This is a genomic window from Mycobacterium paraffinicum, from assembly GCF_001907675.1.
Lineage (GTDB): Bacteria > Actinomycetota > Actinomycetes > Mycobacteriales > Mycobacteriaceae > Mycobacterium > Mycobacterium paraffinicum_A.
In genome coordinates, this window is sequence record NZ_MPNT01000003.1 from 226,197 (window position 1) to 283,148 (window position 56,952).

The window sequence follows — 56,952 nt, forward strand, 5'->3', positions numbered from 1 at the left end:
CCGCTGGCTTCCGTGGACGAAACGACGGTGAGGGTGACGAGGTCTCCGAAGCCGTACTGCCGCTCCGCCAGGATGAAGAAACCGGACAACAGGTCCCTGACCAGCTGCTGGGCGCCGAAACCCAGCGCGGCGCCGACCACGGTGGCCGGCGCCACCAATCCCCCGACCGAGAACTGCAGCACGTCGGCGATCTGCATCATCACCCAGATGCTGATGAGGACCACCGACACCCAGGAGATCACCGAGGCCATCGCCTGGCGGTGCTTGGTGGCTTCCGAGCGGACCAGCGCGTCGCTTTCGGCGAATCCCAGATTGAGCTGACGGGTGACCTGTTGCGCCACCCAGTTGACGAACCGGGCCGCCAGCACCGCAATGATCAGCACCATCACGATCCGCAGACCGCGGGTGATGATCCACTGGCCGATTTGGCCGCGCCAAAATTCGTGCCAGCCCAGCGCCTTCAACGAGGCGGTCGAGGCAACAAGAGTTGTGTTAGTCGTCATCTTTTCGGTTGCGCCACCGGATTCCCGCTTCCAGGAACCCGTCGATGTCCCCGTCCAGGACCGCCGCCGGATTGCCGACCTCGTACTCGGTCCGCAGATCCTTGACCATTTGGTACGGGTGCAGTACGTAGGAGCGCATCTGGTTGCCCCACGAACTGCCGCCTTCGCCCTTCAACGCGTCCAGCTCCGCGCGCTCCTCGGAACGCTTACGCTCCAACAACTTTGCTTGAAGCACGCGCATCGCCGAGATCTTGTTCTGCAGCTGCGATTTTTCGTTCTGGCAAGTTACGACGATACCCGTTGGGATGTGGGTTAAACGAACGGCCGAGTCGGTGGTGTTCACCGATTGACCGCCCGGCCCGCTGGAGCGGTAAACGTCAACGCGCACATCGCCTTCCGGAATATCGATGTGGTCCGTGGTGTCCACCACGGGAAGGACCTCGACTTCGGCGAACGAAGTCTGGCGTCGATTTTGGTTGTCGAACGGGCTGATCCGCACCAACCGATGGGTGCCCTGCTCGACGGACAACGTGCCGTAGGCGAACGGGGCGTGCACGGCGAACGTCGCGCTCTTGATGCCCGCCTCCTCGGCGTAGGAAGTGTCGAACACTTCGACGGGGTACTTGTGCTGCTCGGCCCACCGGATGTACATCCGCATCAGCATCTCGGCCCAGTCGGCCGCGTCCACGCCGCCGGCGCCCGACCGGATGGTGACCAGCGCCTCCCGCTCGTCGTACTCACCCGAGAGCAGCGTGCGCACCTCGGTGGCTTCTATATCGGCCCGCAACGCCTTCAGCTCGGCATCCGCCTCGGCGAGAGCTTCTGTCTTGCTGGCGGCGCCTTCCTCTTCGGCCGCCAGCTCGTAGAGCACCGGCAGATCGTCGAGGCGCCCGCGCAGCTCCTCGATGCGGCGCAGCTCCCCCTGCGCGTGGGACAACTCGCTGGTCACCCGCTGAGCGTTGGCCTGGTCGTCCCACAATTGAGGATCGGACGCCTCGTGTTCGAGCTTCTCGATGCGGCTGCGCAGACCATCCACATCAAGCACCCGCTCCACCGTGGTCAGGGTGGAGTCAAGGGCGGCGATGTCGGCTTGACGGTCGGGTTCCACAGCGGACAACGTTACCGGGAAGCTCCAAGCGCCCCGGCTCCCGGCGAGTGCTCGGGCCACGACCAGCGGTCATGCGTTTAGCATCGAGTCACGATCATGTGTACCCCGCGCCGCGCGCCGACAGCCCCTCGCGCGCTAACCGGGCACGAATAGAAGGTCGAGTATGCGCCCATACCACGTTGCCATCGTCGGCTCCGGACCGTCCGGGTTCTTTGCCGCGTCCTCCCTGCTCAAAGCGGCCGATGCGGCCGAAGACATCGAGGTAGCCGTCGACATGCTCGAGATGCTGCCGACCCCGTGGGGGCTGGTGCGCTCCGGCGTCGCGCCCGACCACCCGAAGATCAAGTCGATCAGCAGGCAATTCGAGAAGACCGCCGAAGATCCCCGCTTCAGATTTTTCGGCAACGTGGTGGTCGGCGAGCACGTGCAGCCCGACGAGCTGTCCGAACGCTACGACGCGGTGATCTACGCCATCGGCGCGCAATCCGACCGATCGTTGAAGATTCCGGGCGAGGACCTGCCCGGCAGCATGGCCGCGGTGGAATTCGTGGGTTGGTACAACGCGCACCCCCACTTCCAAGAGCCCGGCCCGGACCTGTCGGGCGCCCGGGCCGTCGTCGTCGGCAACGGCAATGTCGCCCTCGACGTCGCCCGCATCCTGGTGACCGACCCCGATGTGCTCGCACGCACCGACATCGCCGACCACGCCCTGGAGTCGCTGCGGCCGTGTGGCGTGGAGGAAGTGGTGATCATCGGGCGGCGCGGGCCGCTGCAGACCGCCTTCACCACCCTGGAGTTGCGCGAGCTGGCTGATCTGGGAGGGGTCGACGTGATCGTCGATCCTGCACAGCTGGAGGGCATCACCGAGGAGGACGAGGCCGCCGCGGACAAGACGACGAAGCTGAACATCAAGGCGTTGCGCGATTACGCCACGCGCGCGCCGCGGCCCGGCCATCGTCGGATTGTGTTCCGGTTCATGACGTCGCCGATCGAGATCAAAGGCGACGGCAAAGTGGAGAGCATCGTGCTCGGCCGCAACGAGTTGGTCAGCGACGACAGCGGGCGGGTGTCCGCGAAGGACACCGGCGAGCGCGAGGAGCTGCCGGTTCAGCTGGTGGTGCGGTCGGTCGGTTACCGAGGTATGCCGACGCCAGGGCTGCCGTTCGACGAGCAGACCGCGACCATCCCGAACACCGCCGGCCGGGTGGAGGGTAGCCGCAACGAATACGTCGTCGGATGGATCAAGCGGGGGCCGACCGGTGTCATCGGCACCAACAAGAAGGACTCCCAGGACACCGTCGACACCCTGATCGCCGATCTGGGTCGCGCGAAGGAAACCGGTCTGCCGGACTTCCCCGACGACCACGCCGACCAGCTGGCCGGCTGGCTGGCCTCACGCCAGCCCAAGCTGGTCACCTCCGCGCACTGGGAGGTCATCGACCGTCATGAGCGCGCCGCCGGAGAGCCGCACGGGCGCCCGCGCGTCAAGCTGCCCAACCTGACCGAGCTGCTGCGGATCAGCCACGGCTGATATCCCCCGTCACAAGTTGCTGCATCGGATCGCCAGCACCGAATACCCCGCGTTGCAGACGTCGTCGGCGGTATGAGAGTCGGTGACCAGCAACTGACCCGCTTCGGGGTTGGCGCCCAGGTACTGCTCCACACCGCCGCGCACGATCGCGGACTCCGCGCGCACGTCGGGATATAGCCGCGTCCACCGCGCGAGCCGCCGGCTCAATCGCGCTTGTGCCGAACGCATTCCATCGCCCGCGTCGTGAGCGTCCCCGCCAGGGCATACCCAGAGTGCGTGCAGCGTGGCTCCCCGCAGCCTCGCCTCCTCGAACGCGTGCCGCAGCACCATGCCGTTGTCGACCTCGGCCAGGACGCTCCTGACCTTCGGCGCCACCGAGCGCCGGACCGGCTGATGGATGACGGCCACCGGGCATCGGGCCGAGCCGGCCAGGGCGCTCGCGACGGATGTTCCGCCATGACGGGCGTGGTCGAGTCCGATGGAACCGATGCAGATCATGGCCGCCGACCTGGCCTCCTCCATCAGCCTGGTGAGCGGCTTGCCGCAAAGGATGTCGGTTTCGATCTTCACCCGCGCGCCGGTGGACTCCACGGCCCGGTGGGCGTCGGCCAGCGCCGTGCGCGCGGCGGCGAGGCGCGCCTCGCTGGCGCTCGCGGTCGACGCGTCCCGCGGGTCGATGACGTAGACCAGTCGCATCGGGATGTCCCGGCTGACCGCCTCGTCGATCGCCCACAGGGCCGCCTGCACCGCCCCGGTCGATCCGTCCACTCCTACGACGACTGCGGGAGCGGGGTAGTTGTTGCCCATCACGATCTCCTCCACTGAGCTGTGGGCGGGCCACTTCGCGTCGCTCGGCCAGGACGTTATGGCCGGGGACGCCTCTCCCCCAGGGGCATTGGTCCCCAAACAGGTGCCATTGGCCCCTAGGAGGCTTCGCCGGCCAGTAGGCCCCACCAGTTATCAAGCGGTTCACGGGCTTTCGCTATCGGTCGGGCGCCGGACGAGCCGCGGCCATAGGTTAACGAAAGATTAACGGCATGCAAACGCAATCTGAATTCCGCATGGTCGGCGCCGCGAAATAGCCAAAACCCCGCACGCATCGACCGCACCTGCGACCTTTGAAGTGCCCGAACATCGAAGGTTTTTCGCGATGCCCTGTGCGCACGGTCCACCAGCTCGATAAGCGCCACGCTGCCCGCTAGTCGGCCGTGGAGCGATTCCGCCCGGCCGCGTCTCGTCGCCAAAATGGCCGCGCCTGCCCGCGGACGGCATGGAAGCGGCCGACATTTCACCATGGCGCCGACGCCAAAAACGTTTGCGCACAACGTACCTGAGGGATGGACACTATGGATTGGGCTTTTCTTCCGCCAGAGATCAACTCTGCCCGGATGTACACCGGCCCGGGGCCGGGATCGCTATTGGCCGCCGCGGGAAGTTGGGACGCGGTGTCGGCCGAGCTGACCTCGACCGCCGCCTCTTACGAGGCGGTGCTCTCGAGCCTGGGCCTGCAATGGCGCGGCTCCGCGGCCGACGCGATGGCCTTCGCGGCCGCCCGCTACATGGCGTGGTTGCAAGCGACCGCCGAGCAGACACAACGGACGGCCATGCAGGCACGCACCGCCGCGGCGGCGTACGAGCAGGCGTACGCGATGACGGTGCCACCACCGGTGATCGCGGCCAACCGCAGCCTGCTGGCCTCGCTGGTGGCGACGAACATCGTGGGCCAGAACACCGCGGCCATCGCGGCCGTTGAGGCGCAATACGCCGATTTTTGGGCGCAGGACACCGCCGCGATGTCCGGCTACGCCGTGTCCTCGGCGGCGGCGTTGCAGCTGCCGAAGTTCACCAGCGCGAACAATTCCACCACGGAGTCCGGGGTCAGCGGCCAGCATGCCGCCGTCGCCGCCGCCGGCACGAAAGCCGCCGCGAACAACGCCGTCAATCAGTCGCTTTCACCGCAGTCCGGCCAGACATTGTTGAGCCCGGGAAATCCGGCCGCCGCCCCCATCGAGCAGGCGGCCGCGGGCAACAACGGCGCCTTCCGGCTCCTTGACGCGATTCAGGGCACTGGCCTCGGCTTCAGCGCTCCCTACAACATGGAGCAGTTCGTGTCCGGAATCATTGGCGCCGAGAACAATCTGGGCATCCTGGCCAAGCCCGGGGCGGCCATCGCCAATCTCGCACCCGCGGTCGCGGCGCCCGCACTTCGCGGCGCGACAGCTGGCTTGGGCGGGGGCTTGGGCAACATCACCGCAACGCTTTCGCACGCCGGGTCGATCGGGCCGATGTCCGTGCCCGCCAGCTGGGCCGCGCCGACGAGCACCCATATCTCGCCGCTATCACCCGCCGGGTTCACCACCCTGCCCGGCACCGAGGAGCCGATGCCGTCCGGGTACCCCGGCTATCCGGGCATGCCGGGCGCCGGCACCTCGAGAGCCGTCGGCGTGGGTGCGCCGCCGCGTTACGGGATGCGGCTCAACGTGATACCGCGCCCGCCGGCCGCCGGGTGAGATGCGGTCAATCCGCCAACTGCCGTCAGAGAACGAACCGTTCGACGCATGCAGTTTCGTTGTACGCGCTCATAGGGCTGTAGGACAATGGATTTCGGCCTTCTCCCGCCAGAGCTGAACTCCGGCCGGATGTATGCCGGGCCGGGGTCCGGCCCACTGTTGGCTGCGGCGGGAGGATGGGACTCGCTGTCCGCGGAGTTGGGCATCGCGGCCGCGGTCTACGAATCGGTGCTGTCGGCGCTGACGGGACTGCACTGGCACGGACCGGCATCCCAGGCGATGGCGACCAGCGCAGCGCCGTACGTGGCGTGGTTGCATACCACCGCCGAGCGCGCACGGCAGGCGGCGATGCAGGCTCGGGTGGCCGCGGCGGCTTACGAGCTGGCGCATGCCATGACGGTGCCCCCGCCGGCGATCGCCGCCAACCGCAGCCAGTTGGCGCTGCTGATCGCGACAAACTTCTTCGGCCAGAACACCGCCGCGATCGCGGCCGCCGAAGCGCAGTACGCCGAGTACTGGGCTCAGGACGCGTCCGCGATGTACACCTACTCGGCGAGTTCGGCTGCCGCGACACAGTTCTCGCTTTTCCACCCCCCACGGCCGGCCACCAACGGGGCCGGCATCGCGGCCCAGCAGGACGCCGTCGCACAGGCCACGGCAAGCGCCGCGAACTCGGAATCCCAGGCGGTGGCGTCCGCAGCGCCGGGCCCGACTGCGGGATCCTTTGTGGTCCTCGACGCCATCCAGGGTGTCCAGACCGCGTTCAGGGCTCTCTTCAATACGGAGGGGTTTCCCGCCGGAATCATTCAGGCTGACAAGAACTTGGGAATCTTGCCCAGCCTCGCGGCGGCCCCTGCCGCGGCGCCCACACTGCCTGCGCTCAGCGGGGCCGGATCGGCTGGGCGGAACGTCCACGTAGTCCTGGCCCGCGCCGGAAGAATCGGGGCGATGTCGGTGCCCGCGGGCTGGACGGCCGCGACCGGCAACCCCGTCGCGGGACTTGCGGGCGGCGGCCCGTCCGCCCTGCCGACGGTCGAGGCACTGACCAGAACCGGATCCGGCGTGCCCGGCGTACCCGGAATTCCTGGGGGCAGAGTCTCGCGGGCCGCGCTCGTCGTACCGCGTTACGGCGTCCGCATCTCGGTGATGGCCCGCCCGCCGGCGGCCGGATGACGGACGCTAAACCGGAGGCGGCTCGGACGGCGCGAACTTCCAGTTGTCCGGATTCTTGGGCGAATACACCACCGGAAACAACTGGCCCATGGTCGGCCAGTGCTCGACGTCGACGGCCATGCGCTGATACACCGCGTGCTCGCTGACCGTCGGCCCGTTGATCACCCCGGCGATGGTGACGAATTGCTCGCCGGTGGCATCCGGTCGCGGGCTCACCCCGGTCACCAGCAGGGTGCCGTTCACGGCGTCACCACGCGGGCCGCGCGGGAGGAACCGCTGAGCGAGAGCGACCGCCAAGACGGCCAGCAGCAGGATCAGGACTCCGAATTCCCACACCCCGCCATCGTAGGGCCGTGATAGGACTGCGTCATGAGCCGGGACGATCTGACGCTGGCGCTCACGCTGGCCGACCGCGCGGACGCGCTGACCTCCGCCCGCTTCGGCGCGCTGGACCTGCGCGTCGACACCAAGCCCGATCTGACCCCGGTCACCGACGCCGACCGCTCGGTGGAAACCGAGCTGCGCGAGGTGCTCGGGCGGGAACGGCCGCAGGACAGCATTCTCGGCGAGGAGTTCGGCGGCACCGCCGTTTTCACCGGGCGGCAGTGGATCATCGATCCGATCGACGGCACCAAGAACTTCGTGCGCGGCGTGCCGGTGTGGGCCACTTTGATCGCGTTGCTCGAAGACGGTGTGCCGGTGGTCGGCGTCGTGAGCGCGCCGGCGCTGCAGCGCCGGTGGTGGGCGGCTCGCGGCCTGGGCGCGTTCGTCACGGTCGACGGCGCACCGCCGCGGGCGCTATCGGTTTCCTCTGTGGCACAGCTCGATTCGGCCAGCCTGTCGTTCTCCAGCCTGTCCGGCTGGGCCGAGCGCGGACTGCGTGACCGCTTCATCGGGCTCACCGACGCGGTATGGCGGGTGCGTGCCTTCGGTGACTTCTGGTCCTATTGCCTCCTCGCCGAGGGGGCCGTCGACATCGCCGCCGAACCCGAGGTGTCGGTGTGGGACCTCGCCGCCCTCGACATCCTCGTGCGCGAAGCGGGCGGAACGATGACCGGCCTGGACGGCGTCGTGGGGCCCCACCGCGGCAGCGCGGTGGCGACCAACGGGCCACTGCACGAATTCGTGCTTCGCGCCCTCGACGCCGGACGTCTGTGAATTAGTTAACAAGTGTTCTCTGTGATCTTACTCCGGAGTAAGATAGCCTTGTTCGCACTGCCCCGACTAGCTACAGGCTGCCGACATGACCGACACTCGTTCCGGTTCAACAAAAACTTCCAAATCCGCCCGCTCCGGTCGCAAACGCAAAGACCAGCAGAGCGCGGTCGGGCTGCAACACCACAAGCGCACGGGCGTCGACATCGCCATCGCGCTGCTCACCCCGCTGATGGGCCAGGAGTTCCTGGACAAATACCGGCTGCGTGATCCGGTCAACCGGGGCCTGCAGTACGGCACGAAGACCGTCTTCTCCACCGCGGCCGCCGCCTCCCGTCAGTTCAAGCAGCTGCAGAATCTGCGCGGCGGGCCGACCCGGTTGAAGTCGAGCGGCAAGGACTACTTCGACCTGACGCCAGACGACGACCAGCAGATGATCGTCGAGACCCTCAACGAATTCGCCGAAGAGGTGTTGCGGCCCGCGGCACCCGACGCCGACGAGGCGGCGACCTACCCGGCCGACCTGATCGCCAAGGCTGCCGAGCTGGGCATCACCGCGATCAACATCCCCGAGGACTTCGACGGCATCGCCGCCCACCGGTCCAGCGTGACCAACGTGCTGGTGGCCGAGGCGCTCGCGTACGGGGACATGGGCCTCGCGTTGCCGATCCTGGCCCCCGGGGGCGTGGCCGCCGCGCTGACGCACTGGGGCAGCGCGGACCAGCAGTCCACCTATCTGCACGAGTTCGCCGGCGAGAACGTTCCTCAGGCCTGCGTCGCCATCGCCGAGCCCCAACCGCTGTTCGACCCCACCCGGCTCAAGACGACCGCGGTGCGCACGCCGAGCGGCTACCGACTCGACGGCGTGAAATCGTTGGTCCCGGCGGCGGCCGACGCCGAGCTGTTCATCGTCGGTGCGCAGCTGGACGGCAAGCCGGCCCTGTTCATCGTCGAATCATCGACGAAAGGCCTTGCCGTCAAGGCGGATCCGAGCATGGGCATCCGCGCGGCGGCCCTGGGCCAGCTGGAACTCTCCGGCGTCTCGGTGCCGCTGAGCGCGCGGCTCGGTGAGGACGAAGCGACCGACGACGACTATTCGGAAGCTCTCGCGCTGTCCCGGCTGGGCTGGGCGGCGCTGGCGGTCGGCACCTCGCACGCGGTGCTCGACTACGTGGTGCCCTACGTCAAGGAGCGCGAAGCCTTCGGCGAGCCGATCGCCCACCGTCAGGCCGTCGCGTTCATGTGCGCCAACATCGCGATCGAGCTGGACGGGCTCCGGCTGATCACCTGGCGCGGCGCGGCCCGCGCCGAGCAGGGCCTGCCCTTCATCCGCGAGGCGGCGCTGGCCAAGCGGTTGGGCGCCGACAAGGGCATGCAGATCGGCCTGGACGGCGTGCAGCTGCTCGGCGGCCACGGCTTCACCAAAGAGCACCCGGTCGAACGCTGGTACCGCGACCTGCGGGCCATCGGCGTGGCCGAGGGCGTTGTCGTTATCTAAGTCGTCATTCAACTCAAGCCGAAAGTCCAATCATGGCAATCAATCTGGAACTGCCCCGCAAGCTGCAGGCGGTGGCCGTCAAGACCCACCAGGGCGCCGCGGAGCTGATGCGGCCCATCGCCCGCAAATATGACCTCAAGGAGCACGCCTACCCCGTCGAACTCGACACGCTGTACAACCTGTTCGCGGGCGCCTCGGAGTCCCTCGAATTCGCCGGGGCCGACAACCTGGGCGACAAGAACAAGGACAGGGACCAAAACCACAACGGCGCCAACATGGCGGCGCTGCTGCAGACCCTGGAGGCCTGCTGGGGCGACGTCGCGATGATGTTGTCGGTCCCCTATCAGGGCCTGGGCAACGCGGCCATCTCCGCGGTCGCGACCGAGGAACAGCTGGAACGCCTCGGCAAGGTGTGGGCGGCGATGGCCATCACCGAACCGGGCTTCGGTTCCGACTCGGCGGCGGTGTCGACCACGGCCAAGCTGGACGGCGACGAGTACGTGATCAACGGGGAGAAGATCTTCGTCACCGCCGGCTCCCGCGCCACTCACATCGTGGTGTGGGCCACCCTGGACAAGTCGCAGGGGCGGGCGGCGATCAAGTCGTTCATCGTGCCGCGCGAGCACCCCGGAGTGACGGTCGAGCGGCTGGAAAAGAAGCTCGGCATCAAGGGTTCCGACACCGCGGTGATCCGGTTCGACAACGCGCGCATCCCCAAGGAAAACCTGCTCGGTAATCCCGAAATCGAGGTCGGCAAGGGCTTTTCCGGCGTGATGGAGACCTTCGACAACACCCGGCCCATCGTGGCCGCCATGGCCATCGGGGTCGGCCGGGCGGCACTGGAGGAAATCCGCAAGATCCTCACCGAGGCCGGCGTGGAGATCTCCTACGACAAGCCGTCACACGCCCAGAGCGCCGCGGCGGCCGAGTTCCTGCGGATGGAGGCCGATTGGGAGGCCGCCTACCTGCTCGCGCTGCGCGCCGCGTGGCAGGCCGACAACAAGATCCCCAACTCCAAAGAGGCGTCGATGAGCAAGGCCAAGGCCGGCCGGATGGCCAGCGACGTCACCCTCAAGACGGTCGAATTGGCCGGCACCGCCGGCTATTCCGAGCAATCGATGCTGGAGAAGTGGGCGCGCGACTCCAAAATCCTGGACATCTTCGAGGGCACTCAGCAGATCCAGCAGTTGGTGGTCGCCCGCCGCTTGCTGGGCCTGTCGTCGGCCGAACTCAAATAGGGCCCCGGTCCGCGCCGAACGTGCAACCACGGCGGAAATTCGGCGGCGATTTCTTCGCCCTGAGTGCGCGTTCGGCGTGACTACCTAGCGACCGCGTTCAGTTGCTCGCGGGTCTCGTCGACCGGCAACCAGGCGCCGCGGTCGTCACGCCGTCCGCCCACCTTGCTCACCAGTGCCAAGTTGTCCGGATAGGGATACAGCGCAGCACGGATGAGCTCGTTGGCGACGTCGGGACCGCAGAACTGGGCGGTGTCGATGTGGTCGACGCCGAGTTCGACCGCCCGGCGCAGCACGGCGAGCGCCTCATCGCGGTCCCGCGGCGGGCCGAAGACGTTTGGACCCGGCAACTGCATCGCGCCGAAGCCCACCCGGGAAACCGAAAAGCGACCGAGTGGAAAGGAATCCATACGGTGAGGTTAGCGTCGGAGCATGGACACGTTTCAAGCGCTCGTCGCCCGCGAAAACGGTGACCGGATAACCGCATCGGTCGAGTCTTTGAGCTCCTCCGACCTCCCACCCGGTGAGGTGACGATCCGGGTGCTCTATTCGAGCGTCAACTACAAGGACGCGCTGGCGCTGACCCCGGGCGGCGGCGTCGTGCGCAGCTACCCCGTGGTGCCCGGCATCGACCTGACCGGCGAGGTCGTCGAGTCGGAGTCACCCGACTTCGCCGTCGGGGAGCAGGTGCTGGCCCACGGGTACCAGATCGGCACCGGCCACCACGGCGGCTACGCCGAATACGCGCGGCTGCCGGCCGACCAGGTGGTCGCCCTCGGCGCGCTCAGCCCGCACGAGGGCGCGGCGATCGGGACCGCCGGCTTCACCGCCGCGATGAGCGTGCAGGCGCTGATCGACTGGGGCATCGAACCGGGCGCCGGCTCGGTGGTCGTCACGGGGGCCTCCGGCGGCGTGGGTTCGGTCAGCGTGGACCTGTTGGCCGCCGCGGGCTACCGGGTGGTGGCCTCGACGGGGAAACAGGGAGCGGCCGGGCTGCTGAAAGAGCTTGGCGCCGCTGAGGTTATCGGCCGGTTGCCCGAGGATCCCGACGCCAAACCGCGACCGTTGGCCAAGGCGCGCTGGGCGGCCGCGGTGGATTGCGTGGGCGGCGCGACGCTGGCCGACGTGCTCAGCGCCGTGGACTACGGCGGGGCGGTGGCCTGTAGCGGCCTGACCGGCGGTCCGGCGTTGCGCACCACGGTGATGCCGTTCATCCTGCGCGGCGTCGCCCTGCTGGGAATGGACTCGGTGCAGATGCCGATCGGCCGGCGCCGCAAACTGTGGGCGCTGCTGGGCGATTCGTTGCGGCCGCGTCACCTCGACGTGCTCACCAGCGACGTCGACATCAAGGACGCCGTCGACGTGCTGGACCAGGTGCGCGCCGGCAAGTTCACCGGGCGGGCGGTGGTGCGGGTCGCCGGTGGATTTTGAGTCGGCAGTAGGCTGACCGACCATGCGTGCTGCGCGGGTGACTCGGCTGGATGGTCCGGACGCGATCGAGGTGGCGGAGATCGACGAACCGTCGGGTGACGGTGTGGTCGTCGAGGTGCACGCCGCCGGCGCGGCCTTCCCCGACGCGCTGCTCACCCGGGGCCTCTATCAGTACCGCCCCGAGCCGCCGTTCGTGCTGGGCGCCGAAATCGCCGGTGTGGTCCGCTCGGCGCCGGACGGCGCGCACGTGCGGGCCGGGGACCGGGTCGTCGGGCTGACGATGCTGTCCGGCGGCATGGCCGAGGTCGCGATCCTGCAACCCGACCGGGTGTTCAAGCTCCCCGACAACGTGAGCTTCGAGGCGGGCGCCGGGCTGCTGTTCAACGACCTGACGGTGTATTTCGCGTTGACGGTGCGGGGCCGGCTGGCCCAGGGCGAGACGGTGCTGGTGCACGGCGCGGCCGGCGGCATCGGAACGTCGACGCTGCGACTGGCGTCGCTGCTCGGGGCGTCGCGCAGCATCGCGGTGGTCAGCACGGAAGAGAAGGCGAACGTCGCGACGGCCGCCGGGGCCACCGACGTGGTGTTGGCCGACGGGTTCAAGGACGCCGTCAAGGAACTCACCGGCGGCCGCGGCGTCGACGTGGTGCTCGACCCGGTCGGCGGCGACCGGTTCACCGATTCGCTACGCTCGCTCGCCCCGGGTGGGCGGCTGCTGGTCGTGGGCTTCACCGGTGGGGATATCCCGACCGTGAAGGTGAACCGGTTGCTGCTCAACAACATCGACGTAGTCGGCGTGGGCTGGGGCGCCTGGACGGCGACGCATCCGAACGCGCTGGCCGAACAGTGGGCCGGGCTCGAGAAGCTGCTCCGCTCGGGCGAGCTGGCCGCCCCCACCCCGGAGGTCTACCCCCTGGACGAGGCGGGTGCCGCGGTCGCGTCCCTGGAGAACCGCACCGCCAAGGGCAAGGTCGTGGTGCGCGTCCGCGGTTGACGGACGGCCGCGCGGCCCCGCTTGATCGCGACACATAACCAGTTGCGACGACGCGCCGGCGTATGTCTCGTCGCCACGCGGATGCGGCCTTGTGCGGGCGGGAAACAAAAAGTAATGTCACTTTCAGTTTTAGCCCAGCGAGCCCCTGGGGGTCAGCCATGGAATCCTTCGTCCACTTGCGCAAAGGCACGACGCCGCGCCGCTTGCACGCCGACCTCGACGGCCTGAAGGACGACGAGCTGGGCCGCGGCGGATTCACCGGCCGCACCGCGAACCTCTACCGCCGCCACGACCCCACCGCCTACCGGTCGATCGGTCCGCTGCGCCCCGTCGACGTGCTGGCCGGCGAGCTCAAGCCCGCCGACGCCACCGACGCCAATGGCGGTCCCCTGCTGATGTTCAGCAACGCCGACTGCCGAATCCTGTTGAGCCGCCGGCACGAACCGATGCCCTTCTTCGCCCGCCATGTCGACGGCGACCTGCTGTGCTTCGTACACCGGGGCGCCGGTCTGGTCGAAACCGAGTTCGGGCCGCTGCGCTACCGCGGGGGCGACTGGCTCTACCTGCCGAAGGCGTGCACCTGGCGCCAGGTGCCCGATGCGGAGACGACGCTGCTCATGGTCGAGGCGACCGACGAGTTCCGGGTCCCGGCGCCCGGGCCGCTGGGCCGGCACTTCCCCTTCGACCCGTCGCAGGCCACCATCCCCGACCCGGCCCCCATCGAGGACGACGGACGCGACGAATACCAGGTCCGGCTCATCCATGAGGGCGGCCCGACAACGCTGTTCTACCAACACAATCCGCTCGACGTCGAAGGGTGGCGCGGTGACAACTTCGCATTCGCCTTCAACATCGACGACTACAACGTGGTCACCTCCGACAGCGTGCACCTGCCGCCGACGGTGCACCTCTTCATGCAGGCCACCGGCGTCTACGTGATGAACTTCCTGCCCAAGCCCGCCGAAGGCGTGGCCGGCACCGAGCGCACGCCGTGGTACCACCGCAACGTCGACTATGACGAGATCGCCTTCTTCCACGGCGGCTCGCTCTACGGCATCCCGATGCCACCGGGCTTGATTTCCCATGCGCCGCAAGGGGTTCACCACGGCGCACCGGAGAAGGCGCGGGAGCGGGCGCGCCGCAAGTTCGACGAGTACTCCAGCGTCGATTGGCAAGTGATCGCCGTCGACACCCGCCGGCGCCTGACCCCGTCGGCCGAGGTGCTGGCGCACGACCTAGGACAGCACTGATGAAACACCAATACGAACGAATCCCCTATCTCGTTGCCTTCCAGAACGATTCCGGCGTCCGCGACGTCTACGGCGGCCTGGCCGAGATCACCGTGCTGGAGAGCTACCTGCTCAAGCCGACAGACAAGCCGTCGGACACCGTGCTGGTGTTCATGCACCCGATCGGTGGCGGCGCCTACTTGCCGATGATCAATGCGCTGGCCCGGGCCGGCCACCACGTCATCTACTGCAACAGTAGGTTCCGCGGCACCGACTCGGCGCTGCTGATGGAGAAGGTGGTCGAGGACCTCGGCGAGTGCATCAAGGACGCCAAGAAGCGGCTGGGCTATTCCAAGGTGGTGCTTGCCGGGTGGAGCGGGGGCGGCTCGCTGTCGATGTTCTACCAACAGCAGGCCCAGCGCCCGACGATCACGGCGAGCCCGTCGGGCGACGGCCCCGACCTGACGGCTCTCGACCTGCCGGCCGCCGACGGCATCATGCTGCTGGCCGCGCACATCAGCCGGCACGGCACGCTGACCGAATGGCTCGACGCGTCGATCCTCGACGAATCCGACCCCACCAAACGCGATCCCGAGCTGGACCTGTACAACCCCGACAACCCGAATCAGCCGCCCTACAGCCAAGAATTCCTGGCCCGGTACCGCGACGCACAGGTGATGCGCAACCGGCGCATCACCGCGTGGGTCAAGGACAAGCTCGCCGAGCTGAAGGCGGCCGGCCGCGCGCAAGACGAGTTCTGCTTCGTCGTGCACGGCACCATGGCCGATCCGCGCTGGCTGGACCCGACCGTCGATCCCAACGAACGCACCCCGGGAACCTGCTACCTGGGGGATCCTCAAGTGGTGAACATGAGCCCGGTCGGGTTGGCCCGCTACTCCACATTGCGCGGCTGGCTTTCGCAGTGGAGCTACGACGACGCCCGCGGCGACGGGGTGGCCTGTGGACCCGACATCGCGGTCCCGGCGCTGGTCATCGGTAATCTGGCGGACGACGCCTGCACACCCAGCCACACCCGACGGCTCTTCAACGCGATCGGGCACGATGACAAGGAGATGCACGAAATCCCCGGCGCCACACACTATTACGCGGGACCCGACCAGCGCGACAAGCTGCGCGCGGCCGTCGAGGTCGTCACCGACTGGCTGGTCCGGCACGACTTCGCGGGGGCGCAGTGACACCCACCGGGCCGCTGGACGGCGTGCGGGTGCTCGAGCTGGGCACGCTGATCGCGGGCCCGTTCGCCGGCCGGCTGCTGGGCGACATGGGCGCCGACGTGATCAAGGTGGAACCCCCCGGCGCCCCGGATCCGCTGCGCACCTGGGGGCAGGCCGAGGTCGACGGGGAGCACGTGTTCTGGACGGTGCACGCGCGCAACAAGAGAGCCATCACCCTCGACCTGCGCAAGCCCCGCGGCCGCGAGCTGTTCTGTGACCTGGTCGCGAAGTCCGACATCGTCGTGGAGAACTTCCGCCCGGGGACGCTGGAGAAATGGGACCTGGGTTACGACGTGCTCAGCGCCCGCAACCCGGGCATCATCCTGGTCCGGGTGTCGGGATACGGGCAGACGGGGCCCGACGCGCACAAGGCCGGCTACGCCTCGGTGGCCGAGGCCGCCAGCGGGCTGCGCCACCTGAACGGCTTCCCGGGCGGGCCGCCGCCCCGGCTCGCGCTCTCGCTGGGCGACACCCTGGCCGGCATGTTCGGCGCGCAGGGCGCGCTGGCCGCGCTGTACCGCCGCGGCGTCACCGGGCGCGGCCAGGTGGTGGACGTCGCGCTGACCGAATCCTGTTTGGCGGTACAGGAATCCACCATCCCCGACTACGACGTCGGCGGCGTCGTGCGCGGACCGTCGGGCACCCGGCTCGACGGCATCGCGCCGTCCAACATCTACCGCAGCGCCGACGGCTCGTGGGTGGTGATCGCCGCCAACCAGGACACTGTCTTCGCCCGGCTGTGCAAGGCGATGGGCCGCCCGGAGCTGGCCACCGACGACCGGTTCGCCACGCACGGGGCGCGCGGCCGCAACCAGGACGATCTCGACGAGATCATCGGCGCGTGGGCCGAGCAACGCCAGCCCGGGGACATCATCGAAACCCTGTCCGCCGCAGGGGTGATCGCCGGTCCGATCAACACGGTCGCGGAGGTGGTCAACGACCCGCAGCTGCGCGCTCGCGGCATGCTGGTCGAACACTTCGATGAGAGGGTCGGGCGCAACGTTCTCGGGCCGGGCGTCGTGCCGGTGCTCTCCGAATCCCCGGGTCGGGTGCGCACCGCCGGGCCCGCGCGGCCGGGCCAGCACAACGACGACGTCTACGCCGGGCTGCTGGGCAGGACCGCAGACGAACTCGCGGAGCTGCGCGCCGAGGAGGTGCTATGACACAGGTGGCCATCCGGGAGGTGGCGCTGCGCGACGGCCTGCAGATCGAAGCGCCGATCCCGTTGTCGGCCAAGCTGGAACTGCTGGCCGCGATCGCCGCGACCGGCGTCCGCGAGGTCGAGGTCACGGCGTTCGTCTCGCCGACGAAGGTGCCGTCGATGGCCGATGCCGCCGAGCTCGCCGCCCACCTGCACGACTACCCCGACATCGAGTTCTCCGCGCTGGTGGCCAGTCCCAACGGGGCGAAGCGGGCCGTGGCCGCGGGCCTGCGCTCGATCGAGTACGTGGTGGCCGCCGACGACACGTTCAGCAAGGCCAACGTCGGCCGCACCAGCGCGCAGGCCACCGAGGCGATCGACGAGATCGTCGCCATCGCGCACGGCGCCGGCGTCACCGTCGAGGTCGTCATCGCCACCGCGTGGGACTCGCCGTTCGAGGGCCCCACCCCGCCCGAACGCGTGCTCGAGATCGCCACGGCCGCGCGGGAGCGGGGCGCCGACCGCCTGTCGATCGCCGACACGATCGGCACCACCACCCCCGGGCGCGTGACTTCGCTGGTCGAGCGGCTGCGTCCGGTGATCGGCGACCTGCCGCTGGGCGGCCATTTCCACAACACCCGCGGTTCCGGGCTGGCCAGCGCGTACGCCGCCGTCAGCGCCGGGGTGCGGAGGCTGGACGCCTCGGTGGGCGGGCTGGGCGGCTGCCCGTTCGCGCCGGGCGCCACCGGAAACATCGCCACCGAGGACCTGGTGTACCTGCTGGCCGACAGCGGCATCGGCGTGGACGTCGACCTGCAGGCCGCCATCGCCGCGGCCGACGTCGCCAAATCGGTTGTGGGCCACGACCTGCCGAGCGCGCTGCTGCGCGCCGGCGACCGGATCCGGACCTGATGCCCGCCCCCGACGCGCTGACCGCCAAGGGCCGCCAAACCAGGCAGGCCATCGAGCAGGCCGCCCGGAAGCTGTTCGCCGAACGCGGCTTTCACGGCACCACGCTGGCCGATATCACCTCGGCGGCGGGCAAGTCGCCCGCGGTGTTCTACCGGTATTTCGCCGACAAGGAGGACCTGCTCGCCGCCCTGGCCGAGTCGTTCCTGCACGACGTCGTGACGCCGTCCGGGTTGAGCGTCGAGCTACCCGAATCGCCCGACGACGACGCGTTCTTCACCTCGGTGGTCACCGGGTACTGGAACATGTTCAAGCAGAACATCGGCATCATGATCGCCGTCGCGCAGCTGGCCGCCACGCAGCGACGCTTCGCCAACGTCCAGAACGAGTTTCGCCGCTTCGGCATGGACATCGTCGCCGCCTCGGTCCGCCGCGCCCAGGAACAGGGCTACGGGTCCGAGCTCGACCCGCAACACACCGCGGCCGCCATCGCCCTGCTCTTCGAGAACTTCACCACCGTCTTCGTCGGCCCCTCCAACCTGGGCATCAAGATCAGCGATGAGGACGCCATCGGCACCCTGTCGACGATCTGGAAGAAGACTCTGTACGGCGCCGGCAAGGAGACGTAGGAGAACACTGTGGATTTCACACTGCCCGACCACCTTCCGGGTCTGCTCGCCGAGATGGACGAGTTCATCGAGGTCGAGATCAAACCGCTGGAGCGCGAACACATCCAGTATTTCGACAAGCGCCGCGAACACGCCCGCACCGACTGGGACAACGACGGCATCCCGACGCGCGAATGGGAGGACCTGCTCGCCGAGATGCGCAGGCGAGCCGACAAGGCGGGCTGGCTGCGCTACGGGCTACCGTCCGCCCTGGGCGGCCGCGACGGCAGCAACGTCGACATGGCGGTGATCCGGGAGCATCTGGCGCACAAGGGCCTTGGCCTGCACAACGATCTGCAGAACGAATCGTCGATCGTCGGGAACTTCCCGCAGGTGATCATGATGGAGCGCTTCGGCACCGACGAACAACGGCGGCTCTGGTCCGAGGCCCTGATCACCGGCGAACGTTCCATGGCGTTCGGGCTGACCGAGCCGCAGCACGGGTCGGACGCCACCTGGTTGGAGACGCGCGCGCAGGCCGACGGTGACGGCTGGATCATCAACGGCTCCAAGCGGTTCAACACCGGCGTCCATCGCGCGACGCACGACCTGATCTTCGCCCGCACCTCCGGTGAGCCCGGCCAGGCGCGGGGGATCACCGCGTTCCTGGTGCCGACGGACGCGCCCGGGTTCGACGTGCCCTACTACTGGTGGACGTTCAACATGCCGACCGATCACGGCGAGGTGGCGCTGACCGACGTCCGGGTGCCCGCCGACGCGGTGCTCGGCGAGGTGGACCGCGGCCTGGAAGTCGCGCAAACGTTCCTACACGAGAACAGGATTCGGCAGGCGGCGAGCAGCCTGGGCGCGGCGCAATACTGCATCGACCGCGCCGCCGAATACGCCGGCACGCGGACCGTGTTCGGCAAACCGCTGTCGGTCAACCAGGCCGTGCAATGGCCGCTGGCCGAATTGCAGACCGAAGCCCAGATGGTGCGGCTGCTGGTTCAGTACGCCGCGTGGCATCTGGACCGGGACCACCACATGGAGGTCTCGGACAAGGTGTCGATGGCCAACTACCGCGCCAACCGACTGGTCTGCGACGCCGCCGACCGGGCGATGCAGATCTTCGGGGGCCTGGGCTACAGCCGGCACGAGCCGTTCGAGCACATCTATCGCCACCACCGTCGCTACCGGATCACCGAGGGAGCCGAGGAGATCCAGATTCGCCGGGTGGCTCAGCGGCTGTTTAAGTTTGGCAAGTGACGTCGACCGAGGAACTGGCCACCCAGATCGCAGCGGCGCTGGCGCCGGTCCTCGGCGCCGAAGTCACCGTCGAGCACCTGCGCGGGCTGACCGGGGGCGCCAGCCGCGCGACGTGGGCGTTCAGCGCCGTCGCCGGCGAGCGACGCCACGCCTTGATCCTGCGCACGGGCGCGCCCGACGACGTGCACGCCGGCATGGAGCTGGAGGCGCGCGCCCAGGCCGCCGCCGCTGCCGCCGGCGCGCCGGTGCCCCACGTCCTCATCGCCGACGATTCGCCCGCCACCCTGGGCAATCCGTTCCTGATCTGCGACGAGATCGCGGGCGAGACGATCGTCCGGCGCATCCAGCGCCAACTCGACCAGGCGGGCGGGCAGCCGGCCCGCGCGGGGCTGCTGCGGCAATGCGCGCAGGCCCTGGCGGCCATCCACCGCGCCGACCCGGCCATCGCCGGTCTGTCCCGCGAGGATCCGCTCGCGCGCTGGCGCGAGCGGCTCGACGCGATGGGTGACACCACGGCAACCTTCGAATGGGCGTTTCGCTGGCTCGAGGCGCGCCGGCCGGAGGCATCGGCCGACGTGCTGGTGCACGGGGATTACCGGATGGGCAACCTCATCGTCGACGGTGCCCACCTGGCCGCGGTCCTCGACTGGGAGCTGGTGCACCGCGGCGACCCCTACGACGACCTGGCCTGGTTCTGCATCCGGGCCTGGCGCTTCGGCGCCCCGGCCAGCCGCGGCGCCGGCGGCCTCGGCAGCATCGAGAGCTTCCTGCGGGACTACGAGCAGGCGAGCGCGACTAGCGTCGACCGGGTGGCGTTTCACTGGTGGCTGGTGCTGGCCACGCTGCGCTGGGGTGTCATCTGCCGCTACCAGGCGGAGCGGCACCTGAGCGGCCAGTTCCGCTCGGTGGAGCTGGCCACGATCGGCCGCCGGGTGTGCGAGACCGAGTGGGACCTGCTCGACCTGCTCGAAGGGGCGCCGGGCGACGATGCGCGCCGCGGAGCGGCGCGAGGAGAAGCCAGGCAATCGGGGGACCTCTGATGATCGGCGCGTATGGCCGCCCACTCGCCGCCGAGCTGGTGGCCGCGGTGGCCGAATTCCTCGAGACCGACGTCAGGGCGGCCACCAGCGGGCAGGTGAACTTCCACGCCCGGGTGGCCGCGAACGCGTTGCGCATCGTGGAGCGCGAACTGCTCGACGAGAGCGAGGCCGAATCCCGCGCAGCGCTGGCCGACCTGGGTTTCGCCGACGAGGAGGAGCTGGCCACCGCGATCCGGGCAGGCGAGATGGACGGCCGGGCCCGCGAGGTCACCGCCTGCCTGCGCACCTTGGTGCGCCGCCGGGTGGCGGTGGCCCATCCCGGATACGACGCCGAAGACAGCGAATAGGAGCAGAGCCATGCCCGCTGCGAGTGCGGAGATCGTCGCCGACGTGGCCGACCGCCTGTTCACGGCGATCGAGAAGGGCGACCGCGCGGCGGTGGAGCGGATGTGGAGCGACGACATCGCGGTCTGGCGGGCCGGCGCGCGCCGCGACCCCGCCAAGCCCGATGGCAAGGCCCGCGCGCTGCGCGTCATCGACTGGTTCATCACCGCGACGACCGAACGCCGCTATGAAATCCTGGACCGGCAATTCTTCGAGGGAGGCTTCGTCCAGCAGCACGTCTTGCACGCCACCGGCCATGCCGGACAATCGATCTCGATGCGCGTGTGCATCGTGATCAGGGTGGGCGGCGACGGCCGGTTGGATCGGATCGACGAGTACTTCGACCCCGCAGAGATCGCGCCGCTGCTGGACTGACGTTAGATTCGCCACGACAGATGGGGGTGACGATGACGACTCTGGAAACACTTCTCAACGATCCCGACCTGGCCGGCGTGTGGAACCTCGTCCCGAACCGCTCGACCATCGGGTTCAAGGTCAGGAACATGTGGGGGCTGGTGCGGGTCAAGGGCCGCTTCACCGAGTTCAGCGGCGACGGCCAACTGACGGGCGGCGGGGCGGTTTTCGGCCGCCTCGACATCCGCGCCGCCTCCCTGGACACCGGCATCGGCCGTCGCGACAAGCACCTGCGCTCGGCCGACTTCTTCGACGTCGAGCGCTTCGGTGAGATCAGCGTCGTGGTCACCGCGGTGCACCCGACCAAGGGCAAGGCCGCGGACCTCCGGGCCGCCTTGACGATGAAAGGCGTCACCGCGCCGCTGCCCCTGTCCGCCACGATCACCGAGCTCGACGACGGCTCGATCCGCATCGCCGGGGAAGCCAAGGTGGATCGCACCCAGTTCGACCTGGGCTGGAACCGCCTCGGCATGATCGGCCCGACGGCGACGGCGACGACGGATGCCGTGTTCGTGCGGGCTGCCCAGTGAAGCCGGTGCGGCACCAGTAGCATCTGCACCGTGTCCGACTCCAGCCCCGAATCCAGCGTCGCCCTGCGGATCCTGGTCTACAGCGACAACGCCAAAACCCGCGAGCAAGTGATCCGGGCGCTGGGCAAGCATCTGCATCCTGACCTACCCGAGCTGACCTACCTCGAGGTGGCGACCGCCCCGATGGTGGTGCGGCAGATGGACGAGGGCGGCATCGACTTGGCGATCCTGGACGGCGAGGCCACGCCCACCGGCGGCATGGGAATCGCCAAACAACTCAAAGACGAACTGGCGACCTGCCCGCCGATCCTGGTGCTCACCGGCCGCCGGGACGACGCCTGGCTGGCGAACTGGTCGCGGGCCGAAGCCGCCGTGCCGCACCCCATCGATCCCATCGTGCTCGGCCGCACGGTCCTGGGGCTGCTCCGCACCCCCACCCGTTAGCCTTCGAACGCGCCTCACCTGCACCGATAGGGCATCGTCGCGCCCTGATGCGCTCGGCGCCCGCGCGCGGCGCGCGACCGTCAGGTTGCGGTCACGCAAAACTTTCCCGGATACCCCCACCCCGACAAAGCACACCCGTCTTCGCGACGCTATGTTGTGGAGGTCACTGTGACCACCGCAGCCCAAGCGCGTCACAGCAGCCCGGCCCCCCGCCCGGCCGCCGCACCGGCGGCCCGTACGAGGAGATCTTGGAGCGAGTTGAACGTCTACATACCCATCCTGGTGCTCGGAGCGATAGCGGCGGCCTTTGCCGTCGGATCGGTGGCGATCGCGAGCCTGGCCGGCCCGTCGCGCTACAACAAGTCGAAGATGGCCCCGTACGAATGCGGCATCGAGCCGACCGACAGCCCGGTCAGCGGCCCGCACGCCGCGAGCGGCCAGCGGTTCCCGGTGAAGTATTACCTGACCGCAATGCTGTTTATCGTCTTCGACATCGAGATCGTGTTCTTGTATCCCTGGGCGGTCAGTTACGACGCGCTGGGAACGTTCGCGTTGGTCGAGATGGTGGTGTTCATGCTCACGGTTTTCGTGGCGTACGCCTATGTGTGGCGCCGCGGCGGCCTGACGTGGGATTGAGGTAGACGTGGGTCTCGAGGAACAGCTGCCCGGTGGGATTCTGCTCTCGACCGTCGAGAAGGTGGCGGGTTACGTCCGCAAGAACTCGCTGTGGCCGGCGACATTCGGATTGGCCTGCTGCGCCATCGAGATGATGGCAACCGCCGGGCCGAGATTCGACATCGCGCGGTTCGGCATGGAGCGGTTCTCGGCGACGCCGCGGCAGGCTGACCTGATGATCGTGGCGGGGCGGGTGAGCCAGAAGATGGCGCCGGTGCTGCGGCAGATCTACGACCAGATGGGCGAGCCGAAGTGGGTGCTGGCCATGGGTGTGTGTGCGTCGTCCGGCGGGATGTTCAACAACTACGCGATCGTGCAGGGCGTGGACCACGTGGTGCCGGTGGACATCTACCTGCCCGGCTGTCCGCCGCGGCCCGAGATGCTGCTGCACGCAATCCTGAAGCTGCACGAGAAGATTCAGGAGATGCCGCTGGGCGTCAACCGCGAAGAAGCCATCGCCGAGGCCGAGCAGGCGGCGCTGTCGGCCAGGCCCACGATCGAGATGCGCGGGCTGCTGCGATGAGCTCGCCCGACCACGACCCCAACGTAGCGGCCAGCGAGGTGGGTGGCGCCGTGCCATCCGCCGGCGACGAAGTGATCAACGTGCGCCGCGGCATGTTCGGCATCTCCGGGTCGGGTGACACGTCCGGATATGGACGCCTGGTGCGCAAGGTCACGCTCCCGGGCGGCAGCCCCCGGCCCTATGGCGGCTATTTCGACGACGTGGTCGACAAACTGACCGACGCGCTGCAGGCCTGCGACATCGAATTCGAAAACGCCATCGAGAAAGTCGTCGTCGACCGCAACGAACTGACGCTGCACGTGAGCCGCGAGGCGCTTCCCCAGGTGGCCCAGCGCCTTCGCGACGAGCCGGAGCTGCGTTTCGAGATGTGCCTGGGCGTCAGCGGGGTGCACTACCCGCACGAGACGGGCCGCGAATTGCACGCGGTCTACCCGCTCCAGTCGATCACGCACAACCGCCGCGTCAGGCTGGAAGTGGCTGCCCCGGACGGGGATCCGCACATCCCGTCGCTGTTCGGCGTCTATCCCACGACGGACTGGCACGAGCGCGAAACCTACGACTTCTTCGGCATCATCTTCGACGGCCACCCGTCGCTGACCCGCATCGAGATGCCCGACGACTGGCACGGCCATCCGCAGCGCAAGGACTATCCCCTCGGCGGCGTCCCGGTGGAATACAAGGGCGCACAGATCCCCCCGCCCGACGAGCGGAGAGCGTACAACTGATGAGCACAATCACTGAATCCGCTGGAGGCGGCGCCGAAAGCCCGGAGACCGTCTTGGTCGCCGGCGGCCAGGACTGGGACCAGATCGTCGAGGCCGCGCGCCGCGCGGACCCCGGGGAACGGATCGTCGTCAACATGGGCCCCCAGCACCCGTCCACCCACGGGGTGCTGCGGCTGATCCTGGAAATCGAGGGCGAGACGGTCACCGAGGTCCGCTGCGGAATCGGCTACCTGCACACCGGGATCGAGAAGAACCTGGAGTACCGCTACTGGACCCAGGGCGTCACCTTCGTGACCCGAATGGATTACCTGTCACCGTTTTTCAACGAGACCGCGTACTGCCTGGGTGTGGAGAAGCTGCTCGGCATCACCGACCAGATTCCGGAGCGGGTCAACGTCATCCGGGTGATGATGATGGAACTCAACCGGATCTCCTCGCATCTGGTCGCATTGGCCACCGGCGGTATGGAACTCGGCGCGATGACGCCGATGTTCGTCGGCTTCCGCGGCCGCGAGATCGTGTTGACGCTGTTCGAGAAGATCTCCGGGTTGCGGATGAACAGCGCCTACATCCGGCCGGGCGGCGTGGCGCAGGACCTGCCGCCGGGCGCCGAAGCCGACGTCGCCGAGGGCCTCAAGGGACTCAAGCAGGTGCTGCGCGAAATGGGCGACCTGCTCAACGAAAACGCCATCTGGAAGGCGCGCACCTGCGACATCGGCTACCTGGACCTGACCGGCTGCATGGCGCTTGGCATCACCGGGCCGATCCTGCGGGCCACCGGGTTGCCGCACGACCTGCGCAAGAGCGAACCGTACTGCGGATATGAAAACTACGAATTCGACGTGATGACCGCCGACACGTGTGATGCTTACGGGCGCTACATGATTCGCGTCAACGAGATGTGGGAGTCGATCAAGATCGTCGAGCAGTGTCTGGACAAGTTGAAGCCGGGCCCGACCATGGTCGAGGACCGCAAGATCGCCTGGCCGGCCGACTTGAAGGTGGGCCCCGACGGCATGGGGAACTCACCGGAGCACATCGCCAAGATCATGGGCGGCTCGATGGAGGCGTTGATCCACCACTTCAAGTTGGTCACCGAGGGCATCAGGGTGCCGGCGGGCCAGGTGTACACCGCGGTGGAATCGCCGCGCGGAGAACTGGGCGTGCACATGGTGAGCGACGGCGGCACGCGCCCCTACCGGGTGCACTACCGCGACCCCTCGTTCACCAACCTGCAGTCGGTCGCCGCGATGTGCGAGGGGGGCATGGTGGCCGATTTGATCACCGCGGTCGCCAGCATCGACCCGGTCATGGGCGGGGTGGACCGGTGACGGGCCCGCAGGGGCAGCCGGTCTTCATCCGGCTCGGCCCGCCGCCCGAGGAACCCAACGCGTTCGTCACCGAGGGTGCGCCGCAGTCGTATTCGCCGGAAGTGCAGGCACGGCTGGAGGTCGACGCCAAGGAGATCATCGGCCGCTACCCCAACAAGCGTTCGGCGTTGCTGCCGTTGCTGCACCTGGTGCAGGCCGAGGACTCCTATCTGACCCCGGCCGGCCTGGAGTTCTGCGGGCAGCAGCTGGGACTGACCGGCGCGGAGGTGTCGGCGGTGGCGAGCTTCTACACCATGTACCGCCGCGGACCCACGGGTGACTACCTGGTCGGTGTCTGCACCAACACGCTGTGCGCCGTCATGGGCGGCGACGCGATATTCGACGCGCTGAAGGAACATTTGGGCGTCGGCAACGACGAGACCACCCCCGACGGCTCGGTCACCCTGCAGCACATCGAGTGCAACGCCGCGTGCGACTACGCGCCCGTCGTGATGGTCAACTGGGAGTTCTTCGACAACCAGACATGCGAGTCGGCGCGCGAACTCGTCGACTCGTTGCGCTCCGGTGAACCCAAGCCACCGACACGGGGCGCCCCGCTGTGCGCCTTCCGCGAGACGTCCCGCATCCTGGCGGGCCTGCCCGACGAGCGCCCGGACCAAGGCCAGGGCGGCGCGGGCGAGGCCACCCTGGCCGGGCTGAAGGTGGCGAAGGAACACGGGATGCAGGCGCCGACCCCGCCCGGGAGCCAGTCATGACGACCTCCCAGGCCACGCCGCTCACCCCGGTCATCAGCCGATTCTGGGACGACCCCGAGTCCTGGACCTTGGAGACCTACCGCCGGCACGACGGCTACGAGGCGATGAAGAAGGCGCTGGCCATGGCGCCCGACGACGTGATCACCACCGTCAAGGACTCCGGGCTGCGCGGCCGCGGCGGCGCCGGCTTCTCGACCGGGACCAAGTGGTCGTTCATCCCGCAGGGCGACTCCGGCGCGGCCGCCAAGCCGCACTACCTGGTGGTCAACGCCGACGAGTCGGAACCCGGTACGTGCAAAGACATTCCGCTGATGCTGGCGACGCCGCACGTGCTCGTCGAGGGCGTCATCATCGCCGCCTACGCGATCCGCGCCAGCCACGCGTTCATCTACGTGCGCGGCGAGGTGCTGCCGGTGCTGCGCCGCCTGCAGAACGCGGTGGCCGAGGCCTACGCCGCCGGATACCTGGGCCGCGACATCAATGGCTCGGGCTTCGACCTGGAGCTGGTGGTGCACGCCGGCGCCGGCGCCTACATCTGCGGCGAGGAGACGGCGCTGCTCGATTCGCTGGAAGGCCGCCGCGGCCAGCCGAGGTTGCGGCCGCCGTTCCCGGCGGTGGCGGGCCTCTACGGCTGCCCCACCGTGATCAACAACGTCGAGACGATCGCCAGTGTGCCGTCGATCATCCTCAACGGCGTCGACTGGTTTCGGTCCATGGGCAGCGAGAAATCGCCTGGTTTCACGCTGTATTCGCTGAGCGGGCACGTCGCTCGGCCCGGCCAGTACGAGGCGCCGCTGGGCATCACGCTGCGCGAATTGCTGGCCTACGCCGGCGGAGTGCGGGCCAGGCACCGACTCAAGTTCTGGACTCCCGGCGGATCGTCCACCCCGCTGCTCACCGACGAGCACCTCGACGTGCCACTGGACTACGAGGGCGTGGGCGGGGTCGGCTCGATGCTGGGCACCAAGGCGCTGGAGATCTTCGACGAGACCACCTGTGTGGTGCGCGCCGTGCGCCGCTGGACGTACTTCTACAAGCACGAATCGTGTGGGAAGTGCACCCCATGCCGGGAGGGCACCTTCTGGCTGGACCAGATCTACGAGCGGCTGGAAACCGGCAAGGGCACCAGCGAGGACATCGACAAGCTGTTGGACATCTCCGACACCATCCTGGGGAAGTCGTTCTGCGCGTTGGGCGATGGCGCCGCCAGCCCGGTGATGTCGTCGATCAAGTACTTCCGTGACGAATACGTGGCCCACGTCGAAGACGGTGGCTGCCCGTTCGACCCGAAAGATTCCATGCTGAACGGAAAGGCTTGACACTTTCGTGACTAGTGCCGCCAAGACCGAGACCGGCGACGAGGTACGTCCGCCGGAGATGGTCACGCTGACCATCGACGGCAACGAAATCAGCGTGCCCAAGGGCACTTTGGTGATCCGCGCGGCCGAGCTGATGGGTGTCCAGATCCCGCGGTTCTGCGACCACCCGTTGCTCGACCCGGTCGGGGCCTGCCGGCAGTGCCTGGTCGAGGTCGAGGGTCAACGCAAGCCGATGGCGTCGTGCACCACCGTCGCCACCGACGACATGGTCGTGCGCACGCAGCTCACCTCCGAGGCCGCCGACAAAGCCCAGCACGGGGTGATGGAGCTGCTGCTCATCAACCATCCGCTGGACTGCCCGATGTGCGACAAGGGCGGCGAGTGCCCGCTGCAGAACCAGGCGATGTCCAACGGCCGCACCGATTCTCGCTTCACCGACGTCAAGCGCACCTTCGCCAAGCCGATCAACATCTCCGCCCAGGTGCTGCTGGATCGTGAGCGCTGCATCCTGTGCGCCCGATGCACCCGGTTCTCCGAGCAGATCGCCGGCGACCCCTTCATCGACATGCAGGAGCGGGGCGCCCTGCAACAGGTCGGCATCTACGCCAACGAGCCGTTCGACTCGTACTTCTCGGGCAACACCGTGCAGATCTGCCCGGTCGGCGCGCTGACCGGAACGGCCTACCGCTTCCGCGCCCGCCCGTTCGACCTGGTGTCGAGCCCCAGCGTCTGCGAGCACTGCGCGTCCGGCTGCGCCCAGCGCACCGACCACCGGCGCGGCAAGGTACTGCGCCGCCTGGCCGGAGACGACCCCGAGGTCAACGAGGAGTGGAACTGCGACAAGGGCCGGTGGGCGTTCAGCTACGCGACCCAGCCGGATGTGATCACGACTCCCCTTATCCGCGATGCGGACGGCGCCCTGGTGCCCGCGTCGTGGTCGCACGCGATGGCGACGGCGATCCGGGGCCTCGAGGCCGCGCGCGGGCGCACGGGTGTGCTGGTCGGCGGCCGGGCGACGCTGGAGGACGCCTACGCCTACTCGAAATTCGCCCGAATCGTGTTGGACAGCAACAACATCGACTTCCGCGCCCGCCCGACCTCGGCCGAGGAGGCCGACTTCCTGGCGTCACACATCGCCGGCCGGCGCAACGTCAGCTATTCGGATCTGGAATCGGCGCCGGTGGTGGTGCTTGTCGGGTTCGAGCCCGAGGACGAGTCCCCCATCGTGTTCCTGCGACTGCGTAAGGCCGCCCGCAAGCGCGGGCTGCCGGTGTACGCCGTCGCGCCGTTCGCCACCCGGGCGCTGGTGAAGATGTCCGGACGTCTGATCAAGACCGCTCCCGGGAGCGAGCCCACGGCGCTGGACGGGCTGGCCACCGGCGAGCTGGGCGAGCTGCTCTCCTCCCCCGGCGCGGTCATCATGGTCGGGGAACGGCTGGCCACGGTGCCCGGCGGATTGTCCGCCGCGGCCCGGCTCGCCGAAGCCACCGGGGCCGCGCTGGCCTGGGTGCCGCGGCGAGCCGGCGAGCGCGGCGCGCTCGAGGCCGGCGCGCTGCCCAGCCTGCTGCCCGGTGGCCGCCCACTTGACGACGAGACCGCCCGTGCCCAGATCGCGGCCGCGTGGCACGTCTCCGAATTGCCTTCCGCCGGTGGACTTGACGTCGAGGGCATCCTCGCCGGAGCCACCGACGGGACACTGGGCGCCTTGCTGGTCGGCGGTGTCGAACCCAACGACTTCGCCGATCCCGAAGTCGTGCTGGCCGCGCTGGACTCCGCGGGCTTCGTGGTCAGCCTCGAGCTGCGGCAGAGCGCGGTGACCGAGCGCGCCGACGTGGTGTTCCCCGTCGCGCCGACGACGCAGAAGGCCGGCGCCTTCGTCAACTGGGAGGGCCGCTACCGGCCCTTCGAACCGGCGCTGCGCGGCACCATCGCGCAAGCCAGCCAATCCGATCACCAGGTGCTCGACGCGCTGGCCGAGGAGATGGGCGTGTACCTGGGGCTGTCGACCGCCGAAGCGGCCCGCACGGAACTGGCCGGGCTGGGCACCTGGGACGGCGGCTGGGCGACCGGCCCGTCCGTCGCGACCCCAGAGCCGGCCAAGCCCGGTCCCGGCGAAGCTGTGCTCACCGGCTGGCGGATGCTGCTCGACAACGGCCGATTGCAAGACGGCGAACCGCATTTGGCCGGCACCGCACGCAACCCCGCGGTTCGGCTGTCGGCCGACACCGCCGCCGAAATCGGCGCGGCCGACGGCGACGCGGTGACCGTCAGCACGCCGCGCGGATCGGTCAGCCTGCCGCTCATCATCACCGACATGCCCGACCGGGTGGTGTGGCTTCCGCTGAACTCGCCGGGTTGCGCCGTGCACCGGCAACTGGGCGTAAACCTGGGCAGCACAGTGCAAATCGGAGTGGGATCATGATGACGGGCTCCTTATCCGCATTCGGACACGACACCTGGTGGCTGGTGCTGGGCAAGGCGCTGGCGATCTTCGTGTTCCTCATGCTCAACGTGCTGGTCGCGATCCTGCTGGAACGCAAGATCCTCGGCTGGATGCAGCTGCGGCCCGGGCCCAACCGGGCGGGACCATGGGGCACGCTGCAGAGCCTGGCCGACGGAATCAAGTTGGCGCTCAAGGAGACCATCACTCCGGGCGGCGTCGACAAGTTCGTCTACTTCGCGGCTCCGGTGATCTCGACGATCCCGGCGTTCACCGCGTTCGCGTTCATCCCGTTCGGCCCGGTGGTGTCGGTGTTCGGCCACCGCACCCCGCTGCAGCTGACCGACCTGCCGGTCGCGGTGCTGTTCATTCTCGGGTTGTCGGCGATCGGGGTGTACGGCATCGTGCTGGGCGGCTGGGCATCCGGATCCACCTACCCGCTGCTGGGCGGCGTGCGCTCCACCGCCCAGGTCATCTCCTACGAGGTGGCGATGGGGTTGTCGTTCGCGGCGGTGTTCCTCTACGCCGGCTCGATGTCCACGTCGGAGATCGTCGCCGCACAGGATCGGGTCTGGTACGTGTTCCTGCTGCTGCCGTCCTTCGTGATCTACCTGATCTCGATGGTCGGTGAAACCAATCGCGCCCCATTCGATTTGCCCGAGGCCGAGGGCGAGCTGGTCGCCGGCTTCCACACCGAGTACTCGTCACTGAAGTTCGCGATGTTCATGCTGGCCGAGTACGTCAACATGATGACGGTCTCGTCGCTGGCTACCGCGCTGTTCTTCGGTGGCTGGCACGCGCCCTGGCCGATCAACATGTGGGCGGGCGCCAACACCGGGTGGTGGCCGTTGCTCTGGTTCACCGCCAAGATGTGGACCTTCCTGTTCATCTACTTCTGGCTGCGGGCCTCGCTGCCCCGGCTGCGCTACGACCAGTTCATGGCGTTGGGCTGGAAGCTGCTGATCCCCGCCTCGCTGGTCTGGGTGTTGATCGCGGCCGTGATTCGCACCCTGCAGAACCAGGGGTATGCGCACTGGACCCCGGTACTGGTGGTCAGCAGCATCGTGTTCGCCACGGCGCTGGTGCTGGTGTTGCGAAAACCGTTCGCCACGCCGGGTATTCGCGCGCTGGAGCGACAGCTCCGCCGCCAGTCCAAGCAGCTGCCCGCCGGACAGACCCCCACACCCGTATTCCCGACACCGCCGCTGCCGATGAAGTCCCTGGCGGCTGCGAGCAAGGAGAAAGCACGTGGCTAGATTCTTGGACGCCGTGGCCGGCTTCGGCGTGACGTTCGGATCGATGTTCAAAAAGAACGTCACCGAGGAGTATCCGGAGAAGCCGGGCCCCGTCGCGCCGCGCTATCACGGCCGTCACCAACTGAACCGCTACCCGGACGGCCTGGAGAAGTGCATCGGGTGCGAGCTGTGCGCGTGGGCGTGCCCGGCCGACGCGATCTACGTCGAGGGCGCGGACAACACCGAGGAGCTCAGGTATTCGCCCGGGGAACGCTACGGCCGGGTCTACCAGATCAACTACCTGCGCTGCATCGGCTGCGGCCTGTGCATCGAGGCCTGCCCGACCCGCGCGCTGACGATGACCAACGACTACGAGATGGCCGACGACAACCGCGCCGACCTGATCTATGAGAAGGACCGCCTGCTCGCCCCGCTGCTGCAGGACATGCTCGCGCCGCCGCACCCGCGGGCCCCCGGCGCCACCGACAAGGACTACTACCAGGGCAACGTCACCGCGGACGGCCTGCGGGAGGCGCAGAAGGCCGGGGAATCCCGGTGACTGGGTTCACGGGCCAGCTCCTGGCCGCCAATCTGGCTTCCGACACCATCGTCCGCACGTCCACCGGTGAAGCGGTGGCGTTCTGGGTGCTGGGCGCGCTGGCGCTGATCGGCGCGATCGGGGTGGTGCTCGCGGTCAACGCCGTCTACTCGGCGATGTTCCTGGCGATGACGATGATCATCCTGGCGGTGTTCTACATGATCCAGGACGCGCTGTTCCTGGGTGTCGTCCAGGTCGTGGTCTACACCGGCGCGGTGATGATGCTGTTCCTGTTCGTGCTGATGCTGATCGGCGTGGACTCCGCGGAATCCCTGAAGGAGACGCTGCACGGCCAGCGCATCGCCGCGGTGCTGGCCGGGATCGGCTTCGGCGTCCTGCTGATCGCCGCGATCGGCACCGCCGCGAAGGGCGGCTTCGCGGGCCTGACCACCGCCAACGCCAACGGCAACGTGGAAGGGCTTGCGGCGCTGATCTTCTCCCGCTACCTCTGGGCCTTCGAACTCACCAGCGCCCTGCTGATCACCGCGGCCATCGGGGCGATGGTCCTGGCCCACCGCGAGCGCTTCGAGCGCCGCAAAACGCAGCGGGAGCTGTCGCAGGAGCGATTCCAGCCCGGTGGGCACCCGACCCCGATGCCCAGCCCCGGCGTCTACGCGCGCCACAACGCCGTCGACGTGGCCGCGCTGCTGCCGGACGGGTCGTACTCGGAGCTGTCGGTGTCGCCGATCCTGCGCAGCCGCGGCGCCGACGGCAAGGCAACTCCCTCGCGTCAGGCGACCCCCTCCCTCCCACAAGGCGGCACCTCGTGAATCCGGCTAATTACCTCTACCTTTCGGCCCTGCTGTTCACCATCGGCGCCTCGGGCGTGCTGTTGCGACGCAACGCCATCGTCATGTTCATGTGCGTCGAGCTGATGCTGAACGCGGTCAACCTGGCGTTCGTCACGTTCGCGCGGATGCACGGCCACCTGGACGGGCAGATGATCGCGTTCTTCACGATGGTGGTGGCCGCGTGCGAGGTCGTCGTCGGACTGGCCATCATCATGACGATTTTCCGTGCCCGCAAATCGGCGTCGGTGGACGACGCCAACCTACTCAAAGGCTGACAACGCCAACATGACTCACTACACCTGGCTGCTGGTGGCGCTGCCGCTCGCGGGTGCCGCGATCCTGTTGTTCGGCGGGCGACGCACCGACCCGTGGGGCCACTGGCTGGGCTGCGCCACCGCGCTGGCGGCGTTCGGCGTGGGCCTGAGCCTGCTGAACGAACTGCTCGGCCGCGGCGCCGACGACCGGGTCATCCACCAGACGGTGTACACCTGGATCCCCGTCGGCCAGCTGCAGGTGGACCTCGGCATGCAGATCGACCAGCTATCGGTGTGTTTCGTGCTGCTGATCTCCGGCGTCGGGTCGCTGATCCACATCTACTCGGTCGCCTACATGGCCGAAGACCCCGACCGCCGACGGTTTTTCGGCTACCTCAACCTGTTCCTGGCCTCGATGCTGTTGCTGGTGGTCGCCGACAACTACGTCGTGCTCTACGTCGGCTGGGAAGGCGTGGGTCTGGCCTCCTACCTGCTGATCGGGTTCTGGTACCACAAGCCCACGGCGGCCACCGCCGCCAAGAAGGCGTTCGTGATGAACCGCGTCGGCGACGCGGGGCTGGCGCTGGGAATGTTCCTGATGTTCAGCACCTTCGGCACGCTGTCCTACGCCGGGGTGTTCGCCGGGGCGCCCGCCGCGAGCCGCGGCGCGCTGACGGCGATGGGCTTGCTGCTGCTGTTGGGCGCCTGCGCCAAGTCCGCGCAGGTCCCGCTGCAGGCGTGGCTCGGTGACGCCATGGAGGGCCCCACCCCGGTATCCGCGCTGATCCACGCCGCCACCATGGTGACCGCCGGCGTCTACCTGATCGTGCGGTCCAACCCGCTCTACAACCTGGCGCCCGATGCGCAAACCGCCGTCGTGATCGTCGGCGCCGTCACGTTGCTGCTCGGTGCGTTCATCGGCTGCGCGAAGGACGACATCAAGCGCGCGTTGGCGGCATCCACGATGAGCCAGATCGGCTACATGGTGCTGGCCGCCGGCCTGGGGCCGGCCGGCTACGCGTTCGCGATCATGCATCTGCTCACCCACGGCTTCTTCAAGGCCGGGTTGTTCCTCGGCTCCGGCGCGGTGATCCACGCGATGCACGAGGAACAGGACATGCGCCGCTACGGCGGTCTGCGCAAGGCCCTGCCGGTCACGTTCGCCACGTTCGGTCTCGGCTATCTGGCGATCATCGGCGTGCCGCCGTTCGCCGGCTTCTTCTCCAAGGACGCCATCATCGAGGCCGCGCTGGGCGCCGGCGACGCCCGTGGTTACGTGCTTGGTGGCGCCGCGCTGCTGGGCGCGGGCGTCACCGCGTTCTACATGACGCGCGTGATGCTGATGACCTTCTTCGGCCAGAAGCGTTGGGGCCCCGGCGCCCATCCCCACGAGGCGCCCGGCCTGATGACCTGGCCGATGATCCTGCTCGCCGTCGGCTCGGTGGGCTCGGGTGGGCTGCTGGCCTGGCGGGGCACCTTGGCGCGCTGGCTCGAGCCGGTCGTCGGGAAACACGAAGAGGTGACCCACGCCTTGCCGGTGTGGGTCAGCACCGCCCTAGCGCTGGGCGTCGTCGCCATCGGCATCGCGGTGGCCTACCGGTTGTACGCCACCGCGGAAATCCCTCGGGTGGCCCCGCTCGCCGTGTCACCGGTCACGACGGCCGCGCGCAGGGACTTCTACGCCGACGCCTTCAACGAGGAGGTGTTCATGCGCCCCGGGGCCGAACTCACCCAAGCGCTTGTCGACGTCGACAACGCGGGTGTGGACGGCTCGGTGAACGCGCTGGCCGCCCTGGTGGGCCGGACTTCGAATCGCCTGCGGGGGCTGCAAACCGGCTTCGCCCGCAACTACGCATTGTCGATGCTGACGGGCGCGGTCCTGGTGATCGCGCTGATCCTGGCGGTGAAACTGTGGTGAACAACCTTCCGTGGCTGAGTGTCCTGTGGCTGTTGCCGCTGGCCGGCTCGGTGCTCGTCATCCTGCTGCCGCCGGGGCTGCGCCGGCTCGCGAAGTGGACGGGCCTGGTCTTCGGTGTCCTCACGCTGGCGGTCGCGGTCGTCGTCACCCTCGGCTTCAAGTCCGGTGGCAGCACTTATCAATTCGTCGAAAGCCATTCCTGGATCCCGGCATTCGGTGCCACCTACTCCCTGGGCGTGGACGGCATCGCCGTGGTGCTGGTGCTGCTCACCGCGGTGCTGATCCCCGTGCTGCAGGTGGCCGGCTGGAACGATGGTGGCGAGCGCAGCCCGCGCGGCGTGCACGCCTACGTGGCGCTGACGCTGGCGATCGAGTCGATGGTGCTGATCTCCGTGGTCGCGCTCGACGTGCTGCTGTTCTATGTGTTCTTCGAGGCGATGCTCATCCCGATGTACTTCCTGATCGGGGGCTTCGGCGGTGGCGCGGGCAGGTCACGCGCGGCGGTGAAGTTCTTGCTGTACAACCTGTTCGGTGGGCTGATCATGCTGGCCGCGGTGATCGGGCTGTACGTGGTGACCGCGCAGCACGGTTCGGGCACCTTCGACTTCCGCGAGATCGTGGCCGGCGTCGCCTCCGGCCGCTACGGCGCCGACTCCGCGGTGTTCAAGGCGCTGTTCCTGGGCTTCATGTTCGCGTTCGCCATCAAGGCGCCGCTGTGGCCGTTCCACCGCTGGCTGCCCGACGCCGCGGTGGAGGCCACCCCAGCGACCGCGGTGCTGATGATGGCCGTCATGGACAAGGTCGGTACCTTCGGCATGCTGCGCTACTGCCTGCAGTTGTTCCCGGGCGCCTCAACGTATTTCCGTCCCCTGATCATCGTTCTGGCCGTCATCGGGGTGATCTACGGGGCGATCGTGGCCATCGGGCAGACCGACGTCATGCGCCTGATCGCCTACACCTCCATCTCCCACTTCGGGTTCATCATCCTGGGCATCTTCGTGATGACGAGCCAGGGGCAGAGTGGGTCGACGCTGTACATGCTCAACCACGGCCTGTCCACGGCGGCGGTGTTCCTGATCGCGGGATTCCTGATATCCCGGCACGGCAGCCGGAAGATCGCCGACTACGGCGGGGTGCAGAAGGTGGCGCCGGTCCTGGCGGGCACGTTCCTGGTCTCGGCCATGGCCACCCTGTCGTTGCCCGGCCTGGCGCCGTTCATCAGCGAATTCCTGGTGTTGCTGGGCACATTCAACCGGTACTGGCTGGCCGCCGCGTTCGGTGTCACCGCGCTGGTGCTGTCCGCCATCTACATGCTCTGGCTCTACCAGCGCATGATGACCGGACCGGTGGCCACCGGCAACGAGAAGATCGGTGACCTGCGGGCGCGCGAATTGATCGTGGTCGCACCGTTGATCGCGCTGTTGTTCGTGCTCGGCGTCTACCCGAAGCCGGTGCTGGACATCATCAACCCCGCCGTCGAGAACACCATGACCACGATCGGCCAGCATGATCCCGCCCCGACCGTGCCGGCGGTCAACCGCGTACCCCGGACAGCCGAAGGACCGCGACGATGACGCTCCCCACCCCCAGCATCGAGTACTTCCTGCTCTGCCCGACACTGATCGTGTTCGGCGTGGCGGTGGTGGGAGTTCTCGCGGAAGCGTTCCTGCCCAGGCGGGTTCGTTACGGCGCGCAAGTGACGTTGGCCCTGGCCGGTCTGGTCGCGGCGTTCCTGGCGACCGTGGAGGTGGCCGAGTCGACTCCGGTCTCCGGCCGCGCGACGGTGCTGGGCGCCATGGCCGTCGACCGGACCACCCTGTACCTGCAGGGCACGGTGCTGCTGGTGGCGGTGCTGGCGGTGATCTTCATCGCCGAACGCACGCAGGCCAAGGCGGAGAGCAAGGTTGCCGCGGGTGTGGGAGCCGCCCGGCCGGCCGGGCTGGATTCGTTCACCCCGCAGGCCTCCGCGGTTCCGGGCAGCGACGCCGAGCGTGACGCCGAACGGGCCGGGGCCGCGCAGACGGAGCTGTTCCCGCTGTTGATGCTGTCCGTCGGCGGCATGATGGTGTTCCCGGCGTCCAACGACCTGTTGACGATGTTCGTTGCGCTCGAGGTGCTTTCGCTGCCCCTGTATCTGATGTGCGGCCTGGCCCGGCATCGGCGCCTGCTGTCGCAAGAGGCGGCGATGAAGTACTTCCTGCTGGGCGCGTTCTCCTCGGCGTTCTTCCTCTACGGCGTGGCGCTGCTGTACGGCGCGACCGGGACGCTGCTGCTGACGGGCATCCGGGACGCGCTGGCGGCGCACGGAGACACCTCGATGGCGCTGGTGGGCGTCGCGCTGCTCGCCGTCGGCCTGCTGTTCAAAGTGGGTGCGGTGCCGTTCCATTCGTGGATTCCGGACGTCTACCAGGGCGCGCCCACCCCCATTACCGGGTTCATGGCGGCGGCCACCAAGGTCGCTGCCTTCGGCGCCCTGCTCCGCGTGGTCTACGTCGCGCTGCCGCCGCTGCACGATCAGTGGCGACCGGTGCTGTGGACGATCTCGATTCTCACCATGGCGGTGGGGACCATCACCGCGGTGAACCAGACCGACGTCAAGCGCATGCTGGCCTACTCGTCGGTCGCCCACGTCGGGTTCATCCTCACCGGCGTCATCGCCGACAACCAGGCCGGCCTGTCGTCCACCCTGTTCTACCTGTTGGCCTACAGCTTCAGCACCGTCGGCGCCTTCGCCATCGTGAGCCTGATTCGCGACGCCGACGGCGTCGAGGACGCCACGCTGTCGCACTGGGCGGGGCTCGGGCAGCGCTCACCCATTGTGGGCGTGATGTTTTCGATGTTCCTACTGGCCTTCGCCGGCATCCCGCTGACGAGCGGTTTCGTCAGCAAGCTCGCCGTGTTCAAGGCCGCGGCCCAGGGTGGCGCGGCGCCGCTGGTGATCATCGGTGTGGTCGCCAGCGGGATCGCCGCGTACTTCTACGTGCGGGTGATCGTGTCGATGTTCTTCACCGAGGCGACCGACGACACCCCGCACGTGGTGGCGCCCGGGATTCTGAGCAAGGCGGCGATCGCGGTGTGCGCCGTGGTCACCGTGGCGTTGGGCATCTTCCCACAGCCGCTGCTCGACCTGGCCGATCAGGCCGCCCAACTGCTGCACTGAGCTCAGCTCAGGAACGGGCGCACGGCCAGCACGTAGACCGCCAGCGCCGCCAGCGGCGCGATCAACGGCAACCACGGCAATTGCAGCGGGAACGACGTCGCGACCAATCCGGCGAACGTAAAGCTCACGGCCCCAACGACCGTCGGCCAGCTGCCCAGCACCGCCCCGGCCGACGCGCCGGCCGCGTGGCGGCAGACCAGGTACGCGGCCGCGGATAGCCCGGACAGCGCGACGAACACCAACGGCGGGTCGGACAGCGCGATGGTGGCCACCGACAACAACACGGCAAGCGTTGCGGCAGGGCGAAATACCGCTCCCCCGAGCACCGCGATCAGCGCCGCCACCCACGCGGCCACCGCCGGTCCCTGCGCGCCGTCGGCGGCCAGGGCCACCGTCAACAGCCCGAACGCGACCGAGAACACCGGGGCCCACAGCCGCGGCAGCGCGCCCGCGTCGCCGCTAGACACGGAGCCGGCCCCGCACCCGCCGGCGGCGGTCCGGCAGCACACCCATGGATTGCTCCAATCCGCCGTCCTGATGCCACAACACGATGTCGACGCCGACGGTGGCCATGTCGCGGTACATGGCGGAGCGCTGCAGCGCCCACATCCGGTTCACCAGGGGATCCTGTTCGACCTCGAACGGGGTGCTGTCGAGGATGTCGACGGCGATGACGACATGGCCGCGCCTGCGCAGATCGATCAGCGCGAGCGCGAATTCGGTATCCAGCAACGTGGAGAACGCGATGACGATCGCGCCGGCGGGAACGGCCGCGCGGGGCGCCAACGTGCCCGTGGTGCTTTCGAATCGATCGCCGGCGCCGAGCACCGTGTCGAGCACCCGATAAAACTGGCGCTGCCCGATGTCGGCGCCCAGCCAGCGCGGGTGGTTGCCGCCCAGGGCGACGATCCCCGCGCGATCACCGTGCCGCAAGGCGGTCTGCACGACCTGCGCGGCGCCGCGCACGACGCGCTCCGTGGCGGCGGTCGCCGGGCCCGCCGGTTGCCGGTACGTGTCGATCAGCACCACCACGTCGGCGGCACGGTCGGTCAGGCGCTGCGTGACATGCAGCTGGCCGCGGCGCGCGCTCACCGGCCAGTTCACCGCGCGCAGTTGGTCTCCCGGCACGTAGGCGCGGATGTCGGCGTACTCGACGCCCGGGCCGATATGCCGGGTGAGGTGGGCACCCAGGCGGTCGAGCAACTCGGTCTGCGGGATGGGCGTCGACTGCGGCGGCGTCAACGGAAACACGATGACTTCCGCGGCGTCCACTTTCGCCGACCCGGACAGCAACCCGCCCCGTGCGACCGCGTCCACCCGGGCCCGGACGAAGTACCGGCCCCAGCGTTGGGCCGTCGCCACAACCGTTTTGGCGTCCCGGGAATCGGCGTCGAGAACGTCGAGCCGCATCCCCTCGACGGGGGGTATCGCCACCTCGACCGCGGAGGTTCCCGCTGCCTCGCCGTCCTCCGTCGCCCAGATGCGCAGCCGCGCCCGGTCGTCTTCGAAGCAGCGCTGCGAGTCGGGGTCGCCGTGCACGCGGACCGTCGGCACGGGTCGTTGCCAGCTGATGGAGCACAGCACGCCGAGCAGCGGTGCCGCGAACGCGATCAGCTGCCAGCGCGCGCCAATCACCGCGGCCGCCAGCGCCAACCCCGCGCAAGTCGCCATGGCCCGCGTCAATGGTGATGCGCGCCAGCGGAATTCGACTTCGCGGGCGGTCACGCCGCACTCATCCGGAGCCGCCCTGGCCCGTCCGTGGCACCGGCAGCCGGCGCAGCAACTCACCGACGACGTCGGCGCCCTGAATTTTTCGCACCCACATTTCCGGGCGCAGGGTGATCCGGTGTGCGACCGCCGGGACGGCGAGCGCCTTGACGTCTTCGGGGATCACATAGTCGCGGCCGAGCAAAAGCGCGCGGGCGCGGGCGAGTTGGACCAAGTCGAGTTCGGCGCGCGGGCTGGCGCCCACCGCCACCTGCGGATGATGCCGGGTGGCGTTGGCCAGCGCCACCACGTAGTGCAGCACGTCTTCGTGCACGGTCACCTGCTCGACCGATTCCCGCATGGCCAGCAGGTCGTCCGCATCCACGACCTGGTTGACGGTCGGCTCGTTCGACCCGCGGTCGAGGCGGCGGCGCAGCATCGCGGCCTCGTCGCGCTCGGAGAGGTAACGCAGTTCCAGGCGGATCGCGAACCGGTCGAGCTGCGCTTCCGGCAGCGGATAGGTGCCCTCGTACTCGATCGGGTTGTCGGTCGCGAGCACGATGAACGGCTTTGGCAGCCGGTGTGTTTCGCCGTCGATGCTCACCTGGCCTTCGGCCATCGCCTCCAGCAGCGCCGCCTGCGTCTTGGGCGGCGTGCGGTTGATCTCGTCGGCGAGCAACAGGTTGGTGAAGATGGGTCCGGGCCGGAAGGCGAAACGGCCCGATTGCATGTCGTAGATCGTCGAGCCGAGCAGGTCCGCCGGCAACAGGTCCGGGGTGAACTGCACGCGGGTGAACTGCAGACCCAGCGCGGCGGCGAACGACCTGGCGATCAGCGTCTTGCCCAGGCCGGGCAGGTCCTCGATCAGAACGTGGCCCCGCGCGAGCACCGCGGTGAGGATGAGGGTGAGCGCGGAACGCTTGCCCACCACCACCCGCTCGATCTCGTCGAGCACCGCCTCGCAGTGCGCTGTGGTCGTTGCCGCCGGCAGCGTCATACCTGTTCCAACTTTCGCAGGATCTCTTCCAGCGCCGCACGGCCGGGACCGGGCCGCCGGTCACCGGTCAGCGCGACGTTGTTCGGGTTGACCCACTCCCACAGTTCGGTCCCGAAGAGCATCTGACCACTGGCCTGATACGCCACCGGGTCTTTGGATCGCCGTTCGCCCGTGGCCATTTCGTATCTGCGCGCGAGCATGGGGCGCAGATGCCGGTCCCAGTCCACCCGGGTGGACTCCGACCAGCGGATCGTCGTCTCGGTGTTGGACAGCCACCGGCGCAACGAATCGCCGAGGTCGTCGGGCTCCGCTTCGCCCTCGAACTGCATTCCGCGCCCGAGCACGCGACGGACGGTGAGCAACACCAGGGCCAGCGCGCCACCGGAGGCGGCCAACACCAACCGCCGATCGCCTTGTATCAGCGCCAGCAGCTCGATCCCGACGATCAAGCAAACGCCAAGGGCCAGAGTCTTTTTCATGCGGGAATCCGGGATCGCAGTTCGTCGAGGACCAACTGAAGAACGCGCACCGCCACGTCGCGGTGACCCTCGTGCATGACGTGCGGGCTGAAGCGCGCCTCGGCGAACAGGCTCACCAATTGCACGGCGTTGTCGGAGCGCAGCGCATGGTGCTCGACCGCCCGGGCCAGCACCTCGGTCGGGGTGTCGAACTCCTGCGGGGCGGCGCCGGGCACATGGGCGAGTTCGCGCTCCATCGCCGCGTAACAGGCGATGATCGCCTCGCGCGGTTCGCGGCTCAGGTCGGTCATCTCGGCAAGCCCGCGTTCGGCCGCCCGCGCCAGCGATTCCGAACGGGTCGGCGGCGCCGGCGATTCCACAATGCCCTCGGCGAGTGTGACCGTTGTCGCCGCGCGCCCCCGGCGCCTCGACATGACGACCGTCCCGGTGGCGATGATCAACATCGTCGGGACGGTCGCGGCGAGCAGGATGCCGAACATGTCCCCGTTCGGCGGGTGTGGCCGCCGCGGCTGCGGGGCGTTGGCATGCTCGCCGGACGGGGCGCCGGTCGCCGGTTGGGGCGGCGCCTGGCCGACGCCGTGGGACGGCAGCAGGCGGGACCCGACCAGCACGATCAACAGCCACGCGATGATGACCGCCAGCCCGATGAGCACGACGCGCCAGCTCGGCCTGCCCGTGCCGGTGCCAAGCATCTCGGACAGCTGGCCGGCCTGCGGGGCCGCCGCGCGCGGGTCCCGCAACCGCGCGATGACGGCAATCGCCACCAGGGTGAGCGCCGCCCCGAGGATCGCCACCACGAATATCAGCGCCGCACCGCTGCCGGCGGGTTCGCCGCGCGGCCCGCGCTGGGAGGCCGGCAGATAACCGCGGAGGGCGGCCGAGACGACGAGCAGCAGCACGATCAGGGCGACGGCCCGCCCCGTGGCCTTGTCCACACCAGGCATTGGCACACCACTCGACCGGTTGGCTTTGCCTCATCCTGGCACGTCAGGCCCGACGTTATCCACAGTCCGCGATTCATCCACAAAACCCGATTCCGAGGGTGGTATTCGAATATGTGTTCGATAACGTGGAGGGATGGGTTTCCGGATGAGCGCCGAACAGGCACGAGAACGGATCGCCGCCGCCCTCGACGCGATCGACGCGGCCGAGGGCGTGCTGCGGCAGACCCCCTCGGACGTGGTCGGCACCGATTTCCGGCTCGCGGTCGCCGAACGGCTGGAGACCCAGGAGCGCACCAATCGAGGGCTGATGTACCGGTTCTTCGCGGAAATCGCCGATCCGCCCGACGGGGGCGGGTTAGTGCCTGCGGTCCGCGACGGGCTGTGGGCGCGGCTGCGCATCACGCCCAATGAGATCACTCGCCGGTTCCGGGTCGCGGCTCGGATCCGGCCGCGGCGCTCGCTGACCGGGCCGCCCGTGCCGCCGGAACTACCGGAGCTGGCGGCCGCGGTGGCGGCGGGTGCGGTCGGCGAGGACCACATCAGGGCGGTATGCGCGGCCGTGGATGTGCTGCCCGCCCGCGTGTCGCCCCTGGATGTGGCGGACGCCGAGCACGCGCTGGTGCAGCATGCGACCAAACTCGACGCCGGGGTCGTCGCCAAGCTCGGACGGCGGATCGCCGACCACCTCAATCCCGATGGTCTCTTCAACGACGAGGACCGGGCTCGCCGACGCCGATTACATCTGGGCCCACAGGGGCCCGATGGCATGTCGCGGCTGGTCGGCCTGCTCGACCCCGAGGCCCGCGCCTGGTTCGAAGCCGTCGAAGCGGCCGTGCGGCCCGGGCGCCATCAACCGGACGGCGCGGGCAACGACCCGGAGGCCCGCGACCGGCGGACACCGGCCCAACGCTGCCACGACGCGTTCAAATGGGGCCTCGAGACCGCCGTCGCCTCCGGCCGGCTCGGCACGCACCGCGGTCACCCCGTGACGGTGGTCGTCACGACCACGTTAGCCGAACTCGACCGCGCCGCACACGCGGTAATCGACTCGTCGGTTCCGATGCCGGCGCCGGCCGGAACGGGCGGCGATTCGAGGCTGCCGATGCCCGACCTAATTCGGATGGCAGCCAAGGCAATTCATTACTTGGCGGTTTTCGACGATCACACCGGCCGCCCGCTGTACCTGGGTCGGCAGAAACGCCTCGCCACCGCCGACCAGAGGCTCATCTGCTATGCCCGCGACCGCGGTTGCACGCGGCCCAACTGCCTCGAACCCGGCTACCACTGCGAGGTGCACCATTGCCCGGACTGGGCGGACGATGGCCAAACCGACGCGGACAAACTGTTCTTCGCATGCGGGTGCGACCACGCCGCGGCGAGCCGGGGCGACTGTCGCACCGAGGTCGCCGACGACGGGCGGCTCGCCTGGACGGATGGCAGCGGGCCAGCCGAGGTGAACCACGCTCACCACCCGGACGAGCTCCTCCGCGGCGATCCCGACCCACCCGAGGAAACCCAGCCGGGGTGCTGAGCTGCTCGCCAAGCGGGACGCCCGGTGAGACACTCAGCGGGTGCCGCCGCATCGGGACGTCGCCGCATTCGACGAACGCGCCGCCGGCTACGACCGCGGCTGGCGCGGGCGGCTGCACCACGAAATCGCCGACCGCACCGCGCACCTGGCCGTGGCGACCGTCACCGCTCCCGAGTACGTGCTCGACGTCGGATGCGGCACGGGCTACCTGTTGGGGCTGCTGGCCCGCCGCTACCCGAATGCCAAACACCTCAGCGGGATCGACCCCGCCCCGCAAATGGTCGCCGTCGCAAGGACTCTCGCCCGCGACCCGCGGTTGAGCTTCAATCGCGGAGCGGCCGAAGAGATCAACTACGCCGACCGCGTCTTCGATCTGGTCGTCAGCACCACCTCATTCGATCGCTGGTCCAACCAACTGGCCGGGCTCACGGAGTGCGCGCGGGTGTTGCGGCCGGGCGGACGCCTGGTGCTCGTCGACCAGTTTTCGTTGTGGCTGCCAACCCTCGCCGTCGGCCGCCGGGGCAAGGCCCGCACCCGTCGCCGCGCCGAACGCTTGCTGCTGCAGGCGGGATTGCGGTCGCCGAAGTGGCAGCGCCTGCATGCCGTGATCGTCAACGCCGTCACGGCCACCAAGCCCGGCTAATCCAGGCCCGGCTAATCGAGTTGGAAGGGCCGGAAGCTGCCGTCGAGCACCTGAAGATGGCCGATCGTGCGTCCCGTCACCTTACCGGGATCGACCAACGCCAATTCGACTGCCGCCTCGGCGAATTCGTCGGCGCCGGCGGTGTCGTCGAACTCGGGGGCATAGTAGGCCAGCCCCGGAGTGAGGATCGGTTTCGACGGTGACAGGGCATTCACCGCGATCTGGTGATCGGCCAGATCGTAGGCCGCGCACTGGGTCAGGTGCTCGAGCGCCGCCTTGGACCCGCCGTAACCCGGCAGCACCCCGCCGGCGCGGTCCGGGTACGGCCCGTCGCCGGGAATCCTCGACGCGACCGAGGTGATGTTGATGATCGCCCCGCCACCCGCTTCGATCATGTCGGGGCAGACCAGCTGCATCAGCTCGTAGGCGGCGAACACGGCGATCTCGAAATGCCTGCGGTAGGCGGCCAGCGGGATGCTGACAAACCCCGGCCACCCGGGCTTGGCGGCGCCGCCGGCCGGTTTGGCGGACTTGGTGCGCTGCTCGGCGCCCGGCGTCGGCGGGCGGCCGGGCGCGGTGAAGGCCGCATTGTTGACCAGAATCGTGATGGGCCCCAAAGCATCTCGCGCGCTAGCCACCAGTCGGCCGATGTCGTCCCGTTCGGTCAGGTCCGCGCGGACCGCCACCGCGCGCCCTCCCGCCGCCTCGATGTCGGCGGCCGTCTCGCCTATGGTCCCCGGCAACCGCTCGTCCCACACCTGCTCGGTGCGCCCGGCCACCGCCACGGCCGCGCCCTCGGCCGCCAGGGCCAACGCGATCGCCCGCCCCAGCCCGCGGCTGGCGCCCGTGACGATCGCCGCCCGCCCCGACAGGCGCCCAGTCATCGCGTCACCCCGTGCACCACGATGGTGGTCGTCTGCTCCACCCACGCATCATCGAGCTCGTCCTCCGGGCGCAGCAGCATGCGCAGCATCGTCGCGCCCCCAATCAGCTCGATCAGCCGGTCCGGGTCCACGTCGGGATGGGCTTCGCCCCGGTCGACGGCGTCACTCAGGCGCACCCGCACCGTCGCGAACAGGTCCGCGAAGCGGGACATCACCCTGGCGTTCAACGCGGGATCGGCCGTCATGTCGGCCACCAACCCGGGCAGGGCGGCGCGGACCACCGGGGTGGTGAAGACGTCGCGGGTCGCCTCGATCATCATGCGGATGTCGGCGGCGATGTCCCCGGCCGGCGCCTCGAGCGCGGTCGGCGCCACCGGAAAGGCCGCCTCGTGCACCAGTTCGGCCTTGCTCGACCACCGCCGGTACAGCGCGGACTTCGTGGTTCCCGCCCGCTCGGCGACCGCCGCCAGGCTCAGGTTTGAATAGCCCATTTGGACAAGCAGTTCCGCGGTGGCCGATAGGATCGCCGAGTCGATACGCGGGTCCCGCGGGCGGCCGGCACCGGGGGCCTTGTCAATGGCGGACGGGTCTGCTTTCATAACGCTACCTACCGTATCGTAATTGCCGCGCCGAAGTCTCAAAGACAACTAAGTCTCAAGAGAACGAAGTCTCAAAGAATGGAGGCACCCGTGGCCAACGAACCCGTGCTCGACAAGGTCGACCGGCTTCAGCGCTCCAGCCGAGATGTCACGACGTTGCCCGCGGTGATGTCGAAGTGGCTGTCGACCGTGCTGCCCGCCGGTGCGAACCCGGAGGTCACCGTCGAGAGCGGTGTCGACTCGACGGGCATGTCGTCGGAAACGATCATCCTCTCCGCTCGCTGGCGGCAGGACGGCGGGCCCGTCGAGCAGAAGCTGGTGACCCGGGTCGCCCCCGCCCCCGAAGACGTGCAGGTCTTCCCCACGTATCGGCTTGACCACCAGTTCGAGGTGATCCGTAGGGTCGGCGAACTCACCGACGTCCCGGTCCCGCCGGTGCGCTGGCTCGAGCCGACCGGCGAGGTGCTGGGCACGCCCTTCTTCGTGATGGACTACGTCGAGGGCGTGGTGCCACCCGACGTCATGCCCTACACGTTCGGCAACAACTGGTTCGCCGACGCCCCCGCGCAGCGCCAGCGCGAACTGCAGGACGCCACGGTGGAGGTGCTGGCCAGACTGCACGCGATCCCCAACGCCGAGAAGACATTTGGGTTCCTCGCCGACGGCCAACACGGCGACACCGCGCTGCGCCGGCACTTCAACTGGGTGCGGTCGTGGTACGACTTCGCGGTGCCCGACATCGGCCGCTCGCCGCTGCTGGAGCGAACCTTCGCGTGGCTGGAAGACAACTGGCCGGACGCGGCCGCCGCGGCCGAGCCCGTCCTGCTCTGGGGAGACGCCCGGGTGGGCAACGTGTTGTACCGAGACTTCTCCCCGGTGGCGGTGCTGGACTGGGAGATGGTCACGCTCGGGCCGCGTGAGCTCGACGTGGCGTGGATGATCTACGCCCACATGGTGTTTCAAGAACTGACCGGTCTGGCCGGGCTGCCCGGCCTGCCGGATGTGATGCGCGAGGACGACGTCCGCGCCACCTATCGGCGACTGACCGGTGTGGAAGTGGGCGACCTGCGCTGGTTTTACGTCTACTCGGGCGTCATGTGGGCCTGCGTGTTCATGCGCACCGGCGCGCGCCGGGTGCACTTCGGCGAGACCGAGCAGCCCGAGGACGTCGAGTCGCTGTTCTACCACGCCGGATTGATGCGCCGTTTGATCGGAGAGGACCACTAATGCTCGGACCGCTCGACGAGTTCCCGGTACATCAGATCCCCCAGCCGATCGCGTGGCCGGGCTCCTCGGACCGCAACTTCTACGACCGCTCCTACTTCAACGCCCACGACCGCACCGGAAATATCTTCGTCATCAGCGGCATAGGCTACTACCCCAACCTCGGCGTCAAGGACGCATTCTTCCTCGTCCGGCGCGGGGACATCCAGACCGCGGTACACCTGTGTGACGCCATCGACCAGGACCGCCTCAACCAGAGGGTCAACGGCTACCTGATCGAGGTCATCGAGCCGCTGCACAAACTGCGGCTGGTCCTCGACGAAACCGAAGGCATCGCAGCCGATCTCACCTGGGAAGGGCTGTTCGACGTCGTGCAGGAGCAGCCGCACGTCCTGCGGTCCGGCAACCGGGTGACGCTGGACGCGCAGCGGTTCGCCCAGCTGGGCAGCTGGAGCGGCCGCATCGCCATCGACGGCGAGGAGCTCGCCGTCGACCCCGCGACCTGGCTCGGCAGCCGCGACCGGTCCTGGGGCATCCGGCCGATCGGCGAACCGGAGCCCGCGGGGCGGCCCGCCGACCCGCCGTTCGAGGGCATGTGGTGGCTCTACGTGCCGATGGCGTTCGACGACTTTGCGATCGTGCTGATCATCCAGGAGGAGCCCAACGGCTTCCGCTCGCTCAATGACTGCACCCGGATCTGGCGCGACGGCCGCGTCGAGCAGCTGGGCTGGCCGCGGGTCAAGATTCACTACCGCTCCGGGACGCGCATCCCCACCGGCGCGACGATCGACGCCACCGCCCCCGACGGCACGCCGGTCCATTTCGACGTGGAGTCCAAGCTGCCGGTGCCCATCCACGTGGGCGGCGGCTACGGCGGCGACTCGGACTGGCTGCACGGCACCTGGAAGGGCGAGAAGTTCGTCGAACGCCTGACCTACGACATGACCGACCCGGGAATCGTCGCGCGGTCGGGTTTCGGCGTCATCGACCACGTCGGCCGGGCACTGTGCCGCGACGGCGACCGCGAGCCCGTGGAGGGCTGGGGACTCTACGAGCACGGCGCGCTGGGCCGCCACGACCCGTCGGGTTTCAAAGACTGGCTGACCGTCGCCCCCTAACAGCCCGGGCATTCGCCGTACGAGATCCCAAGAAGTGCGGTTGACTGTTCACCGTGCCAAACCCGCCGTGGATCGTCGACGTTGTCGTGGTCGGCGCGGGGTTTGCGGGGCTTGCCGCGGCGCGAGAGCTGGCCCGCCAGGGCCATGACGTGGTGGTCTTCGAGGGCCGCGACCGCGTCGGCGGTCGATCCTTCACCGGCAGCGTCGCCGGGTTGCCCGCCGATCTGGGGGGCACGTTCGTCGGACCCACCCAGGACGCGGTCCTGGCGTTGGCGGCCGAACTCGACGTCCCGACCATTGCGACCCATCACGACGGCAAAAACGTGATCCACTGGCGCGGCTGGACGCATTCCTACCGCGGGACCATCCCCAAGCTGTCGCTGACCGGGCTGCTCGACATCGGCCGGTTGCGTTGGCAATTCGATCGGATCGCCCGCAGCGTCCCGGTGGACGCCCCGTGGGACGCGCGCCGGGCGCGCGAGCTCGACGACGTCTCCCTCGGTGACTGGCTGCGCTCGGTGCATGCCACCGCATCGTCACGTGACCTGCTCGCGATCGTGTCCCGGGTGACTTGGGGGTGCGAGCCCGACGACGTGTCGATGCTGCACGCGGCCCGCTACACCCACGCCGCCGGCGGCCTGGACCGGCTGCTCGACGTCGAAAACGGTGCCCAGCAGGACCGTTTTCCGGGCGGCACCCAGCAGATCGCCGAGGCCGCGGCCGCCGAGCTGGGCACCCGCGTCGTCCTGGGCGCGCCGGTCCGCCGCATCGACCGGCACGGTGCGGGGGTCACGGTCACCACCGACGTCGGCCAGGCCGAGGCCGGGTTCGTGGTGGTCGCGGTCCCGCCCGCCCACCGCGCATCGATCGAATTCGCTCCCCCGCTGCCCGCCGAGTATCACCAACTCGCGCGGCATTGGCCGCAGGGCCAGCTCAGCAAGGCCTATGCGGCGTACTCCACACCGTTTTGGCGGGCCAACGGCTTCTCCGGCCAGGCGCTGTCCGACACGGGACCGGTGTTCATCACCTTCGATGTCAGTCCGCACGCCGACGGACCGGGCATCCTGATGGGGTTCGTGGACGCGCGCGAGTTCGACGACCTCGCCCCCGAGCAACGTCGGCGCGCGGCGTTGAACGGCTTTGCCAGGCTGTTCGGCGACGACGCGCTCAAGCCGCTCGACTACGTCGATCACCGTTGGGGCGCAGAGCAATTCGCGCCCGGCGGCCCCACCGCAGCGGTTCCTCCGGGGTCATGGACACGGTTCGGGCCGTTCCTGCGCGAGCCCGTCGGTCCGATTCACTGGGCCGGCACCGAGACGGCCGACGAATGGACGGGATTCCTCGACGGCGCCGTGCGGTCCGGCCAGCGGGCGGCCGCCGAGATCACCGCCTTGCTATGAACTGATCCGCACGTCCTGGGTCACCGATTCGGCGAGCGCCCGCAGGTGCCGATTCACCTCGCGCGGGTGCTCCAGCATCGAGCAATGGCCGCCGGGCAACTCGACCAGGCCGACGACGTTGGGCGCGGTGCCCGCGATCCTGCGGGCCTGGCCGATCGGGGTCAGCCGGTCGCGTTCACTACCGATGACCAGCGTCGGAACCGTCAAACCGTCCAGCTCCAGGTAGCGCGACCCCAATGCGGCGACCAGCATCCTGGCGCAGCCGGCGCGCCCCGCGGGGGACGTCTGTTCGAAGAACTGGTGGACGATCCTGGCGATGCCCGGGTCGGCTTCCTTGCCCACCGCCAGCATTCCGACTACATAGCGGCTCGGAATCCGGGCGGCGGTCGGGATCGGGAACCCGCCGAACGCGTTGATCAGCGCGCGGGCGGCGGCCACTCGGGCGGGCGAGAGCCCGTGCGGCACCGAGAGCAACTGCACCTTGCGGACCAGGTCGCCGGTCGTGGTGTTGATCAGCGCAACGGCGTCGGCGCGCCGACGGACCATGTGCCGGTACCGCGCCGACCACGCGGCGATGGTGATGCCCCCCATCGAATGCCCGGCCAGCACGGCGCGCTCGTGCGGCGCCAACGTCGCATCCAGCACCGAATTCAGGTCGGACGCAAGATGTTTCAGGCTGTACCCGTCGCGGCGGGGCATACCGCTACGTCCATGGCCCCGATGGTCGAAGGCGATCACCCGGTAGTCGTTGGCCAGGTCCGCGATCTGGTATGCCCAGGCCCGGATGGCGCAGGTGATGCCGTGTGTCAGGACGATGGGGTAGCCGTCGGCGGGCCCGAAGACCTCGGCGTGCAGGTGGGTGCCGTCGGTGGCCCGGACGCTCATGGTCTGGCTGGGGGGCAACACGTCGGGGTAGGGGTCGACCGCGCGAGCCGATCGCCGAGCACTCATCGCCGCTCCCCCATTCAACCCGGCCTCGTCGCCGCAGTTAAGGACTGTCGCAAGCTTATCCCTCACGTCCGTTCGGATTCGGTAAATCCGGCAAACCGTTTCTCGTATGAGACGCTAACACCCGTGTACCCGATGTCCCGTCGGGAATTCGTCGCGGCGACCACCGGCGTGGTGAGCGGCGGACTGATGGCCGCCTGCGCCCCACGGCGTCCTCCGCCGGCGCGGCCGCCCCCACCGGACACCCGCTCGATCCTGGTCGTCGGGGCCGGGATGGCCGGCCTGTCCGCCGCCCGCTTCCTCACCGACGCGGGATGGCCGGTACGGGTGATCGAGGCCCGCGACCGCATCGGCGGGCGGGTCCACACGGACCGCGACTGGGGCGCACCGCTGGAGATGGGAGCGTCGTGGATCCACGGCACGGCGGACAACCCGTTGCTGGAGCTCGCGCGGCAGGCGCGGGCTCAACTGGTCACGACCGACTATTACGGCTGGGCCAAGCTGGTCGTCGATCCCAAACTCCCACCGCTGGACTACGATCCGACGCCGTGGCGCGCATTCGTGGAGCAGGCGCGTTACCAGGTCGGCGGCGGCAGCCTGGCGGCCGCCGTCAACGCCGCGGCCGGCGCCGAGGGTCTTTCCGACGCTGACCTCGCCCAGTTGGCCTTCTACCTCACCACCGAGATCGAGGACGAATTCGCCGCCGACGCGGATCAATTGTCCGCCATCACCTTTGACGAGGGCGACTACAGCGGCGGCGAGCAGGACGTCATCACGAACGGCTATGACGCCCTGCCGAGGCTCCTCGCCGGCGGGCTTCAGGTCGAATTGAACACGGCGGTGACCACCATCGCGCAGCGCGACGACTCCGTCGTCGTCCGCGCAAAAGACCGGTCGTTCCAGGGACCCGCGGTGATCGTCACCGTCCCGCTCGGCGTGCTGAAAGCCGGCGCCATTACGTTCGATCCGCCCCTGCCGAGTCGCCATGGCCAAGCGGTGGGCGCCCTGGGCTTCGGGGTGCTGTCCAAGAGTTTCTTCCGCTTCGACCGGCGCGGCTGGACGGTGGACAACGCCTTCTATCAGTACCTGGCCGCCGACAGCGGCACGTGGGCCCAATGGTTCACGCTGCCCGCGGCGGCGGGCCCAATCGTGTTGGCATTCAACGCCGGCGGGCGCGGCCGCAGGGTGGAATCCGCGTCCCCGCAGGAGCTGATCGCCACCGCCGCGCCCATCGCTCGCCGCCTGTTCGGCGGCGCCGTGCCCGTGGAGGTCAAGACATCGAATTGGAGCGCCGACCCATATGCGCGCGGGGCCTACTCGTTTCATGCGCCCGGCTCCGGCCTCGACGACCGGCGCCGGTTGCAGGAGCCGATCGGCGACCGGCTTTACCTGGCCGGCGAGGCCGTCGGCGTCAACAACCCGGCCACGGTGCACGGCGCCATGGCCAGCGGTCGCCACGCCGCGGACCAGTTGATGCGCCGGTTGGGCCGTTAGGACGCGAGCCCCCGAAGTCGCGTCGCCGCGTCATGCTGCGGCTCGTGCTGCCGGGCCGGGCCCGAAACCAGCCGCCGACGCGCAGTGGTCGCGCCTTCGATGTGCGCCAGGGCCGCATCGACCGAGTCGGCGATCGGCAGACCGTGGTCGGGCAACACCCGCGTGATCCGGCGCAGCGCCGCGCCGCTGACGATGCTGCACCGCAGCTGGGCCACCCGATGCTCCTCGTTCAGGTCGAGCAGCGCTCGAAGGCCCGAACCGGCAAGGAAATCCAGGGCGGTGAGGTCGAGGATCAGCGGGGCCCTAAGCCGCGCGAAGCGGCGAATGATGTCGGCGAGCAGGTCGGTGTTGGCCGCGTCGACCTCACCGTCGATGCGCAGGACCGTGGCGGTGCTGCGGGCGTGAACATGGATTTGCGCTTTGGCGCAATCGATTCGGTAGCGGCTACGGGGTTCTCCGAGCAACTCGGGCGTATGTCGATCGAATGTACGCGGATAGGGCAAAGGAGTCATGAAAGATGCGCCCTTCAGGCTTGATAAGGCAGGGCAAGCGACGACGGTGTCCGTTTGGCGCCCGTTGGTAACGGCAGCTGGGGACTCAACCTGACCCCGATGCTACCGGCAATGGCGGCCGTCGGTGCGGATAAGCGATGCCGCGCAGTGCGCCCGGCGGGCAGGATTCGCACTCGACCAGGCAGTTTCGTTACGACTCGCCGTGGTCATAGCGTCCTCGGCGTGTTGGCTTTGAGACGTGGCACACAGCTGAGGCACGATTAATGTGACCAATCCGACCTGCGGCTCAGCGGCGTGTCGCGGTCACGACCCCGCGGTCATCTGCCGAAGGGTGGTGTGCGGGCTCTGGCCGTACGTCTGCCGGTACAGCACCGCGAATCGACCGGTGTGCGCGAACCCCCAACGCTGCGCGATCTCGGTGACGGTGGTGTGGGCCGGTGTGCCGGCCAACAAATCTTGATGCGCCCGGCTGAGGCGGACGCGGCGCATGTATTCCGTTGGCGTGCTGCCGAGTTGGCGGCGGAAAAGGTACTGCACCGCCCTCGGCGTGAGGTGCACCGCGGCGGCGACATCGTTGATGCTGACGTCACCGGCGGCGTGCCGATGGATGAAAGAGACTGCGTCCTTGAGCGTTTCGGGCAGCGCGGGCTCGTTGGCCAGGTCAAGCTCCGTGACGTTGGACGGGTAGCATTCCAGCAGCGCACCGGCCAGCAGCGGGGCCAGCCCCGCCACCACGAGTGGCTGGTGGGCGGTGTCCGGGCCGGCCAGGGTCAAGGCAACGTAGTCCAAGGCCCGGTGCCACGCTCGCACTGCCGCGCGCGAGCGCGGACGCCAGTCCAGGAAGTGGACCTGCTGGGGCAGCGGCGCATGCCAATCCGCGGCCACCTTGTGCAGCACATCCGCGGCGATGCTCACCACGTCGAACCGTGCGCCGTTGCACTGCAACACGCACGGCATTCCTTGGGCGACCAGCACCGGGAATTCCACCGTGACGGAAGGACCCCCGGCGACGCTCATCGAACCGCCGCGGGGCTGGATCACGACAACGCTGTCGCCTGCCGCAATCTCCAACGCGACACGCCCCTGGATCATCACGTCGTCGACCGTCACGGCGCCCGCCTCGCACCGCCGATGGGAAACGGCCGAACGCGTCGTGAGTCCGGCGATGCGCCAGGCGGGTTGGTAGGCCCCGGCAAAGAACTGTCGCGCGGCCTGCGCATCTGCGGTACGGAATTGGTCGCGCCGAAGCGCCGAACCCGAACCGCGGATGTGCCGGCCCGCATCGCTGACGGCGCCGCTGAGGTCGGCTTGGCCCGCAACGGGCAGCCCGCCGACCGCACCGGGGCCGGTGTCGTCGGTAACGCTCGTCAAGGCAGTCATAGTCGGCGCTCCCCCAGGGTTTTGCGCACTGCCCTCATTGCATCACCGCATGCCCGATGACTGCAAGCGTTGCGGCAACCAGGAGGGGGAACCCGCCCGTTGGTAGATATTCAGGCAGTCGAGCGCGATCCGGTCCCAGGCATAACGAGACAGTGCGCGACTGCGGCCCGCCGAACCCATGCTTTGACACTGAAATTGTTGCGCGAGAAGGCTTCTCAATGTTGCCGACAACCGACCAGGGGGTTCCGGCCGCAGCACCAGCCCGGTGACGTTGTCCACCACGACGTCCTTGAGCACGCCGACACCGTAGGCCACCACCACCACGCCACTGGCCATCGCCTGTAGCGCCGCGGTGGCGCGCGGAGGCTGTCTCGGGGTGCACGCGAGCACGTCCGCGGCTCGCAGCAGCATCGGCAGTTCATCACCGGAAACGGCGCCCGCGAACTGGACGCGGTCGGACACCCCCAACCCGGCGGCGAGATCTTGCAGCCGGGCGCGCGCCTCGTCGTGCTCGCGATTCGAGGTTTCTGTCTCCGCCAGCACCAAGTCCGTGGCCGGGACCCTGGGTAGCGCCTTGATGACGGCGTCGAAGCCGTTGCACGGCATCGGGTTGGGCGCAAGACAAAGGATGCGATGCAGCTCGGTGCGGGCCAGCGCCGGGCCGCAGGAGTTGAATCGCTCGACGTCCACCCCACTTGTCAAAGCGGACACCCGGGCCCGGCTGCGGCGCAACCGGCTGAGCGCATCGACGTCATCGGAGCTCTCTCCCGTCACCCACGTCGCGCTGCGCGCCAGCAGCGGTTCGACGCGGAGCCTTTCGCCCTCCGATGGCGCGTCCCCCGCTGAGGGCGCCGCACCCGTGGTGGCCAGGCCCAGGAAGCTCTGGACGGTCGGTATTTCGCGTCGCCGGGCGGCCAGCTGGGCGGCCAAACCGCCGAGCCACCCATACGCGTGCACCACGTCGGGCGGCTGGGCGGTCCACTCTCGCGAGAGCGCGCCCGCCCAGTCGCCGACGTACGGCAGCACGTCTGAGGCCGACTTCGGCGCGGCCGGGCCGACGGGCACCGATAGGGTGCGGTGGCCCTCGACGCCGGTCGCGGCACGCCGATGAGCCTTGCCGCGGACGAAGTCGGTGACCTCATGCCCACGCGCCGCCAGCGCGGCGCACAGTTGCTGGGGGTCGTCGCCGACGACGTCGTCACCGCTGACGATCGCTACCCTCACTTCCTACCCCCTCGCGTCTCCATGGCGTGGGGACGTACCCGGCCCGGTATCCGCGAAACTTTGGCGGCCCTGCGGCTTCGCCTGGCGCCACGCCGTTTCGCATAGCGGATAGCGGGGGCCCGCGCCGGATCGCTCGCCGGACTGTGGCGTGGCCGTCGTTTTGGGAGACTGAAGAGGTGGCGAGCGACCCGCACCGGCCCGCCGTCGAGTTGGTAGTCCTGCTGGCGTCGGCGGGGGGTTTGGCCGCGTTGTCAATCGTATTGGGCGATCTGCCGAGCGACCTGCCGGCCGCCATCGTCGTGCAGCAACACCTCGGCGACCACGACAGCGTGTTGCCGGCGATTCTTCGCCGGGAGACCGCACAGCCGGTCTGTTGGGCGCGCGACGGCCAGGCACTCGGCCCCGGCCAGACGGTCGTCTGTCCGCCGGGAATGTCGCTGGAGCTGACGGCGGCGGGCCGCTGTCGCCTGCGCGCACTGCGCGACGTCGGGGCGCGCCGCTTCGACCTGCTGCTGCGGTCGGTCGCGGAATCGTATGGGCCGCGCAGCGTGGCGGCGGTGTTGTCCGGCTCGGGGCAGGACGGGGCGGCGGGCACCGCGGCGATGAAGCGGGCGGGCGCGATCGTCATCGCGGAGAGCCCGGACACCGCCCAGTACTCGTCGATGCCGGTGGCCGCCGCGCGGGCCGGGGCGGACATGGTCTTGCCGATCCACCGGGTCGGCGCTGCACTCACCCGGATCGTCGAGGGCGCGCCGCTGCCGGACGAAGGTCGCGGTATCTGCTGGGCACCGCCCGCCGAGGACGCCGCAGGCACGACCTCCCCCGCGCCGTGGGGCCACGATCTGGAGAACACCGCGGCGGGCCGGGCCGAACTCGCCCGATTGCGCGCCGCCGAACTGGGCCGGCGGCGCAAAGACCTTTCCGCGGGAATCGCGGCCTCCACCCAGTCGGTGGCGATGGCGCGACGCAGGGCCGCGGAGTCGCGGCGGCGCGCGCAGTTGGCGCATCAGGCGGCCGAGGAAGCGGCCGCGCGGTGGGGCACTGACGCGGCTAGCTCACCACCTCCATGAGCAACAGCGCACCCCCGACCGTGCGCTCACCCGACCGAAACGACGTGCACGTGACGCGCACCCGGGTCGGTCGCCCGCGGCGGTTGATCGCGTCCACTTCCGTCTGACCACAGCTGTCGGCGTCCACGAACGCATTGCCGATCAACGGCCGCACGTCGTCCAGGGGCAGGCCGATGTCCAAGGCGGTCAGCCTGGTTCCCACCGTCTCCTCGGACCGCAGGCCCCAAAGCTCTTCGCAACCGCGGTTCCACAGGATCACCGTCATCTCGCGGTCCACCACCACCATGCCCATCCGGACCGAGTCGACCATCGAATCGAGGAAGCTTTTCGCCTCGTCCAGTTCGAGGCTGCGCTCCCGCAACATGTCGTTGATGGTGTGCAGTTCGTCGTTGGTGGACTGCAGCTCCTCGTTCATCGTCTCGAGCTCTTCGTTGGTGGACTGCAGCTCCTCGTTGGTGGTCTCCAATTCCTCGACCGTGGACTGCAATTCCTCGTTGGTGGTCTCGAGTTCCTCGTTGGTGGACTGCAATTCCTCGTACGCCGCTTCGAGCTGGTGGTTCGTCCGAACCACCTTGTCCAGCAGGGCGCGCGTCGAGCTGACGTCGAAGAACACGATCGACACGCCGAGCAGCCCGTTCTCCGCATCGACCAGCGGATTGACGTGGATCTCGAACCACACCGTCTCCGTGCCCGGCCGCTGCCATTTGACGTCCTGGATCCGCGCCGAGCGCCGCTC

General features: G+C 68.9%; 56 protein-coding genes and 1 pseudogene (2 of these 57 running past the window's edge). 40 read left to right on the forward strand and 17 right to left on the reverse strand.

The window, feature by feature from the left end; all coding sequences use genetic code 11:
- Both BRW65_RS05675 and prfB read right to left on the reverse strand, forming a co-directional pair.
- A protein-coding gene (locus tag BRW65_RS05675; RefSeq protein ID WP_073872184.1) for a mechanosensitive ion channel family protein crosses the window boundary here: on the reverse strand, nucleotides 1–503 show its 5' portion. 493 nt of this gene lie to the left of the window's left edge; only the first 503 of its 996 coding nucleotides appear in the window; the start codon lies at nucleotides 501–503; its stop codon lies off the left edge, out of view.
- Nucleotides 493–1,611 carry a peptide chain release factor 2 gene (prfB, locus tag BRW65_RS05680; protein ID WP_073872186.1) on the reverse strand — a complete coding sequence of 373 codons (1,119 nt, stop codon included), beginning with the start codon at nucleotides 1,609–1,611 and terminating at the stop codon, nucleotides 493–495. The genes BRW65_RS05675 and prfB overlap by 11 nt, the downstream gene beginning before the upstream one ends.
- A 163-nt stretch (nucleotides 1,612–1,774) precedes the next feature.
- Between prfB and BRW65_RS05685 the strand changes: the two genes are divergently transcribed.
- A complete protein-coding gene (locus BRW65_RS05685; protein WP_073872188.1) occupies nucleotides 1,775–3,142 on the forward strand; it encodes an FAD-dependent oxidoreductase in 1,368 nt (455 codons plus the stop codon).
- Nucleotides 3,143–3,151: 9 nt separating this feature from the next.
- On the opposite strand, the gene BRW65_RS05690 is transcribed toward BRW65_RS05685, so the two are convergent.
- On the reverse strand, nucleotides 3,152–3,949 hold the full coding sequence (locus BRW65_RS05690; protein WP_073872357.1) for a universal stress protein: 798 nt from the start codon (nucleotides 3,947–3,949) through the stop codon (nucleotides 3,152–3,154).
- Between the two features lie 539 nt (nucleotides 3,950–4,488).
- Here BRW65_RS05690 and BRW65_RS05695 point away from each other — a divergent pair.
- Both BRW65_RS05695 and BRW65_RS05700 read left to right on the forward strand, forming a co-directional pair.
- Complete coding sequence (locus tag BRW65_RS05695) at nucleotides 4,489–5,652, forward strand: PPE family protein (RefSeq protein WP_073872358.1); 1,164 nt, start codon at nucleotides 4,489–4,491, stop codon at nucleotides 5,650–5,652.
- A gap of 87 nt (nucleotides 5,653–5,739) precedes the next feature.
- Nucleotides 5,740–6,825, forward strand: coding sequence for a PPE family protein (locus BRW65_RS05700; protein ID WP_073872190.1), 1,086 nt, complete (start codon nucleotides 5,740–5,742; stop codon nucleotides 6,823–6,825).
- A gap of 6 nt (nucleotides 6,826–6,831) precedes the next feature.
- Here BRW65_RS05700 and BRW65_RS05705 read toward each other — a convergent pair whose 3' ends face one another.
- Nucleotides 6,832–7,161 carry a hypothetical protein gene (locus BRW65_RS05705; RefSeq protein ID WP_073872192.1) on the reverse strand — a complete coding sequence of 110 codons (330 nt, stop codon included), beginning with the start codon at nucleotides 7,159–7,161 and terminating at the stop codon, nucleotides 6,832–6,834.
- 33 nt (nucleotides 7,162–7,194) lie between these two features.
- Between BRW65_RS05705 and hisN the strand changes: the two genes are divergently transcribed.
- From hisN to BRW65_RS05720, 3 genes are all read left to right on the forward strand, one after another.
- Nucleotides 7,195–7,983, forward strand: a complete 789-nt coding sequence (gene hisN, locus BRW65_RS05710; protein WP_073872194.1) for a histidinol-phosphatase — start codon at nucleotides 7,195–7,197, stop codon at nucleotides 7,981–7,983.
- 85 nt (nucleotides 7,984–8,068) lie between these two features.
- On the forward strand, nucleotides 8,069–9,478 hold the full coding sequence (locus tag BRW65_RS05715) for an acyl-CoA dehydrogenase family protein (RefSeq protein ID WP_073872196.1): 1,410 nt from the start codon (nucleotides 8,069–8,071) through the stop codon (nucleotides 9,476–9,478).
- A 32-nt stretch (nucleotides 9,479–9,510) separates the two neighbouring features.
- Entirely contained in the window at nucleotides 9,511–10,716 is a 1,206-nt protein-coding gene (locus BRW65_RS05720) for an acyl-CoA dehydrogenase family protein (RefSeq protein WP_073872198.1), read from the forward strand.
- A gap of 104 nt (nucleotides 10,717–10,820) precedes the next feature.
- On the opposite strand, the pseudogene BRW65_RS05725 reads toward BRW65_RS05720, so the two are convergent.
- Nucleotides 10,821–11,123 (reverse strand): annotated as a pseudogene (locus BRW65_RS05725) (aldo/keto reductase); the annotation flags it as partial.
- Between the two features lie 22 nt (nucleotides 11,124–11,145).
- On the opposite strand from BRW65_RS05725, the gene BRW65_RS05730 reads away from it, so the two are divergent.
- The 27 genes from BRW65_RS05730 (at nucleotide 11,146) to nuoN (ending at nucleotide 38,062) form a co-directional block, all read left to right on the forward strand.
- On the forward strand, nucleotides 11,146–12,144 hold the full coding sequence (locus BRW65_RS05730; protein ID WP_073872200.1) for an acryloyl-CoA reductase: 999 nt from the start codon (nucleotides 11,146–11,148) through the stop codon (nucleotides 12,142–12,144).
- A 22-nt stretch (nucleotides 12,145–12,166) separates the two neighbouring features.
- Nucleotides 12,167–13,138 (forward strand): NADPH:quinone oxidoreductase family protein, encoded by a 972-nt coding sequence (locus BRW65_RS05735; protein ID WP_073872202.1) that lies wholly within the window; start codon nucleotides 12,167–12,169, stop codon nucleotides 13,136–13,138.
- Between the two features lie 158 nt (nucleotides 13,139–13,296).
- Nucleotides 13,297–14,388 carry a homogentisate 1,2-dioxygenase gene (locus BRW65_RS05740; RefSeq protein ID WP_073872204.1) on the forward strand — a complete coding sequence of 364 codons (1,092 nt, stop codon included), beginning with the start codon at nucleotides 13,297–13,299 and terminating at the stop codon, nucleotides 14,386–14,388.
- Nucleotides 14,388–15,563: an alpha/beta hydrolase gene (locus BRW65_RS05745; RefSeq protein WP_073872206.1), complete on the forward strand. Its 1,176-nt coding sequence runs from the start codon at nucleotides 14,388–14,390 to the stop codon at nucleotides 15,561–15,563. The genes BRW65_RS05740 and BRW65_RS05745 overlap by 1 nt, the downstream gene beginning before the upstream one ends.
- The gene (locus BRW65_RS05750; protein WP_073872208.1) at nucleotides 15,560–16,765 is read left to right on the forward strand and encodes a CaiB/BaiF CoA transferase family protein; all 1,206 of its coding nucleotides are present in this window, start codon (nucleotides 15,560–15,562) and stop codon (nucleotides 16,763–16,765) included. The genes BRW65_RS05745 and BRW65_RS05750 overlap by 4 nt, the downstream gene beginning before the upstream one ends.
- Entirely contained in the window at nucleotides 16,762–17,655 is an 894-nt protein-coding gene (locus tag BRW65_RS05755) for a hydroxymethylglutaryl-CoA lyase (RefSeq protein ID WP_073872210.1), read from the forward strand. Before BRW65_RS05750 ends, BRW65_RS05755 begins: the two co-directional genes overlap by 4 nt.
- A complete protein-coding gene (locus BRW65_RS05760; protein WP_084187723.1) occupies nucleotides 17,655–18,281 on the forward strand; it encodes a TetR/AcrR family transcriptional regulator in 627 nt (208 codons plus the stop codon). The genes BRW65_RS05755 and BRW65_RS05760 overlap by 1 nt, the downstream gene beginning before the upstream one ends.
- Nucleotides 18,282–18,290: 9 nt before the next feature.
- Entirely contained in the window at nucleotides 18,291–19,526 is a 1,236-nt protein-coding gene (locus BRW65_RS05765) for an acyl-CoA dehydrogenase family protein (RefSeq protein ID WP_073872212.1), read from the forward strand.
- Nucleotides 19,523–20,566 carry a phosphotransferase family protein gene (locus tag BRW65_RS05770; RefSeq protein WP_244167996.1) on the forward strand — a complete coding sequence of 348 codons (1,044 nt, stop codon included), beginning with the start codon at nucleotides 19,523–19,525 and terminating at the stop codon, nucleotides 20,564–20,566. Before BRW65_RS05765 ends, BRW65_RS05770 begins: the two co-directional genes overlap by 4 nt.
- Nucleotides 20,566–20,913, forward strand: coding sequence for a DUF6285 domain-containing protein (locus tag BRW65_RS32155; RefSeq protein ID WP_244167997.1), 348 nt, complete (start codon nucleotides 20,566–20,568; stop codon nucleotides 20,911–20,913). The genes BRW65_RS05770 and BRW65_RS32155 overlap by 1 nt, the downstream gene beginning before the upstream one ends.
- A gap of 10 nt (nucleotides 20,914–20,923) precedes the next feature.
- Complete coding sequence (locus tag BRW65_RS05775) at nucleotides 20,924–21,325, forward strand: nuclear transport factor 2 family protein (protein WP_073872214.1); 402 nt, start codon at nucleotides 20,924–20,926, stop codon at nucleotides 21,323–21,325.
- Nucleotides 21,326–21,357: 32 nt separating this feature from the next.
- Nucleotides 21,358–21,894: a YceI family protein gene (locus tag BRW65_RS05780; RefSeq protein ID WP_073872360.1), complete on the forward strand. Its 537-nt coding sequence runs from the start codon at nucleotides 21,358–21,360 to the stop codon at nucleotides 21,892–21,894.
- Nucleotides 21,895–21,924: 30 nt separating this feature from the next.
- Nucleotides 21,925–22,338 (forward strand): Rv3143 family two-component system response regulator, encoded by a 414-nt coding sequence (locus BRW65_RS05785; protein WP_073872216.1) that lies wholly within the window; start codon nucleotides 21,925–21,927, stop codon nucleotides 22,336–22,338.
- A gap of 258 nt (nucleotides 22,339–22,596) precedes the next feature.
- Nucleotides 22,597–22,974 carry an NADH-quinone oxidoreductase subunit A gene (locus BRW65_RS05790; protein ID WP_073872218.1) on the forward strand — a complete coding sequence of 126 codons (378 nt, stop codon included), beginning with the start codon at nucleotides 22,597–22,599 and terminating at the stop codon, nucleotides 22,972–22,974.
- Nucleotides 22,975–22,981: 7 nt separating this feature from the next.
- Complete coding sequence (locus BRW65_RS05795; RefSeq protein ID WP_046185374.1) at nucleotides 22,982–23,536, forward strand: NuoB/complex I 20 kDa subunit family protein; 555 nt, start codon at nucleotides 22,982–22,984, stop codon at nucleotides 23,534–23,536.
- On the forward strand, nucleotides 23,533–24,261 hold the full coding sequence (locus tag BRW65_RS05800) for an NADH-quinone oxidoreductase subunit C (protein WP_073872220.1): 729 nt from the start codon (nucleotides 23,533–23,535) through the stop codon (nucleotides 24,259–24,261). The genes BRW65_RS05795 and BRW65_RS05800 overlap by 4 nt, the downstream gene beginning before the upstream one ends.
- Entirely contained in the window at nucleotides 24,261–25,592 is a 1,332-nt protein-coding gene (gene nuoD, locus BRW65_RS05805; protein WP_073872222.1) for an NADH dehydrogenase (quinone) subunit D, read from the forward strand. Before BRW65_RS05800 ends, nuoD begins: the two co-directional genes overlap by 1 nt.
- A complete protein-coding gene (nuoE, locus tag BRW65_RS05810) occupies nucleotides 25,589–26,347 on the forward strand; it encodes an NADH-quinone oxidoreductase subunit NuoE (RefSeq protein WP_073872224.1) in 759 nt (252 codons plus the stop codon). The genes nuoD and nuoE overlap by 4 nt, the downstream gene beginning before the upstream one ends.
- Complete coding sequence (nuoF, locus tag BRW65_RS05815) at nucleotides 26,344–27,666, forward strand: NADH-quinone oxidoreductase subunit NuoF (protein WP_073872226.1); 1,323 nt, start codon at nucleotides 26,344–26,346, stop codon at nucleotides 27,664–27,666. Before nuoE ends, nuoF begins: the two co-directional genes overlap by 4 nt.
- Before the next feature lie 7 nt (nucleotides 27,667–27,673).
- Nucleotides 27,674–30,088 (forward strand): NADH-quinone oxidoreductase subunit G, encoded by a 2,415-nt coding sequence (locus BRW65_RS05820; RefSeq protein ID WP_073872228.1) that lies wholly within the window; start codon nucleotides 27,674–27,676, stop codon nucleotides 30,086–30,088.
- Complete coding sequence (gene nuoH, locus BRW65_RS05825; RefSeq protein ID WP_073872230.1) at nucleotides 30,088–31,362, forward strand: NADH-quinone oxidoreductase subunit NuoH; 1,275 nt, start codon at nucleotides 30,088–30,090, stop codon at nucleotides 31,360–31,362. The genes BRW65_RS05820 and nuoH overlap by 1 nt, the downstream gene beginning before the upstream one ends.
- Entirely contained in the window at nucleotides 31,355–31,900 is a 546-nt protein-coding gene (gene nuoI, locus BRW65_RS05830) for an NADH-quinone oxidoreductase subunit NuoI (RefSeq protein ID WP_073872232.1), read from the forward strand. The genes nuoH and nuoI overlap by 8 nt, the downstream gene beginning before the upstream one ends.
- Nucleotides 31,901–31,920: 20 nt before the next feature.
- On the forward strand, nucleotides 31,921–32,709 hold the full coding sequence (locus tag BRW65_RS05835; protein ID WP_139272896.1) for an NADH-quinone oxidoreductase subunit J: 789 nt from the start codon (nucleotides 31,921–31,923) through the stop codon (nucleotides 32,707–32,709).
- Nucleotides 32,706–33,005, forward strand: coding sequence for an NADH-quinone oxidoreductase subunit NuoK (gene nuoK / locus BRW65_RS05840; protein WP_007168303.1), 300 nt, complete (start codon nucleotides 32,706–32,708; stop codon nucleotides 33,003–33,005). Before BRW65_RS05835 ends, nuoK begins: the two co-directional genes overlap by 4 nt.
- Before the next feature lie 10 nt (nucleotides 33,006–33,015).
- Nucleotides 33,016–34,902 carry an NADH-quinone oxidoreductase subunit L gene (nuoL, locus tag BRW65_RS05845; RefSeq protein ID WP_073872236.1) on the forward strand — a complete coding sequence of 629 codons (1,887 nt, stop codon included), beginning with the start codon at nucleotides 33,016–33,018 and terminating at the stop codon, nucleotides 34,900–34,902.
- On the forward strand, nucleotides 34,899–36,476 hold the full coding sequence (locus BRW65_RS05850; protein ID WP_167374001.1) for an NADH-quinone oxidoreductase subunit M: 1,578 nt from the start codon (nucleotides 34,899–34,901) through the stop codon (nucleotides 36,474–36,476). The genes nuoL and BRW65_RS05850 overlap by 4 nt, the downstream gene beginning before the upstream one ends.
- A complete protein-coding gene (gene nuoN, locus BRW65_RS05855) occupies nucleotides 36,473–38,062 on the forward strand; it encodes an NADH-quinone oxidoreductase subunit NuoN (RefSeq protein ID WP_073872240.1) in 1,590 nt (529 codons plus the stop codon). The genes BRW65_RS05850 and nuoN overlap by 4 nt, the downstream gene beginning before the upstream one ends.
- A gap of 2 nt (nucleotides 38,063–38,064) precedes the next feature.
- Here the strand turns inward: nuoN and BRW65_RS05860 are convergent, their stop codons facing one another.
- From BRW65_RS05860 to BRW65_RS05880, 5 genes are all read right to left on the reverse strand, one after another.
- A complete protein-coding gene (locus BRW65_RS05860) occupies nucleotides 38,065–38,529 on the reverse strand; it encodes a hypothetical protein (protein ID WP_073872363.1) in 465 nt (154 codons plus the stop codon).
- Complete coding sequence (locus tag BRW65_RS05865) at nucleotides 38,522–39,733, reverse strand: DUF58 domain-containing protein (protein ID WP_073872243.1); 1,212 nt, start codon at nucleotides 39,731–39,733, stop codon at nucleotides 38,522–38,524. Before BRW65_RS05865 ends, BRW65_RS05860 begins: the two co-directional genes overlap by 8 nt.
- Nucleotides 39,734–39,794: 61 nt before the next feature.
- Nucleotides 39,795–40,766 (reverse strand): AAA family ATPase, encoded by a 972-nt coding sequence (locus BRW65_RS05870; RefSeq protein WP_073872245.1) that lies wholly within the window; start codon nucleotides 40,764–40,766, stop codon nucleotides 39,795–39,797.
- Nucleotides 40,763–41,245, reverse strand: a complete 483-nt coding sequence (locus BRW65_RS05875; RefSeq protein ID WP_073872247.1) for a hypothetical protein — start codon at nucleotides 41,243–41,245, stop codon at nucleotides 40,763–40,765. Before BRW65_RS05875 ends, BRW65_RS05870 begins: the two co-directional genes overlap by 4 nt.
- Entirely contained in the window at nucleotides 41,242–42,189 is a 948-nt protein-coding gene (locus BRW65_RS05880; protein WP_073872249.1) for a DUF4129 domain-containing protein, read from the reverse strand. The genes BRW65_RS05875 and BRW65_RS05880 overlap by 4 nt, the downstream gene beginning before the upstream one ends.
- A gap of 133 nt (nucleotides 42,190–42,322) precedes the next feature.
- Between BRW65_RS05880 and BRW65_RS05885 the strand changes: the two genes are divergently transcribed.
- Nucleotides 42,323–43,720 (forward strand): 13E12 repeat family protein, encoded by a 1,398-nt coding sequence (locus BRW65_RS05885; protein WP_073872251.1) that lies wholly within the window; start codon nucleotides 42,323–42,325, stop codon nucleotides 43,718–43,720.
- Nucleotides 43,721–43,760: 40 nt separating this feature from the next.
- Nucleotides 43,761–44,363, forward strand: a complete 603-nt coding sequence (locus BRW65_RS05890) for a class I SAM-dependent methyltransferase (protein WP_073872253.1) — start codon at nucleotides 43,761–43,763, stop codon at nucleotides 44,361–44,363.
- A gap of 11 nt (nucleotides 44,364–44,374) precedes the next feature.
- On the opposite strand, the gene BRW65_RS05895 is transcribed toward BRW65_RS05890, so the two are convergent.
- Together BRW65_RS05895 and BRW65_RS05900 are read right to left on the reverse strand one after the other, a co-directional pair.
- A complete protein-coding gene (locus tag BRW65_RS05895) occupies nucleotides 44,375–45,247 on the reverse strand; it encodes an SDR family NAD(P)-dependent oxidoreductase (RefSeq protein WP_073872255.1) in 873 nt (290 codons plus the stop codon).
- Entirely contained in the window at nucleotides 45,244–45,846 is a 603-nt protein-coding gene (locus tag BRW65_RS05900) for a TetR/AcrR family transcriptional regulator (protein WP_073872257.1), read from the reverse strand. Before BRW65_RS05900 ends, BRW65_RS05895 begins: the two co-directional genes overlap by 4 nt.
- A gap of 90 nt (nucleotides 45,847–45,936) precedes the next feature.
- Between BRW65_RS05900 and BRW65_RS05905 the strand changes: the two genes are divergently transcribed.
- From BRW65_RS05905 to BRW65_RS05915, 3 genes are read left to right on the forward strand one after another with little or no spacing between them, the layout of a single operon-like run.
- Nucleotides 45,937–47,073 carry a phosphotransferase family protein gene (locus BRW65_RS05905; RefSeq protein ID WP_073872365.1) on the forward strand — a complete coding sequence of 379 codons (1,137 nt, stop codon included), beginning with the start codon at nucleotides 45,937–45,939 and terminating at the stop codon, nucleotides 47,071–47,073.
- On the forward strand, nucleotides 47,073–48,188 hold the full coding sequence (locus BRW65_RS05910) for a hypothetical protein (RefSeq protein ID WP_073872259.1): 1,116 nt from the start codon (nucleotides 47,073–47,075) through the stop codon (nucleotides 48,186–48,188). The genes BRW65_RS05905 and BRW65_RS05910 overlap by 1 nt, the downstream gene beginning before the upstream one ends.
- Before the next feature lie 53 nt (nucleotides 48,189–48,241).
- A complete protein-coding gene (locus BRW65_RS05915) occupies nucleotides 48,242–49,588 on the forward strand; it encodes a flavin monoamine oxidase family protein (protein WP_073872261.1) in 1,347 nt (448 codons plus the stop codon).
- Here the strand turns inward: BRW65_RS05915 and BRW65_RS05920 are convergent.
- A complete protein-coding gene (locus tag BRW65_RS05920) occupies nucleotides 49,583–50,539 on the reverse strand; it encodes an alpha/beta fold hydrolase (RefSeq protein ID WP_073872263.1) in 957 nt (318 codons plus the stop codon). The genes BRW65_RS05915 and BRW65_RS05920 overlap by 6 nt on opposite strands.
- 132 nt (nucleotides 50,540–50,671) lie before the next feature.
- Between BRW65_RS05920 and BRW65_RS05925 the strand changes: the two genes are divergently transcribed.
- A complete protein-coding gene (locus tag BRW65_RS05925) occupies nucleotides 50,672–52,030 on the forward strand; it encodes a flavin monoamine oxidase family protein (protein ID WP_073872367.1) in 1,359 nt (452 codons plus the stop codon).
- On the opposite strand, the gene BRW65_RS05930 is transcribed toward BRW65_RS05925, so the two are convergent.
- The 3 genes from BRW65_RS05930 to BRW65_RS05940 form a co-directional block, all read right to left on the reverse strand.
- On the reverse strand, nucleotides 52,027–52,542 hold the full coding sequence (locus tag BRW65_RS05930; RefSeq protein WP_084187725.1) for an STAS domain-containing protein: 516 nt from the start codon (nucleotides 52,540–52,542) through the stop codon (nucleotides 52,027–52,029). The genes BRW65_RS05925 and BRW65_RS05930 overlap by 4 nt on opposite strands.
- A gap of 303 nt (nucleotides 52,543–52,845) precedes the next feature.
- A complete protein-coding gene (locus BRW65_RS05935) occupies nucleotides 52,846–53,922 on the reverse strand; it encodes a helix-turn-helix transcriptional regulator (protein ID WP_084187726.1) in 1,077 nt (358 codons plus the stop codon).
- A gap of 42 nt (nucleotides 53,923–53,964) precedes the next feature.
- Nucleotides 53,965–55,146, reverse strand: coding sequence for a glycosyltransferase (locus BRW65_RS05940; protein ID WP_073872265.1), 1,182 nt, complete (start codon nucleotides 55,144–55,146; stop codon nucleotides 53,965–53,967).
- Nucleotides 55,147–55,322: 176 nt separating this feature from the next.
- Between BRW65_RS05940 and BRW65_RS05945 the strand changes: the two genes are divergently transcribed.
- Nucleotides 55,323–56,216, forward strand: a complete 894-nt coding sequence (locus BRW65_RS05945; RefSeq protein ID WP_084187735.1) for a chemotaxis protein CheB — start codon at nucleotides 55,323–55,325, stop codon at nucleotides 56,214–56,216.
- Here BRW65_RS05945 and BRW65_RS05950 read toward each other — a convergent pair.
- Nucleotides 56,197–56,952, reverse strand: partial view of a CheR family methyltransferase gene (locus BRW65_RS05950; RefSeq protein ID WP_073872269.1) — the end only. 1,086 nt of this gene lie beyond the right edge of the window; 756 of the gene's 1,842 nt are visible here — the last part of the coding sequence; its start codon lies beyond the right edge, outside the window; its stop codon occupies nucleotides 56,197–56,199. The genes BRW65_RS05945 and BRW65_RS05950 overlap by 20 nt on opposite strands.

Coding starts and splice junctions, on each gene's coding strand:
- BRW65_RS05880 (WP_073872249.1), bottom strand. CDS start 42,189: ATGCCTGGTGTGGACAAGGCCACGGGGCGGGCCGTCGCCCTGATCGTG.
- nuoD (WP_073872222.1), top strand. CDS start 24,261: ATGAGCACAATCACTGAATCCGCTGGAGGCGGCGCCGAAAGCCCGGAG.
- BRW65_RS05760 (WP_084187723.1), top strand. CDS start 17,655: ATGCCCGCCCCCGACGCGCTGACCGCCAAGGGCCGCCAAACCAGGCAG.
- BRW65_RS05715 (WP_073872196.1), top strand. CDS start 8,069: ATGACCGACACTCGTTCCGGTTCAACAAAAACTTCCAAATCCGCCCGC.
- BRW65_RS05730 (WP_073872200.1), top strand. CDS start 11,146: ATGGACACGTTTCAAGCGCTCGTCGCCCGCGAAAACGGTGACCGGATA.
- BRW65_RS05930 (WP_084187725.1), bottom strand. CDS start 52,542: ATGACTCCTTTGCCCTATCCGCGTACATTCGATCGACATACGCCCGAG.
- BRW65_RS05700 (WP_073872190.1), top strand. CDS start 5,740: ATGGATTTCGGCCTTCTCCCGCCAGAGCTGAACTCCGGCCGGATGTAT.
- BRW65_RS05910 (WP_073872259.1), top strand. CDS start 47,073: ATGCTCGGACCGCTCGACGAGTTCCCGGTACATCAGATCCCCCAGCCG.
- hisN (WP_073872194.1), top strand. CDS start 7,195: ATGAGCCGGGACGATCTGACGCTGGCGCTCACGCTGGCCGACCGCGCG.
- BRW65_RS05740 (WP_073872204.1), top strand. CDS start 13,297: ATGGAATCCTTCGTCCACTTGCGCAAAGGCACGACGCCGCGCCGCTTG.
- nuoL (WP_073872236.1), top strand. CDS start 33,016: ATGACTCACTACACCTGGCTGCTGGTGGCGCTGCCGCTCGCGGGTGCC.
- BRW65_RS05870 (WP_073872245.1), bottom strand. CDS start 40,766: ATGACGCTGCCGGCGGCAACGACCACAGCGCACTGCGAGGCGGTGCTC.
- BRW65_RS05780 (WP_073872360.1), top strand. CDS start 21,358: ATGACGACTCTGGAAACACTTCTCAACGATCCCGACCTGGCCGGCGTG.
- BRW65_RS05885 (WP_073872251.1), top strand. CDS start 42,323: ATGGGTTTCCGGATGAGCGCCGAACAGGCACGAGAACGGATCGCCGCC.
- BRW65_RS05895 (WP_073872255.1), bottom strand. CDS start 45,247: ATGACTGGGCGCCTGTCGGGGCGGGCGGCGATCGTCACGGGCGCCAGC.
- BRW65_RS05800 (WP_073872220.1), top strand. CDS start 23,533: ATGAGCTCGCCCGACCACGACCCCAACGTAGCGGCCAGCGAGGTGGGT.
- BRW65_RS05735 (WP_073872202.1), top strand. CDS start 12,167: ATGCGTGCTGCGCGGGTGACTCGGCTGGATGGTCCGGACGCGATCGAG.
- nuoH (WP_073872230.1), top strand. CDS start 30,088: ATGACGGGCTCCTTATCCGCATTCGGACACGACACCTGGTGGCTGGTG.
- BRW65_RS05865 (WP_073872243.1), bottom strand. CDS start 39,733: ATGGCGACTTGCGCGGGGTTGGCGCTGGCGGCCGCGGTGATTGGCGCG.
- BRW65_RS05935 (WP_084187726.1), bottom strand. CDS start 53,922: ATGACTGCCTTGACGAGCGTTACCGACGACACCGGCCCCGGTGCGGTC.
- BRW65_RS05690 (WP_073872357.1), bottom strand. CDS start 3,949: ATGGGCAACAACTACCCCGCTCCCGCAGTCGTCGTAGGAGTGGACGGA.
- BRW65_RS05920 (WP_073872263.1), bottom strand. CDS start 50,539: ATGAGTGCTCGGCGATCGGCTCGCGCGGTCGACCCCTACCCCGACGTG.
- BRW65_RS05720 (WP_073872198.1), top strand. CDS start 9,511: ATGGCAATCAATCTGGAACTGCCCCGCAAGCTGCAGGCGGTGGCCGTC.
- nuoN (WP_073872240.1), top strand. CDS start 36,473: ATGACGCTCCCCACCCCCAGCATCGAGTACTTCCTGCTCTGCCCGACA.
- BRW65_RS05685 (WP_073872188.1), top strand. CDS start 1,775: ATGCGCCCATACCACGTTGCCATCGTCGGCTCCGGACCGTCCGGGTTC.
- BRW65_RS05900 (WP_073872257.1), bottom strand. CDS start 45,846: ATGAAAGCAGACCCGTCCGCCATTGACAAGGCCCCCGGTGCCGGCCGC.
- BRW65_RS32155 (WP_244167997.1), top strand. CDS start 20,566: ATGATCGGCGCGTATGGCCGCCCACTCGCCGCCGAGCTGGTGGCCGCG.
- nuoF (WP_073872226.1), top strand. CDS start 26,344: ATGACGACCTCCCAGGCCACGCCGCTCACCCCGGTCATCAGCCGATTC.
- BRW65_RS05925 (WP_073872367.1), top strand. CDS start 50,672: ATGTCCCGTCGGGAATTCGTCGCGGCGACCACCGGCGTGGTGAGCGGC.
- BRW65_RS05775 (WP_073872214.1), top strand. CDS start 20,924: ATGCCCGCTGCGAGTGCGGAGATCGTCGCCGACGTGGCCGACCGCCTG.
- BRW65_RS05695 (WP_073872358.1), top strand. CDS start 4,489: ATGGATTGGGCTTTTCTTCCGCCAGAGATCAACTCTGCCCGGATGTAC.
- BRW65_RS05755 (WP_073872210.1), top strand. CDS start 16,762: ATGACACAGGTGGCCATCCGGGAGGTGGCGCTGCGCGACGGCCTGCAG.
- BRW65_RS05745 (WP_073872206.1), top strand. CDS start 14,388: ATGAAACACCAATACGAACGAATCCCCTATCTCGTTGCCTTCCAGAAC.
- BRW65_RS05875 (WP_073872247.1), bottom strand. CDS start 41,245: ATGAAAAAGACTCTGGCCCTTGGCGTTTGCTTGATCGTCGGGATCGAG.